At 60.5% G+C, this 57671-nt stretch carries 50 protein-coding genes (1 of these 50 running past the window's edge); 20 read left to right on the plus strand and 30 right to left on the minus strand.

From position 1 onward, the window contains the following. Positions 1-352: 352 nt before the first annotated feature. From NMA52_RS03615 to NMA52_RS03625, 3 genes are read right to left on the minus strand one after another with little or no spacing between them, the layout of a single operon-like run. Positions 353-1063, minus strand: a complete 711-nt coding sequence (locus tag NMA52_RS03615) for a PolC-type DNA polymerase III (protein WP_254826277.1) — start codon at positions 1061-1063, stop codon at positions 353-355. Beyond that, complete coding sequence (locus NMA52_RS03620; protein WP_254826278.1) at positions 1063-3003, minus strand: DUF294 nucleotidyltransferase-like domain-containing protein; 1941 nt, start codon at positions 3001-3003, stop codon at positions 1063-1065. Before NMA52_RS03620 ends, NMA52_RS03615 begins: the two co-directional genes overlap by 1 nt. A 30-nt stretch (positions 3004-3033) precedes the next feature. Then, positions 3034-4269, minus strand: a complete 1236-nt coding sequence (locus tag NMA52_RS03625; protein WP_254826279.1) for an ABC transporter permease — start codon at positions 4267-4269, stop codon at positions 3034-3036. 155 nt (positions 4270-4424) lie between these two features. Here NMA52_RS03625 and lipA point away from each other — a divergent pair, with 155 nt between their 5' ends. Continuing rightward, positions 4425-5297, plus strand: a complete 873-nt coding sequence (gene lipA / locus NMA52_RS03630) for a lipoyl synthase (protein WP_254826280.1) — start codon at positions 4425-4427, stop codon at positions 5295-5297. Between the two features lie 29 nt (positions 5298-5326). Continuing rightward, entirely contained in the window at positions 5327-6667 is a 1341-nt protein-coding gene (locus NMA52_RS03635; RefSeq protein WP_254826281.1) for an HTTM domain-containing protein, read from the plus strand. On the opposite strand, the gene cysM is transcribed toward NMA52_RS03635, so the two are convergent. From cysM to NMA52_RS03650, 3 genes are read right to left on the minus strand one after another with little or no spacing between them, the layout of a single operon-like run. After that, complete coding sequence (gene cysM / locus NMA52_RS03640; protein WP_254826282.1) at positions 6657-7529, minus strand: cysteine synthase CysM; 873 nt, start codon at positions 7527-7529, stop codon at positions 6657-6659. The genes NMA52_RS03635 and cysM overlap by 11 nt on opposite strands. Beyond that, positions 7526-8647: a helix-hairpin-helix domain-containing protein gene (locus NMA52_RS03645; protein WP_254826283.1), complete on the minus strand. Its 1122-nt coding sequence runs from the start codon at positions 8645-8647 to the stop codon at positions 7526-7528. Before NMA52_RS03645 ends, cysM begins: the two co-directional genes overlap by 4 nt. A gap of 33 nt (positions 8648-8680) precedes the next feature. After that, the gene (locus NMA52_RS03650) at positions 8681-9184 is read right to left on the minus strand and encodes a DUF1761 domain-containing protein (protein ID WP_254826284.1); all 504 of its coding nucleotides are present in this window, start codon (positions 9182-9184) and stop codon (positions 8681-8683) included. Positions 9185-9291: 107 nt separating this feature from the next. Between NMA52_RS03650 and recN the strand changes: the two genes are divergently transcribed. After that, a complete protein-coding gene (gene recN / locus NMA52_RS03655) occupies positions 9292-10956 on the plus strand; it encodes a DNA repair protein RecN (protein ID WP_254826285.1) in 1665 nt (554 codons plus the stop codon). A 4-nt stretch (positions 10957-10960) separates the two neighbouring features. Here recN and NMA52_RS03660 read toward each other — a convergent pair whose 3' ends face one another. After that, on the minus strand, positions 10961-11809 hold the full coding sequence (locus NMA52_RS03660) for a methyltransferase domain-containing protein (RefSeq protein ID WP_254826286.1): 849 nt from the start codon (positions 11807-11809) through the stop codon (positions 10961-10963). A 2-nt stretch (positions 11810-11811) separates the two neighbouring features. Then, entirely contained in the window at positions 11812-12738 is a 927-nt protein-coding gene (locus tag NMA52_RS03665; RefSeq protein ID WP_254826287.1) for a methyltransferase domain-containing protein, read from the minus strand. A gap of 154 nt (positions 12739-12892) precedes the next feature. Here NMA52_RS03665 and ppk1 point away from each other — a divergent pair, with 154 nt between their 5' ends. Genes ppk1 through NMA52_RS03700 form a run of 7 tightly spaced genes read left to right on the plus strand, consistent with a single transcriptional unit; the run spans position 12893 to position 19614 of the window. Continuing rightward, a complete protein-coding gene (gene ppk1 / locus NMA52_RS03670) occupies positions 12893-14971 on the plus strand; it encodes a polyphosphate kinase 1 (RefSeq protein WP_254826288.1) in 2079 nt (692 codons plus the stop codon). Positions 14972-14976: 5 nt separating this feature from the next. Further along, positions 14977-15561, plus strand: coding sequence for an ACP phosphodiesterase (locus NMA52_RS03675; RefSeq protein ID WP_254826289.1), 585 nt, complete (start codon positions 14977-14979; stop codon positions 15559-15561). Continuing rightward, positions 15539-16000, plus strand: a complete 462-nt coding sequence (locus NMA52_RS03680) for a type I restriction enzyme HsdR N-terminal domain-containing protein (protein WP_254826290.1) — start codon at positions 15539-15541, stop codon at positions 15998-16000. The genes NMA52_RS03675 and NMA52_RS03680 overlap by 23 nt, the downstream gene beginning before the upstream one ends. A gap of 10 nt (positions 16001-16010) precedes the next feature. After that, positions 16011-17543 (plus strand): ATP-binding cassette domain-containing protein, encoded by a 1533-nt coding sequence (locus NMA52_RS03685; RefSeq protein WP_254826291.1) that lies wholly within the window; start codon positions 16011-16013, stop codon positions 17541-17543. A gap of 5 nt (positions 17544-17548) precedes the next feature. Beyond that, complete coding sequence (locus NMA52_RS03690; protein ID WP_254826292.1) at positions 17549-18148, plus strand: hypothetical protein; 600 nt, start codon at positions 17549-17551, stop codon at positions 18146-18148. 57 nt (positions 18149-18205) lie between these two features. Next, on the plus strand, positions 18206-19381 hold the full coding sequence (locus NMA52_RS03695) for an NAD(P)/FAD-dependent oxidoreductase (protein ID WP_254826293.1): 1176 nt from the start codon (positions 18206-18208) through the stop codon (positions 19379-19381). Beyond that, positions 19378-19614, plus strand: a complete 237-nt coding sequence (locus tag NMA52_RS03700) for a 4Fe-4S binding protein (protein WP_254826294.1) — start codon at positions 19378-19380, stop codon at positions 19612-19614. The genes NMA52_RS03695 and NMA52_RS03700 overlap by 4 nt, the downstream gene beginning before the upstream one ends. On the opposite strand, the gene NMA52_RS03705 is transcribed toward NMA52_RS03700, so the two are convergent. From NMA52_RS03705 to NMA52_RS03725, 5 genes are read right to left on the minus strand one after another with little or no spacing between them, the layout of a single operon-like run. After that, positions 19559-20602 carry a low specificity L-threonine aldolase gene (locus NMA52_RS03705; protein ID WP_254826295.1) on the minus strand — a complete coding sequence of 348 codons (1044 nt, stop codon included), beginning with the start codon at positions 20600-20602 and terminating at the stop codon, positions 19559-19561. The genes NMA52_RS03700 and NMA52_RS03705 overlap by 56 nt on opposite strands. Before the next feature lie 2 nt (positions 20603-20604). Continuing rightward, on the minus strand, positions 20605-21843 hold the full coding sequence (locus NMA52_RS03710) for an NAD(P)-dependent oxidoreductase (protein ID WP_254826296.1): 1239 nt from the start codon (positions 21841-21843) through the stop codon (positions 20605-20607). Further along, the gene (locus NMA52_RS03715) at positions 21840-22598 is read right to left on the minus strand and encodes a phosphatase PAP2 family protein (protein ID WP_254826297.1); all 759 of its coding nucleotides are present in this window, start codon (positions 22596-22598) and stop codon (positions 21840-21842) included. The genes NMA52_RS03710 and NMA52_RS03715 overlap by 4 nt, the downstream gene beginning before the upstream one ends. Before the next feature lie 17 nt (positions 22599-22615). After that, entirely contained in the window at positions 22616-24310 is a 1695-nt protein-coding gene (locus NMA52_RS03720) for an LptF/LptG family permease (protein ID WP_254826298.1), read from the minus strand. A 51-nt stretch (positions 24311-24361) separates the two neighbouring features. Beyond that, on the minus strand, positions 24362-24688 hold the full coding sequence (locus tag NMA52_RS03725) for a hypothetical protein (protein WP_254826299.1): 327 nt from the start codon (positions 24686-24688) through the stop codon (positions 24362-24364). A gap of 252 nt (positions 24689-24940) precedes the next feature. Here NMA52_RS03725 and lysA point away from each other — a divergent pair, with 252 nt between their 5' ends. After that, positions 24941-26194 carry a diaminopimelate decarboxylase gene (lysA, locus tag NMA52_RS03730; protein ID WP_254826300.1) on the plus strand — a complete coding sequence of 418 codons (1254 nt, stop codon included), beginning with the start codon at positions 24941-24943 and terminating at the stop codon, positions 26192-26194. A gap of 4 nt (positions 26195-26198) precedes the next feature. Further along, positions 26199-26999: an MOSC domain-containing protein gene (locus NMA52_RS19060; protein WP_254826301.1), complete on the plus strand. Its 801-nt coding sequence runs from the start codon at positions 26199-26201 to the stop codon at positions 26997-26999. On the opposite strand, the gene NMA52_RS03740 is transcribed toward NMA52_RS19060, so the two are convergent. The 6 genes from NMA52_RS03740 to NMA52_RS03765 all read right to left on the minus strand — a co-directional run bounded on the left by NMA52_RS03740 (position 26992) and on the right by NMA52_RS03765 (position 35140). Continuing rightward, positions 26992-28236: a tetratricopeptide repeat protein gene (locus NMA52_RS03740; RefSeq protein WP_254826302.1), complete on the minus strand. Its 1245-nt coding sequence runs from the start codon at positions 28234-28236 to the stop codon at positions 26992-26994. The genes NMA52_RS19060 and NMA52_RS03740 overlap by 8 nt on opposite strands. A 111-nt stretch (positions 28237-28347) precedes the next feature. Next, positions 28348-30420 carry a DUF4331 family protein gene (locus tag NMA52_RS03745; RefSeq protein ID WP_254826303.1) on the minus strand — a complete coding sequence of 691 codons (2073 nt, stop codon included), beginning with the start codon at positions 30418-30420 and terminating at the stop codon, positions 28348-28350. Between the two features lie 64 nt (positions 30421-30484). Further along, positions 30485-32227, minus strand: a complete 1743-nt coding sequence (locus tag NMA52_RS03750; RefSeq protein ID WP_254826304.1) for a DUF4331 domain-containing protein — start codon at positions 32225-32227, stop codon at positions 30485-30487. Positions 32228-32423: 196 nt separating this feature from the next. Further along, the gene (locus NMA52_RS03755; protein WP_254826305.1) at positions 32424-33167 is read right to left on the minus strand and encodes a copper homeostasis protein CutC; all 744 of its coding nucleotides are present in this window, start codon (positions 33165-33167) and stop codon (positions 32424-32426) included. A 3-nt stretch (positions 33168-33170) separates the two neighbouring features. Further along, on the minus strand, positions 33171-34154 hold the full coding sequence (locus NMA52_RS03760; RefSeq protein WP_256534128.1) for a N(4)-(beta-N-acetylglucosaminyl)-L-asparaginase: 984 nt from the start codon (positions 34152-34154) through the stop codon (positions 33171-33173). 2 nt (positions 34155-34156) lie between these two features. Continuing rightward, positions 34157-35140: an agmatine deiminase family protein gene (locus tag NMA52_RS03765; protein WP_254826307.1), complete on the minus strand. Its 984-nt coding sequence runs from the start codon at positions 35138-35140 to the stop codon at positions 34157-34159. 41 nt (positions 35141-35181) lie between these two features. Here NMA52_RS03765 and NMA52_RS03770 point away from each other — a divergent pair, with 41 nt between their 5' ends. Then, the gene (locus tag NMA52_RS03770; protein ID WP_254826308.1) at positions 35182-35967 is read left to right on the plus strand and encodes an SUMF1/EgtB/PvdO family nonheme iron enzyme; all 786 of its coding nucleotides are present in this window, start codon (positions 35182-35184) and stop codon (positions 35965-35967) included. Positions 35968-36369: 402 nt separating this feature from the next. On the opposite strand, the gene pbpC is transcribed toward NMA52_RS03770, so the two are convergent. After that, positions 36370-38679, minus strand: a complete 2310-nt coding sequence (gene pbpC / locus NMA52_RS03775) for a penicillin-binding protein 1C (RefSeq protein ID WP_254826309.1) — start codon at positions 38677-38679, stop codon at positions 36370-36372. A gap of 60 nt (positions 38680-38739) precedes the next feature. On the opposite strand from pbpC, the gene NMA52_RS03780 reads away from it, so the two are divergent. After that, positions 38740-39999, plus strand: coding sequence for a putative DNA modification/repair radical SAM protein (locus tag NMA52_RS03780; protein ID WP_254826310.1), 1260 nt, complete (start codon positions 38740-38742; stop codon positions 39997-39999). An 89-nt stretch (positions 40000-40088) separates the two neighbouring features. Here NMA52_RS03780 and NMA52_RS03785 read toward each other — a convergent pair whose 3' ends face one another. Beyond that, complete coding sequence (locus NMA52_RS03785) at positions 40089-41420, minus strand: lipopolysaccharide assembly protein LapB (protein WP_254826311.1); 1332 nt, start codon at positions 41418-41420, stop codon at positions 40089-40091. Between the two features lie 163 nt (positions 41421-41583). After that, positions 41584-44148, minus strand: coding sequence for a DNA gyrase subunit A (gyrA, locus tag NMA52_RS03790; protein ID WP_254826312.1), 2565 nt, complete (start codon positions 44146-44148; stop codon positions 41584-41586). Positions 44149-44312: 164 nt separating this feature from the next. On the opposite strand from gyrA, the gene ubiE reads away from it, so the two are divergent. Both ubiE and NMA52_RS03800 read left to right on the plus strand, forming a co-directional pair. Further along, positions 44313-45050 carry a bifunctional demethylmenaquinone methyltransferase/2-methoxy-6-polyprenyl-1,4-benzoquinol methylase UbiE gene (gene ubiE / locus NMA52_RS03795; protein WP_254826313.1) on the plus strand — a complete coding sequence of 246 codons (738 nt, stop codon included), beginning with the start codon at positions 44313-44315 and terminating at the stop codon, positions 45048-45050. Further along, the gene (locus NMA52_RS03800; protein WP_254826314.1) at positions 44999-45745 is read left to right on the plus strand and encodes a porin family protein; all 747 of its coding nucleotides are present in this window, start codon (positions 44999-45001) and stop codon (positions 45743-45745) included. The genes ubiE and NMA52_RS03800 overlap by 52 nt, the downstream gene beginning before the upstream one ends. 3 nt (positions 45746-45748) lie before the next feature. Here the strand turns inward: NMA52_RS03800 and tpiA are convergent, their stop codons facing one another. The 6 genes from tpiA to gldG all read right to left on the minus strand — a co-directional run bounded on the left by tpiA (position 45749) and on the right by gldG (position 52990). Then, complete coding sequence (gene tpiA / locus NMA52_RS03805; protein ID WP_254826315.1) at positions 45749-46516, minus strand: triose-phosphate isomerase; 768 nt, start codon at positions 46514-46516, stop codon at positions 45749-45751. A gap of 25 nt (positions 46517-46541) precedes the next feature. Beyond that, positions 46542-47549: a biotin synthase BioB gene (gene bioB, locus NMA52_RS03810; protein WP_371930942.1), complete on the minus strand. Its 1008-nt coding sequence runs from the start codon at positions 47547-47549 to the stop codon at positions 46542-46544. Between the two features lie 126 nt (positions 47550-47675). Further along, entirely contained in the window at positions 47676-49121 is a 1446-nt protein-coding gene (locus tag NMA52_RS03815; RefSeq protein ID WP_254826317.1) for a hypothetical protein, read from the minus strand. After that, complete coding sequence (locus NMA52_RS03820; RefSeq protein ID WP_254826318.1) at positions 49114-50304, minus strand: zinc dependent phospholipase C family protein; 1191 nt, start codon at positions 50302-50304, stop codon at positions 49114-49116. Before NMA52_RS03820 ends, NMA52_RS03815 begins: the two co-directional genes overlap by 8 nt. Then, complete coding sequence (locus NMA52_RS03825) at positions 50291-51262, minus strand: DUF4340 domain-containing protein (RefSeq protein ID WP_254826319.1); 972 nt, start codon at positions 51260-51262, stop codon at positions 50291-50293. The genes NMA52_RS03820 and NMA52_RS03825 overlap by 14 nt, the downstream gene beginning before the upstream one ends. Before the next feature lie 3 nt (positions 51263-51265). Further along, positions 51266-52990, minus strand: coding sequence for a gliding motility-associated ABC transporter substrate-binding protein GldG (gene gldG, locus NMA52_RS03830; protein ID WP_254826320.1), 1725 nt, complete (start codon positions 52988-52990; stop codon positions 51266-51268). A 58-nt stretch (positions 52991-53048) separates the two neighbouring features. Between gldG and NMA52_RS03835 the strand changes: the two genes are divergently transcribed. The 4 genes from NMA52_RS03835 to NMA52_RS03850 all read left to right on the plus strand — a co-directional run bounded on the left by NMA52_RS03835 (position 53049) and on the right by NMA52_RS03850 (position 56168). After that, complete coding sequence (locus tag NMA52_RS03835; protein WP_254826321.1) at positions 53049-53987, plus strand: alpha/beta hydrolase; 939 nt, start codon at positions 53049-53051, stop codon at positions 53985-53987. 121 nt (positions 53988-54108) lie between these two features. Next, positions 54109-55482 (plus strand): vanadium-dependent haloperoxidase, encoded by a 1374-nt coding sequence (locus NMA52_RS03840; protein WP_254826322.1) that lies wholly within the window; start codon positions 54109-54111, stop codon positions 55480-55482. Further along, complete coding sequence (locus NMA52_RS03845) at positions 55479-55739, plus strand: hypothetical protein (RefSeq protein ID WP_254826323.1); 261 nt, start codon at positions 55479-55481, stop codon at positions 55737-55739. The genes NMA52_RS03840 and NMA52_RS03845 overlap by 4 nt, the downstream gene beginning before the upstream one ends. Positions 55740-55793: 54 nt before the next feature. Continuing rightward, on the plus strand, positions 55794-56168 hold the full coding sequence (locus tag NMA52_RS03850; RefSeq protein WP_254826324.1) for a diacylglycerol kinase family protein: 375 nt from the start codon (positions 55794-55796) through the stop codon (positions 56166-56168). Positions 56169-56173: 5 nt separating this feature from the next. Here NMA52_RS03850 and NMA52_RS03855 read toward each other — a convergent pair whose 3' ends face one another. Next, positions 56174-57025 carry a ChaN family lipoprotein gene (locus tag NMA52_RS03855; RefSeq protein WP_254826325.1) on the minus strand — a complete coding sequence of 284 codons (852 nt, stop codon included), beginning with the start codon at positions 57023-57025 and terminating at the stop codon, positions 56174-56176. Between the two features lie 102 nt (positions 57026-57127). Continuing rightward, on the minus strand, positions 57128-57671 hold the 3' portion of the coding sequence (locus NMA52_RS03860) for an SDR family oxidoreductase (RefSeq protein WP_254826766.1). Its footprint extends 368 nt past the window's final position; the window shows 544 of its 912 coding nt (coding positions 369-912); its start codon lies off the right edge, out of view; the stop codon is at positions 57128-57130.

A 57671-nucleotide genomic window follows, 5' to 3' on the forward strand; every position in this document is an offset into this window, starting at 1 on the left:
ACGAACCGCATCCATACTACGCTAAAGGGCCTAACGGTCCGGCAGGCCTACGCGTTAAAAACGAAACACCTCAACTAATCAGGCTTTCAGCGAAGCTGCTGTCTAATATTTTGAGCACCTTCAGGAAACGATATGATTTCGGTATTCTATTGGTCTAGGCGTAGAAGTGAGGATGCGCAAATGCCTGTAATATAGCACCATGTGTCATCTACACGCTGCAATGCTAGCAATGTCAAACGTATAACCCAACTAACCTACTGATTAACTAAAACCCTAACCGCCTAACCAACTAACCTACTAATTGACTAACCTACTATTCTACCAACCTACTAACCTACTAACAGCCCAAACCCTACTCCAAGTCTTCCAGCCGAAGTTCCCGGCCCAGTTTGACCGTAAGGCGGGTGAGTAACTTAAGCCAGAGGACGGCGGTAATGTAGCAGTCGCCGAGGGCGGTGTGCCGATCGGAGAGGGGGATGCGGTAGCGACGGGCGAGTGCATCGAGGGAATAGTCGTTCTCGGGGGTCCAGTAGCCGGAGGGGCGGAGCCGTTTGGCGAGTATGCCGGTGTCGATCACGCGGTTTACGAGTGGAGCCGCTCCGTTGCGTAGTAGGCTGCGGTTGATCATTTCGATGTCGAAACCGATGTGGTGGCCCACGATGATGGAGTCTCCCAGGTATTCGAGGAGGTCAGCCAGTAATTTGGGTTCTTCTACGTAAGAGTAACGGTGGGAGTTGGGGATGATGCCGTGGATCGAGACGGCGGGTTTAGCGTCGCAGCCGGGTGGGGTAGGGAGGTAGGCCTCAAACTTCTCCCCCAGGCTGATACTGTTGCCGTGAACGCGGAGGGCCCCCAGGCAGAGAATCCGGTCTACACGCACGTCCAGGCCGGTGGTTTCGGCATCCAGGACTACGATGGACAGACTGCTGACGGCGCTGAGCGGAGCGGGCGGATTCGCCGTTCGCTGGCGGTAGTGGCAGTACCAGTCGGGCCACTGAGCAGCACTTCCGTCGCTGCCGGATAGTTTGTTGCGGAGCTTGCTGAACCATTCCTTTCCTTCCATTACCGCAGGAAATTTAGTTGGAAGCGAATTTCCAGCAACTGCTGGATTTCCTTGACCGGATTGAAGCTGTTGCGTAGCAGCAGGCGCTGTACTTGCGATAGTTCCTCCGGTTTGATGAAGCGGCCACTATCTCCCCGCTTCAGTCCGATGTCGGCCCGAAGCCGGATCAGCACTTCGTAGGCTTCGGCGGCTTCCCGGTAGAGATCAGCATTCTGGGGCTCGATCTCGGCCAGCGCTTCGTAGCGGCGGAAGGTATTGTTTACATTGCCCTTGCGGGCCTGCAGGATGAGGACGCGGGCGGCGTCGGTGAGTGGGCGCATGGCGCGGGCTTTAAGGTCGAACTGGTCCTTGTGTTCTCCCGACCGTTCGACAACGAAGTTGCGGAAAAATGTCAGTGGACTGGGATTCTGGAGGGCAGCCTGGGCCAGGGAGGCCTGGAAACGGGTAGACTGGCTGGCCATCTCGTCAAATATGTGAGTGGTCAATTTGTCGGGTAAGCTTCCGTCGCCCCACACCCCCCGGTAATCGAAGAAGATGGAGGTGTTCAGCATGTTCTCCGCCGTATTCTCGTGCATCCAGTGGCTGAACTGCTCCTTCCACTTACTTACGCTGAGGCACCACTTCGGGTTACTGGCCATCATGTCGCCGTCGCAGTACTGATAGCCCGCGTCGTTGAGGAATTCGGTGACGAAATCCGCCAGTTTGAGAAAATAGGCCTTTACCGTGTTATACTTTGCCTCCGGGACGTCCTCGAAAATGAGTGCGTTATCCTGGTCGGTACGCAGCAGTTGTTCGCCGCGCCCCTGACTGCCGAGGGCGAGCCAGTCGAAGAGCGCGGGTGGGTTCCCGTGTCCGTCGGCCTGCATCCTCGCCAGCGCCAGTTTCATGCACTTGCGGATGATCTCGTCGTTAATTTGGGTCATCACCGCGGTGATGTGGGAGATTGCGACCTGCTTTTCGAGGTAGCCCGCCAGGATACGTTCGGCGCGGTCGCGGAGTTCCCGGAGGTAGCGGGACGACCGGGCCCGGCTTATTTCCTGGATGAGTACCGCCGGACTGTTCCCTTGCGCCAGCAGCAGGTCGTGCTCGCTGACCACCCCGGTGACGGGTGACTTATCGGTGCCGTCCTCCGTCAAAACAAGATGATGGTAGCCCGACCGCAGCATGCGAATCTGAATATCGGCTATGGACGCGCCGGCGGCGATGCACAGGACCGGCTTCGACATGATCGTCGATACAGCGGCCTGTCGGCTTACGACGGCCGTAGCTACGCTCCGCCGTAAATCGCGATCCGTGACGATACCTACTGGGCGGCGTTCCGTATCTACGATGACGATCGATCCCACGCCGTGCTCCGTCATGGTGCGAGCCGCATTAATAATGCTTTCGTCGGGGCCACAGACGACGGGCTCTCGCGATTGTTGCACCGACTGTAGCGATTGGAGGTCGGGACTACTGGCAGAGTGCCGCCGATCGACCCTAGCGGGGGAGGTGGATGCACGGTATTCGACCGCGTAGCGACTGCTGCCGGCCATACTCGTCATGAGGTACTCCAGTACCCGGGGGTAATTGGTGATAAGATCCCGGAAACCCTCGCTGTTAACCGCGTAGAGCAGGCTCTCCTCGGCGGCGCGGGCGAGAAACACGTAGTTATCCTCGGCCAGTAGGGGCCGTATACCAAAGATCTCGCCCTCCCCGCAGCGTTCGATGAGCAGTTCATTGCCGTCCTGATCCTCGCTGTAGAGTTCGATGGTACCTTCCTTGACGACGAAGAAGCGGTCGCGGGGCGGCTCCCCCGGTCGGAAGACGACGGTACCCGGAGGTTGGTAGCGGACCTCCACCCGCGCCGCTACCCGGAGCAGGGCCTCCTGGTCGAGGTAGCTGAAGGGCTCGATCTCCTTCAGGAAATCGAAAACACGGTAGGTGACCTGGTTCGGCATGGCGGTCAATATAACACGATCCCACCCGGATTATTCATACCGCAACGACTCGATCGGATCGAGGGCGGCCGCCCGCATGGCGGGGTACAGACCGGACAGTAAACCGACCACGGTACACACCACCAGGGCCAGGGCGATCCACAACCACGGCACCAGGAACTCTCCCCCCGTAAACAACACGACCGCGTTGCCGGCCGCTACGCCCAGGGCGATCCCGAGTAGTCCACCGATCTGACAAATGACCACCGCCTCGATGAGAAATTGCAACAGCACGTTGCGCCGGGTAGCTCCGAGCGCTTTACGCACGCCGATCTCGCGGGTTCGTTCGGTGACGGATACCAGCATGATGTTCATCAGTCCGATAGCGGCTCCCAGCAGCGTCATCATACCGATGCTGACGGCAGCCAGCCGGAGGGTTACGGTGTTTTCCTTGATGATGCTGACTAGGTCGGAGCTGTTCTCGACCTCAAAGTCGTTCTCCTGTCCGGCCCGCAGACCCCGTACCCGCCGCATGGTGAGGGTGGCTTCGGCCATGGCGGCGTCGATGCCGTTGGGGTCCCGGACGGCGATGAGAATGTCGTAGTTCGTCCGATTCGAGCCGTAAAATCGCTTGGCGGACTGCAGTGGGACCAGCACGCGCTTATCGTTGCTGGTCATGCTGGCGCCCTTACTCTTCAGCGTGCCGACGATGGTGTAGCGGATACCCCCGGCCGTTATTTCCTTACCGAGGGCGAACTGGGGCTTCCCATTGAATAATTCATCGACGAGGTCGTAGCCCAGGATGGCGATGTTCCCCCCTTCGCGGACCTCGCGGTTGGTGAAGTTGCGACCGGCATCGATCTCGAAACCCTTACTGTTGAGGTAATTCGTCGTCATGCCGTAGAGGGAAACGTTGGGGTTCGTTTCCCGGTCCTCGTACGATACCGCCGTGGCGCCCCGGGCGAAAAAGCTGATGCTGACGTCGGCGGGATATTCGTAGGCGTCGGCGAACGTCATCGCCTGGTCGTAGGTGAACGGCTCTGATCGTTTGCCCCGGTCGCGCCCGCCGGATGAGCGGACCGTTTCCCGGGTCCGGTTAATTTCGAAAGTGTTGGCCCCGAGACTGGATAGGTTGGAGGACAGGGAGTAGATGGCCGCGTCAATGGCGGTGAGGATGCCCACCAGGGCCATTATGCCCACGGCAATGATCAGGGTGGTGAGTAGTGCCCGCAGCCAGTTGGCGTTAACGCTGCGCAGCGCCACCCGGATGTTTTCCATCGTATCCATAGTGGCCAAATGTAGGGGAAGGCCGGGGAAGGGCAGGCCTTTTTCGACGAACGGACGCGGCGGCAGGTCATTCAACCAAAGGTGGGTACTTTTGTAGTTGTACGTACGCGTACCCCGCTTAATTCCGCCCTCAACCCCGTATTCCCGCTCCCGCCATGATTGACCTCCCCGTTGCCCCCACCCGTGCCGAACGCCAGCGTAAGCCCGACTGGCTGCGGGTAAAATTACCGATCGGACCCGACTACAAGCGAGTCCGTAAACTGGTCGACGAATACCAGTTGCACACCATCTGTCAGAGCGGAAACTGCCCTAACATGGGCGAATGCTGGGGCGCCGGCACCGCTACCTTCATGATTTTGGGCAACGTCTGTACCCGCTCGTGCAGCTTCTGCGCGGTCAAGACCGGCCGGCCGACGGAATACGACGAAGACGAGCCCCGCCGCGTCGCCGAGGCGATCGACCTCATGCAGGTCAAGCACGCCGTTCTTACTTCCGTCAATCGCGACGAACTCAAGGACCGCGGCGCCGAGATCTGGTACCAGACCGTCCGGCAGATCAAGGCCCGTACGCCCCAGACGACCATCGAAACCCTGATCCCCGACGTGCGCGGCAACTGGAATGCCCTCTACCGGATGATCGACGGCGGACAGGAAGTGGTAAGCCACAATATGGAGACCGTCGAGGAACTCTACCGTAAGGTGCGTCCCCAGGGACGCTACCACCGCAGTCTTGAGGAGCTTCGGCGCATCAAGGAGGCCGGAAAGCGGACGAAGACGGGCTTCATGGTCGGTCTCGGAGAAACGGAGGAACAGGTCGAGCGCATCCTCGACGACCTGGCCGCCGTGGGCGTCGACGTGGTCACCATCGGTCAGTACCTCCAACCTACGGCCATGCACCTCGCGGTCGATAGCTTCGTTACTCCCGACACCTTTGCCCACTACAAGGCCCTTGGCATGGAGAAGGGATTTGACTTCGTGGAGAGCGGCCCGCTCGTTCGGAGCAGCTACCACGCCGAACGGCATTTGTAAACTTGGTCGCGGGAGTTTCACGGCTTTCGGTGCGGGATGACGTTCCGATCTATACCCTCGTGTGGCTTCGGGTCGCCCTCGGCATCCTGGGGGCGGGAGATATTCTCGGCAACGGAATCTACTACCACTGGTACCTCGATGCCTATGGCGGGTTCACCTTTCGCTACTTCGGCTTCGAGTGGGTGCGGTCATTGCCGGAGCCGTGGATGAGCCTTTACTTCGTCGTAGGATTCCTGGCGGGTATCGCCGTTGCTCTGGGCTGGCGATTTCGCCTCACGGCGCCCCTGTTCGCCGCCTGCTTCACTTATCTGTTCCTGCTCGAGAAGGCGCATTATCTGAATCACGCTTACCTCTTCACCTGGCTGGCGTGGCTGCTCGTGTTTACGCCGGCGTGGCGGGAGTGGTCGCTGGACGTACGGCGCAGGCCCGAGGATTGGTCACCGGTAGCCCCCCGCTGGAGCGTGTACATCTTTCTGTTGCTGATGGGGTTGGTGTATTTCTTCGGGGGCATCAATAAGATCAACTACGACTGGCTGATCGAGGCCATGCCGCTTCATCTCTGGCTGCAACGGCGGGCGGATATGCCGCTGCTGGGTCCTCTGTTTGCCCTCAAACCGACCGCCTACGTTATGGCGTGGGGTGGGATGCTGCTTGACCTGCTGGCACCCTTCCTGCTGCTGCACCGACGGCTCCGATGGGTGGCCCTGGGCCTGCTCGTTTTCTTCCACGCCACGAACCACCTGATCTTCAACATCGGCATCTTTCCCTACCTGTCGCTCGTGCTCACCAGCATGTTCTTCGCGCCCGACTGGCCGCTGCGATTCGTAGGCTGGCTTTCCGAGCGATCACGGATCATCGCCCGCTGGCGGGAGGGGTGGCGCGCACGGATTGGGACGCGCGCCCCGGCGACCATTGGCTGGCACCCGCGCCCCGCCGCCCTTATTTTCTTAGTGGCCTTGCACGTCTTTCTACCGCTGCGCAGCTACCTCTTTGGGTCCGACGTGAACTGGTCGGAGGAGGGGCACCGGTACAGCTGGCGCATGATGCTGCGGACGAAACAGGGCCGTGGTTTCTTCCGGGTAGTGGACGTGGACACGCAACGGGAGGAGGCCGTGATTCCGGCCGATAGCCTGCGGGAGGAACAGTACCAGCGCATGGCCACCCACCCCGATATGATCCTTCAGTTCGCCCACCACATCCGCGATACGCGGGCCCGGCGGGGGCAGCAGGTCGCGGTGTACGGTAACTTTAAGGTGCGCTTGAACGGACGGGAGATGGGCGTCTTCATCGACCCGGATACCGACTTGGCCACTACGGAGTGGCAATGGCTGTCGGCTAAGCCGTGGGTACTGCCGGAGGTCAGAGAGTAGACAGGTAGCGGTCGCCGCGGTCGCAGATGATGCAGACGATGAGGGCTTCGTCGAGGGTCGCGGCGAGTCGCAGCGCGGCGGCGGTGGCTCCCCCCGAACTGGTGCCGGCGAACAGACCGCACTCCCGGGCCAGGCGGTGCATGGTAGCGGTGGCCTCGTCCTCGCTCACGTCGAGCTTGATGTCTACCTGGGCCGGGTCGTAGATGGCGGGCAGGAACTCCGGACTCCAGCGGCGAATGCCGGGAATGCTGCTGCCGTCGGTGGGTTGCACGCCGACGATCCGCACGGTGGGCGACTGTTCGTGGAGGTAGCGACCGGTGCCCGTGATGGTGCCGGTGGTGCCCATACTGCTGACGAAGTGGGTGATTTGGCCCCGGGTGTCCCGCCAGATTTCCGGGCCGGTGGTGCGGTAGTGGGCACGCCAGTTATCGTCGTTGGAAAACTGATTGAGCTGCACGTAGTCGCCGCTGTCCTCCATTTCCTGGGCCAGTTCGCGGCTGTACTCGATGGTGCGGTCGGCGGGAGTGAGGATCACTTCGGCACCGTAGGCACGCATTGATTTGACCCGTTCCTCGGTGCTGTTCTCCGGCATGATGAGGGTCACCGGGATACCATAACGGGCGGCGATCATGGCGATGGCAATGCCGGTGTTGCCGCTGGTGGCTTCTACAATGCGTTTGCCTCCGGCGAGCTCACCGCGCTCGCGTGCACCCCGGATCATACTCAGAGCGGCGCGATCCTTGACGGAACCGCCGGGATTCTGGCCCTCCAGCTTACCGAGCAGTTGAATTTTGGGATTATCCTGGAGGTCGGAAAGGTCTACCAGCGGCGTATTGCCGATGAGGTCGAAAAGCTGGGTCATCGATCGAAGTTGAGGTAGGGCAACAATGCATCGAGGGTTTCGGTGGAGAGCGCCCGCACATTTTTTAGGTCCTCCGCCGAGTCGAAGCTTCCGTGATTGTCGCGGTAGCGGACGATGATCTCGGCGGTCCGTTTGCGCAGCAGCGGGTGGCGGGCGAGTGCGTCGGCTTCCAGTCGGTTGATCGCCAGCGGGCGGGTGATCGGGCTGGCGCGCAGGAACGGATGAATCGCGGTGAACACGGAGTCGGGGAGTCCGTAGGTTTCCCCAACCTGTTCGGGCCGCGCAAATCCACCCAGTGCCTCGCGGAACTCTACGATTTGCCGGGCACGGAAGGGACCGATGCCGGGAAGCTGAGCCCATTCTTCCGCCGTAGCGGTGTTGATGTCAACCGCGACGGGGGTGGATACGGGCGGGGAAGCGGATGCAGCGGAATTTGGTAAGGCAATATCAATCAGGGGCAGCAGCTCACTTACCCGCTGACTGTCCAGTGCCCGGACCCGCAATAGATCCTCCGGTTGGCGAAAGGTGAGGGGGCGGTAGCCGCGGTACTTCAGCAGGGCTTCGGTTTCGCGGACGGTAAAACCGAGCAGGCGCAAACTGTCGGCGGGCAACGTGTTGGGATCAAAGGTAAATCGCTGACGGTGGAGGGTGTCTCTTTGATCGGCAGTGTTATCAGAGATCTCCTTGTTTACTGATTTGGTAATCAGATGATTAATATCGGCTAGTGCAATTAGCTTCTTGGACTGTGCGGGTTGTAGGACGTACAGCTTTCCGATCTCCTCCGGGGCACGGAAGGGGTGTTTATCGCGGAAGCGGATGAAGGCGGCGGCTTGCCTGGCAGATAGACCGAGCCGTTCTAACTCGGAGGCCGTAACCCGGTTGGGATCGAAGCGGAAGGCTTCCTCCTTAGGCTCGGTACCTTCGTTTTTGGTGGGTAACCGTAAGCGTTGCGCGGCGGCGAAGAGCGCTTCGTCATCGGCCACGATGTGGGGGCCGGTAGTTTGCGACCACGTATGTCCGATCCAGTACAGACCGGCGATCAGGAAAAGCAGGAGGAGAAGGCCGAAGCGTTGGTGGCGGGTATAGGACCACGGGTTGGGGGCACCGGGCGAAGGCATGTTAACAAACGGGGTTTTAGGTAAGGCAAAAGACTAGCTGACCTCGAGAAACTGACACAATACCCCGCCCATGAGACCGAGGGTGATCGACCAGTACCCCACGTGAATCAGCACGTAGTTCCAGCGGCGGCGCTCGAAGAGCGCATTGATCCCTAGAATACTACCGACGAAGACGACGGCGATGAGCACCCCGTGAAAAAAGCCGTGGCCGAAGGTGCGGTGCAGACCGAGGATGCCGTGGCGGGCGTCGAGATCGTCCAGTGCCGCCATGGCTTCATTAGCGACGGATTCGTCCACGTGGGCCAGCAGGGACTCAATCCCCGCCTGGTGAATGACGAGCGTGGGCACCACGAGCGCGATGAGTACACTGAACAAGTAGGCCATTCCGAAGATTACCGCCATATTACCGCCCGCCAGCTTGTCGGCGTCGAGGCCGGTTGCCCGCATCCACAGGCCACCGACGACCCGTTCGTTGTAGTACACCGACCCGACGGCAAGGGGGATGAGTGCGACGAGGGGGTACAGCCACCAGTTCATACGTGCGTGCTTTGTTGTACGGTGAATGTAAGTAAAAACAATTAGTCCGGGTCATTTCGGTCGGCGCCGAATGGGTTGTAAATTTGGGCTTTTCCAACAAAACGTATATGATCAAGCGGCTGCACATCAGCAATTACGCCATTATCGAAGAGCTCACGCTAGACTTCGCGCAGGGGCTGAGCATCATCACCGGCGAGACCGGGGCGGGTAAATCGATCGTGCTGGGTGCGCTGAACCTCATTCTGGGCGGGCGGGCCGATACCAAGACCCTGTTCGACGAGAGCCAGAAATGCATCATCGAGGGGCGTTTTGACATTGCCGCCTACGAGTTGGAGTCCTTTTTTCAGGACAATGATCTCGACTACGATCCCGAGCTCATCATTCGCCGCGAGATCACCCCGTCGGGGAAGAGCCGGGCTTTCGTCAACGATACCCCCGCCAACCTCAAGGTGCTGCAACAACTCGGTGCTACCCTGATTGACCTTCACCAACAGTTCGATACCCTCTACATCAACAACAGTGAGTTCCAGCTCGAGCTGCTGGACGCCCTGGCCGGTCAGCGGGCGGCGGTCAAAACATACCGCAAGGATTACGCCCGCCTGCAGGAGACGCGTCGCCGGCTGCACCAACTGCGGGAGGAGCAGGCGCAGGCGCGCCGGGAGCAGGAGTTTCTGGAATTCCAGGTCAACGAACTGGAGGAGTCCGCCCTGCAGGCCAACGAACAGGAGGAACTGGAGGCCGAGCGCCACCGGCTGAGCAACGCCGACGAGATCAAGCAACTCACCTCCGGCGCTTTTCACTACCTTACTGAAGGGGACAGCTCCGTGAGCGACCGGCTCATGGCCATCTCCTTGCGCCTGACCCCCCTGGCCGCCGGCGACCCCCAGTTGCGGGCCATCAACGAACGCTTCGAAAGCATCCGCCTCGAGCTCGATGAGGTCGCCTCCGACCTCGAAGCCTTCGGGGAGGATACCGAGGTGAACCCTAACCGCCTGGAAGAAATAGAGGAACGCCTGAACCTTCTGTACCGCCTGCACGCGAAACACGCGGTCAAGGACAACCCGGAACTGATCGCCGTATACGAAGAGCTTTCCGGAAGACTGGGTCACTTCGCCGATCTGGGGGGTAATATCGGCAAGCTGGAAAAGGAGCAGGAGCGGCTCACGACGGATCTGGTGCGCCAGGGCACCGCACTACGCAAGGAGCGCCAGCGGGTGGCTCCCCAGTTCGCGACCAACGTCCGTAAGCAACTCGCCGACCTCAGTATGGCGAATGCCCGCCTGGAGGTGGATTTCCGACCCCTGGAACAACCCGGCCCCAATGGTCTGGATGAGGTGCGTTTTCTCTTCAGCGCCAATAAGGGGGGCAAACTGCAAAGCATTAAGGATGCCGCTTCCGGAGGGGAAATGTCGCGGCTGGCTCTCGTCACCAAGAGCCTGGTTGCCTCGGCGATGGAATTGCCTACGCTGATTTTCGACGAGATCGATGCCGGAGTCAGCGGAGACGTCGCACAAAAGATGGGCCGCATCCTGACCGATCTGAGTGCTCACCACCAGGTGGTAGTGATCACCCACTCACCCCAGGTAGCCAGCCGGGCACACCGGCACTATTTCGTCTATAAGACCGATAAGCAGGATGCCGACCGGACCATCACCCGCGTCCGGGAACTGGACCGGGAAGAACGGGTGCGTGCCATCGCGACCATGCTCAGCCAGAATCCGCCGAGCAACGCCGCGCTGAAGAACGCCCGGGAGCTGATCGAGGCGGGGTAGGGGATTACTTAGTCGCGGACAACACGCCGTACTGGATCGCCCCGGTGGCGAAACCGCGGCGCATGTACCGCATCGCCCACGCACCGCGAATCGTGCCCATGCCCGCCCGGACGAGTCCCGGCCAGTTGCGGGGATCGAGTCCGCTACGGATGACCGCGCCCCAAAACGGTTCGACGGCGACCGACCAGTCGTCGGTCCGAACGTGCTTCAGGCCCGCTCGCCCCGCCGCCGCCGATAACTCCGGAATACTGACCAGCGGGGGCAGGTGATAGAGTTCGCAGATCTTGTGCAGCGAGTACTGATCTCCGGGAGATAGGTAAGGGGGCTCGGGGCGGTGGCACCAGGTAGCCATGAGTAGCCGACCACCGGGGTTCAGCAGGCGGCGGAACAGGGCAAACAGTTCCTGTTTATCGGCCATGTGCTCCGCCGATTCCATGCTCCAGATCAGATCAAAGGTCCCGTCGACGGCGGGGTCCAGGGCGTACACATCCTTGGCCGTGAGTTGGATGCGATCGCCGAGACCGGCCTTGCGGCTATAACCGTTTCCCCGGTCGGCCTGGACGGGGCTTAGCGTTACGCCCAGGCCCTCCGCTTCCGGGTACCTCACCGCGATGTGCCGGCTACTGCCCCCCACGCCACACCCGGCGTCGAGAAAACGTCGCACGCCGGTTGCGGGGGCCAACCCCCACTCGAGGAGCGCTTCGATCATGTCTATCTGGGCGCGCCGGTGGTCGGTCCGCCGCGTGCCCTCCGGCCCGTAGTAGCCGTGGTGCATCTGCTCTCCCCACGTATTGAGCCAGAGGGGAGTCGATTGGTCGTAAAACTGTTGAATCCGTTCGTTTAGTGCGGGCATGCTCAGCGCTTGCGGGTTAGGGCCCGGACCACGAAAAAGGCGGTCAGGGCACCCAGTCCGATGAGCACCGCTTTCTGTTCCCGGTTGAGGGGTTCCACTTCCCCCTCCACGCCCCGGATGGGGGCGGTGACGTGCGCGAGCAGTGCCATGGGAATAAAGAGGAATCCGGCCGCCGATCCGACCAGCACGCGGCTGGTGAGGAGCAGGTTACGTCCCAGCCATCCGCCGCGGGGCTCGGCTTCGACTACCGCCGTAGCCGCCTTGCGTTCGGCGTAGCCGGGGGGCTTACCGGGAGCCGGTTTAGTGCCTACGATCGCGATGGCGTAGCGTTCGTTGTCCTGCCAGTGCGGCCGCACGTAGGTCCAGTCGACCTCGGTAAATCCGGCGGTCCGGAAGTAGGCGTGGTAATCGCTCTCCGGGGGGAACAACATCCAGGCGTTGGCGATGAAGCGACTGATGGGATTGGCGGGTTCGATGGGGCCGATCATGAGGGCCTGACCGCCCTCCTTAATGACGCGGTAGGCTTCGTCGATGCCCCGCTGGGGGTTAGGCCAGTATTCGATGGAGCCGGCCGATACGTAACGGTCGAAGGTGTCGTCGGCGAAGGGCAGGTTCTCGGCGTCGCCCAGACGGAAACGACAATCCTCGAGCTCCGGTTTGACCATGGCCCGTTCCATTTGCTGAGGACTTTGGTCGAGGCAGATGATGTTGCGGGCGGGCACTCTTTTGACGATGCCCTGGGTGGTAAAGCCGGTGCCCGACCCCACGTCAAGCACCTGCAGTTGCCGGCCCGCGGACCAGTCGACGATATCGAGCGACTTTTCGCGCATGCGGGCCGTCCAGAACAGGGGATTGACCAGCTTGTCGTAAAAATTTGAAAGGTAGCGGTAGAACCAGAAGGCCTCCCGCTTGTGTTGCATCAGTCTCATCGGAAAATTAGGTTGCTGGTGTAATACGCGGGCGGGCGGTTTGTTCGCAGCGGGGGGGCACGACGCGCGATTCCAAATTTCGTTGCACTTTACAACTCCGGCCCCGCACCCGCGTTCCCGCCTAACACCTACCTTGGGACACAATTCTCCTGCCTTGCCTACCGAACTGACCAAACGCGATTCCTCCTGGCTCGAATTTAACTTCCGGGTGCTTCAGGAAGCCTCCGATCCGCGCGTGCCCCTCTACGAGCGCATCCGGTTCCTGGCTATTTACAGCGCGAATCTCGATGAGTTTTACCGCGTGCGCGTTTCCTCCCTGCGTCAGTTCAAGAAGCTGCCGAAGAACGAGCGCCGGGAGCTGTTCGACTTCAAACCGAAACGGGAACTGCGCGATATTCGCCGGACGGTGTACCGGCAGCAGGAGGAGTTCGGCCGCATCTTCCGGGAAGAAATACTGCCCCAACTCCGGGAGGAAAACATCCACCTGATCCACTCCGATCAGATGAGCACCGAGCAGCGGGCCTTCGCGGCCGAGTACTTCGACCAGAACGTGAAACCCCATCTTGAACTTCACTGGCTGCCGCCCGAGGGGCAGGAGGACGCCGAGAGCGAACTGCCGTTCCTCGACGACGGCCAACTCTGTCTTGCCGTTTCCCTCAACGAGCCCGAAGCCGAAGAAACCGGAGAAGTGGCTCTGGTGCCCATTCCCGTAAAGCAAACCGGACGCTTCGTCGTACTTCCCAGTCCCGCGGATGATCCGGAAGGTTACTACGTGATCTTCATCGATAGCGTGATCCGGGCGAACCTCGGTCGCTGGATGGACCGCCGCGTGGATTTCGGCTACAGTTTCAAACTTAGCCGCGACGCGGAGCTCTACATCGACAATGAGTTCGACGGCGACCTGCTGCGCAAGATCGAACACAGCCTACAGACCCGGGATCTGGGCCTGCCCACCCGTTTTCTCTACGACGGGGACATGCCCAGCTGGATGCTTAAACGCTTAAAGACCGCCCTGCAACTGTCGAAGTACGACATGATCCCGGGGGCGCGCTACCACAATTTCAACGATTTCTTCACCTTCCCCCTGCCCCCCGGCCGGGACTATCTCGCCTACGAACCCCTGCCGCCGCTGCCGCACCCCCAACTGGAGGGAGCGGAAAGTCTCATGCAGGTCATACAGGCAACCGACGTCCTGCTCAGCTTTCCGTACCAGAAGTACGACTACATTCCGGACCTCATCCGGGAAGCGGCCGACCACCCCGAAGTGACCAAACTGCGCATCACCCTGTACCGGGTCGCGAAAAAATCGCAGGTGGTGCAGAACTTGCTGTACGCGCTGGAGAAAGGGAAAACGGTGGAAGCCTTCGTGGAAGCCAAGGCCCGCTTCGACGAAGCCAGCAATCTTTACTGGGGGAAGGAAATGAAGGAAGCGGGAGCCTACGTGCGGTACAGCTACCCGGCCGTGAAGGTGCACACCAAGTTACTGCACATCGAGCGGAAGACGGCGGAGGGGGACATCGTGCACTACAGCTACATTGGTACGGGCAACTTCAACGAGAAAACCGCCAAACTCTATACCGACCACGCGCTGCTTACCTGTCGGCCACGGCTGGGCAAGGACGTGGAGCGGGTTTTCGATCTGCTGCGCGGGAAACTGATCCTGCCCCGCTGCAAACACCTGCTCGTGGCGCCTTTCAACCTGGAATCGGAATTCCTGAACCTGATCGACCGGGAGATCGACATCGCCCGTTCCGGAGGGCACGCGTACGTGTTCCTGAAGATGAACAGTCTGGAGGAGCCCACCATGATCCAGAAATTGCGGCAGGCCGCCCGCGCCGGCGTGGAAGTTCGGTTGATTGTCCGCGGCATCTGCCGGCTGGTCCCCGACGAAGACGAAAATATTCAGATCATCAGCATCATCGACCGCTTTCTCGAGCACGCCCGTATCTTCATTTTCGGCAACGACGGCAACGAAAAGGTATACATGGGTTCCGCAGACTGGATGAACCGCAATCTGTACCGCCGGGTGGAGGTGGTCACGCCCATCTACGACCACCTGATCCGACTGGAACTGCGGCGCATCATGGACATTCAGTGGCGGGACAACCAGCGCGCACGCCATATTTGCCGGGATAAACTAAATCAGTACCGGGAAGCCGGCCCCGAAGACGGTCAGTTTCGGGCCCAGCTCGACATTTACAATTACTTCAAGTCTCAGCTGGTGGAGGTTTGAATTTTTTGGCCCATCTCACGCTTTCACATTTTTCGGCTGACCTGCAGGTAGGAAACTACCTCGGCGATCTGTTGCGGGGCCGGGAGGTCGACCGGCTGCCCGCGTCCGTGCGTCAGGGTGTGATGATGCACCGGGCTATCGATCGGTACACGGACGGCGATTCCGACGTGCGGGTGGTAAATCGCCTTTTGTACCTCCGCCACGGGCGCTACGCCGGGGTGATCTCCGATATTGCCTTCGATCACTATCTGTACCGCAATTGGGAACGGTTCGTATCCGTACCCTTCCCGGAGTTCACCCAGTCTACCTACGGGAATCTGTTGGCGGCAACGCCGATGATGCCCGAGCGATCACGGCGGTACGCGACCGGAATGGTGGAGGATGACTGGCTCAACCTGTACACCACGGCGCGGGGGATGCACCGGGTGTTCGAGCGCCTGCGTCCACGCCTGAGCCGCCCGGATTTGCTTAACGGAGTGGAGGAAAGCCTGCGGGAATACGACGACGCGATCAACCGGACCCTGTTGGTGTTGTTCCCCCGTTTACAATCCCTGGCCGATACCTACCGTGAGCACCCCCCGTCCCCTTGACCTCCGTCTGGAGCGCTTTTCCAACAAACTCTCCGTCCGGATCGACGGCAATCGCAAGCTGGTGTTTGACGACGTACGCAAGAAGTGGCTGGTGCTGCAGCCCGAGGAATTCGTCCGTCAGCTCCTGCTGCATTTCCTGATCGGCGACATGAAGTACAACCGTAACCGGATCACCGTAGAGCGGGGCGTACGCGTCAATGACGACCCCCGGCGAACGGATATTCTGGTGTTTGACCGGGACATGCGCCCCTTCCTGCTCGTGGAGTGCAAGGCGCCCCGGGTGCCGCTGTCCACCGATACCTTCCGCCAGGCCGCCCACTACAACGGTCCGCTGCGGGTGCCCTACCTGATGATTTCCAACGGGCGGGAATCGTACGTGGCGGCCATTGATTACGCGGCGGAGGATTACCGCTTCCTCCCATCGGTCCCGGAGTGGTAACTTGACCCCCGTGACGGAATTGCTCCACGTGACTGATCTGAGTATCGCTATCGGCGAGGGGGCACCCGTGGTGGATGGACTGTCGTTCAGCATCGCTCCCGGTGAGACCGTGGGACTCGTCGGTGCTTCCGGAGCCGGCAAAAGCCTGTCGGCAGCGGCACTTCTCGGGCTTCTGCCGGCGGGGGCGCGGGTGCGGGGCGGGCGGGCGATATTCCGGCGTAAATCGGGGGAAAGCGTCGACCTGCTCGCGCTGCGAGCCCGACAGTACACGGCCCTCCGGGGGCGGGAAATGGGACTCGTTTTTCAGGAAACCCAGGCGGCCCTCAACCCCGTCCTCAGCTGCGGTAGCCAAATGCGCGAGGCCGTACGCCGATTACGTCCCGACATGCCGGATCCCAAGTCCTACGTAAGCGAACTGCTCGAACGGGTGGAGTTGGCGCCACTGGGTGACCGCATCATGCGGGCGCTACCGAACGAACTCAGCGGAGGCGAACTACAACGGCTCCTCATCGGAATGGCCCTCATCGGGGAACCCCGGCTACTGATCGCCGACGAGCCGACCACCGCCCTCGATTCCATCACGGAGACCGAGATGGTCCGCCTGCTGGACCGCCTGCGCCGTGAGCTTGGCATGGGCATGCTGTTCATCACCCACGACGCACGTCTGCTAACACGAATCGCCGACCGGGTAGTTCCCATCGGTCCTCCCCCAACGACCACCGTGGAATCTATGGATAGACCGCTCGCCCGTTCCACCCCGGCCAGGGTGCTGGTGGACGTCCGCGAACTTACCGTTACCTATCCCGGACGGGAGCAACCCGCGGTGAGCCGTTGCTCTTTTCGGATCGCGGAGGGGGAGTGGCTGGCGCTCATCGGACCGAGTGGCTGCGGCAAGACTACGCTCGCGCACTGGATGGTAGGCTTACGTCCGGCCTTATCCGGCAGCCTGCAGGTCGAGGGCCTCGCGCAACCGGCCACGCTAACGGGGCGTACCATCCGAACAATGACCGGAGCGCAAATCATTTTTCAGGACGTCAATGGATCGCTCAACCCCGGGATGTCCGTGGGCGCTACGCTGCGGGAAGTAACGAAGTTGCACGGCTCGGGGGACGCTGCCGCCTTTCTCCGGCGGGTCAATCTTGCCCCGGAACGCTTCCTGGAGCGCTACCCTCACCAACTGAGCGGCGGGGAAAGGCAACGCGTGGTCATCGCCCGGGCGCTGGCCGCGAAACCGCGCATCCTGATCTGCGACGAGGCCGTCGCGAGTCTGGACCTGCCCCTGCGGGAAGAAATACAGGCGCTGCTGAAGCAGATCGGTCTGCGGGATCGGATCGGAATTCTCTTCATTACCCACGATTTGCACCAGGTGGTCCGCTTTGCCGATCGGGTGCTGTTAATGAATCAGGGACGCATTGTCGAGCAGGGCAGTGCGACCGATATTCTACGCGCTCCGGCTACCGACGTAGGCAAACGACTCGTGGCGGCCGCGCGGCTGGACGATGAAGACGGGGGTGAACCAAAGCTCGCGCGACCGGCGTTATAGCTTCCATGAAGCACTGGTCCGTACTCTTACTCCTGTGGCTGCCCGCGCTCGTGGGCGCCCAATCCTACGACGCCGCCCTGGGCATTCGCATCGGGACGGAGTGGGGGGCCACCGCCCAGCTACGCCTTCCGCAGATCCACAAAAACTTCGTGGTGGAATCCATCATTTCCTCCTCCATCGGAACGGACGAGGGTACGGTTACCCTGCTGGGCAAGCAGCACCAACCCCTACTGAGTCGCCGGCTTAATCTGTTCTACGGCGCGGGACTTCATGCGGGCTGGAACAACGAGATCGATACCGAAACGGGCGAGACCTTCAACGGGCCCAAGGGATTGACGGGCATCGTGGGACTGGAGGCCACGGTCGGCAAGGTCAACCTAAGTTACGACTTCAAGCCTGCCCTGAACGTGAGCGGGGGCTCCTCGGTGCTGAATACCCAGACCGCGGTGAGCGTGCGCTACGTGATCGGTAAGCGCAACAGCCTCTGGAATAAGGACAAGGAGCGGGAAATCAAGAAACGCCGGCGGGACAAACAACGGGAAAAACGCCGCGAAGAACGGGAACGTGCCGGCAAACGGTGGTTCCAGGTCTGGAAAAAGGGCTAAGCGCGGGGGTTGAACACTCCCCGCAAGTGGGGGTTTGGAGGTAGACAATTCCGCTAGATGCCCCCCACAGACTACGACCTTATTATCGTCGGTGCCGGACCCGCCGGTTCCACCACGGCCCGATTCGCCGCTTCCGCCGGATTGCGGGTACTGCTGATCGACAAACGGCAGGAGTTGGGCGCTCCTATTCAGTGTTCAGGGGCTATCAGCGGACACGGGCTCGCTGCCGCCGGTATTCCTCCGGATCCCGAATTCATTCACGAAGCCATTTACGGCTTCGCGATCTACAACGATCGCGGTGACCGGACCGTCCACGATTACCGTCAACTGAAGGGCGACGAATACGGACCCGGGCCCGGTAAAAAGCCGCTGGGCTACGTAGTGGACCGTCGACGCTTCGACCGTTACCTGATGACCCAGGCCGAACGCGCCGGTGTAGACGTATGGCTGAAGACGGAGGGGCTGGGGTACCGGCCCCGGCCGGACGGTAGCTGCACGGTGTCCCTGCTGCGGTACAATCAGCCGATTGAACTCACCACCCGCGTCGTAGTGGGCGCCGACGGACTGCAATCCCAGGTCGGCAAGTGGGCCGGACTGCAGACCCACATCAAGATCACCGAACTGGCGGGGTGCCTGCAGTTCATCGTAGACGGGGTGGAAACGGAGGGGCTGCTCGAGATCGTCACCGGCCACGAGTGGGCTCCCGGTGGCTATGCCTGGGTGTTTCCGAAGGGCCACGGCTACGCCGAGATCGGACTGGGCGTCATTGCCACGATGACGGATAAACCCGCACGCTGGCATCTGGACAAGTTTATCACCCAGAGCTTTTTCCGCGACCGCTTCGCCGGTAGTCGCATTTTGGAGGTACAGGGTGGGGGAGTACCGCTGGCCGCCCCCCTGCGTACCCAGTTCGCGGACAACATGATCCTCGTGGGCGATGCCGCCCGCCACGTCAACCCCATCACCGGGGGCGGATTACACACCGCGGTGGCGGGCGGTAAAATCGCGGCCGATTTTCTCGTCGGCCACCTGGGTGACGGACTACCCCTGCAGGGCGGCGCGCTGGAAGCCTACCAACGCGCCTGGCTTGGTGCCATGGGCGATAAGATGTGGAAGCTCTACGGGATCAAGACCGGTATCTTTCACAATATGGACATTGGCGAGCGCGATCGTCAGCTATACGCGACGATGTCAAGCTACTTCAGCCCCACTTCCGAATTCAAAAAGATATGAGCAAACAACAACCCGTCCTGTTCAGCATCGGCTGGAATGCCTGCATCAACTGTGGCGCGTGCGTAGCGATCTGCCCCCAGGAAGCCGGCTTCGTGAGCCCGTTCGATACCATTGCGGTCGATCGTCCCTGCGACATCGCCTGTTTGCTCTGCGAAAGCATTTGCCCGGTAGATACGATCACCCACGTACCGGTGGAACAGCCCGCGGTGAGCGTAGTGACAGTCGATCGATAACGTAGTCAATCTGTTCTTCCGTCACGCCCAGGTGGGTCGTGAAGCGAACGGTCCGCGGACCGAATGCGGTGGCCAGAATATCGTGTTCCCGTAAGCGCTCGAGAAATGTGGCGGCCGTTTCGTCGCGAAGGTCGAAAATACAGATGTTGGTTTCCGTGTCGGCGACGGAGGCGACGCCGGGCAGGTCGCGTAATGCCGCCGCCAGGCGGCGTGCCCGGGCGTTATCTTCCGCGAGTCGGTCTACGTGGTGGTCCAGCGCATAGAGGCCGGCCGCGGCCAGGTAACCCGCCTGTCGCATACCACCCCCGAGCACTTTCCGGTACCGGCGGGCTTCGTCGATCAGGGACTGCTTTCCGATCAGCAGGCTGCCGACCGGGGCCCCCAAACCTTTGCTCAGGCACAGCGACACGGTATCGAAGAGCGTACCCCACTGCCGGGGTGTTTCTCCGGTTTCTACCAGGGCGTTGAAGAGACGGGCTCCGTCGAGGTGGACCGCCAGTCCGTGGGCGCGGGCTTCCCGGACCAGCAGGGCGGCTTCGTCGATGGTGTAGATACTGCCGCCGCCCTTGTTGCAGGTGTTCTCGACGACGAGCAGACGCGTACGGGGGAGCCAGTCGTACTCCGGTTTTACGGCCGCATCGATCTGACCGGGAAGGATCTTGCCGCGTTCGCCGTGCACGAGGTTCATACTCACACTCGACAGCAGGCTGTAAACTCCACCTTCATACTGGTAGATGTGACTCTTCTCTTCGCAGATCACTTCGTCCAACGGGCGGGTGTGGCACTTGATGGCGAGCTGGTTCGTCATCGTTCCGGAGGGACAAAAGAGGGCGGCTTCCATGCCGAACATGTCCGCGACGGTCGCTTCCAGCTGGTTCACGGTCGGATCCTGGCGGAATACGTCGTCACCGACCGGGGCGGCGAACATGGCCTCCAGCATTGCGGGGGTCGGCTGGGTAGCGGTATCGGAAATGAGATTGACGAGCATGGTCAGGAGTTAGGAAGGAGCATGCCGGCGGCAAAATCGCGCAAGTACTTGAACGAATCTCCGAGTTGACCGAAGTGGGTAATGGTGGCGCGCTGTAGAATGTCGCTCTCCGCACGATTGAATTCGGGGAGGATACGTTCGATCAGAATCTTTCCGAATGCTTTACTGGCATCGCGCGGCAGCTCGCTCGGGAGATTGTCGATGGACATGACGTCGATGCCGGCCGGCGTATAGGGGGCGGTCTCGGAGCCCGAGTCTGGATCGTAGCCGAAAACCGGGTCGGCAATGGTGGAGGCCTTCAGGGTCGAGGGCACGCTGGCGGCCGGCGCAATGTCGCAGGTGACGTCGGCGATGGTCCGTATGCGGAATTCAGGCTGTTGCATGTCCTCCTTCGTAAAGAAGGCCGGCGCCTTTCCGTCCCAGTAGATGCCGTTGATGAAGACATCGGCGACGCGGGCGTAGGGTGCGAACGCCGAGACGTACTCAGCACTGTGGGCGTAAAAGTGCTGCCGCTTCACCGCCTTGCCGTTGGGGTGGGTGACGTATTTCTCTACCGGCAACTGCGTAAATACCGCGCCGGAGGTGCCGCCGTCCAGAAATTCTTCCGGGGTGACTCGTTGGAGGCCGGCATCTCCCAGGACCCGCGCTGCTCCCGCGCCTACCCGCCCCGTGCCCGTCAGTACCACCCGTAGGTTTTCGGGCAACTTCAGGTCCGCGTACACGCGTTTGGCTTCCGCGTAATCGTAGAGGTCCTTCAGTCGGGGCAGGCTGAATTCATTCGTTCGTTTGCCGTAAGCCCACAGTCCGTTGTGCGCACCGACCATGCCGGCCCAGTAGCCGAAGGCGATGAGGCGCTTGCCCTGGTCGTCGGTCAGGTATTCGTAGTCAATGTGCGTGATCTTCTTGTCGAGCAGAGCCCGCAGCAAGCCCTGGTTGTAGGGTTGGAATTTGGCGACGTGGGCAAAATTGCAGTAGGTCTTGCCGGCGATCAGGCGATCGATCGGGACTTCCTTAATGCCGAGCAATAGTTGCCGGTCGCTGATGTCCTCCCGCAGGGGCACGCCCGACTTGCGGTATTCCTCGTCGGTGTAACAGCGGTGGGGACTGGGCTGAACGACGATGTCGTAGCCGGCCCGGATCAGACCGGCCACCTGCTTCGGAGTCAGGGGGACCCGAGCGTCCGAGGGTTGTTTTTCCTCCCGGATTACGGCAATGGTGGGGGTGTGTTGGTTGGGACTCATACGGGTTGGTCGGGGGTTACGTTTTCTTCTACCGGGGGCAGTTCACGTTTGCGTGACCACCACAGACCATCGTTCAACACCTTGCTCTCCGGGAAGATTTTCCACTGTAAAAAGAACATGGCGATGGCGATGAGTAGTCCCAGAAAAGCACCGGCGGTCACGTCGCGCAGGAAATGATACAGCAGGTACATACGACTGAAGGCGACTTCTGCCGCGAGCAGGAAGCACAGTATGCTGATGGCAATCTTCGGCCGCCGGATGTTGAAGCAAACGAAGCTGTACAGCGCGAAGGCGGAAGCGGAATGCCCGCTCGGAAAACTGGAGTAGCCCCAGTTGCGCATGGGCTCTTCGAAAAGGTTCAGACTATGCCAGGTTTCCTCGAAATTGTCGAAGAAATACCGCATCGGGCGCGCCTGGGCAAAGTAGATCTTGAGGAGCCCGGTAACGATGCCGACGGTCACTCCCGTAACCACCGAGAATATGGCGGTGCGTACCCGGTACGTAAGCAGCAGGATTAAAACGATGATGTAGGCGATGGGCTCCCCGAGACGGGTGCCGGCGATAAAGATCCGGTCGTAAGTCGGGGTCCGCAATTGGTTGATGGCGATGAGTTCGTCTCCCTGTTGGTTCGTCACCACGAGGTACAGAAACCCCAGTAGGAGGAGCAGGACGCCAATGAGGAAGAAGCGGTTGGCCCGCAGAAAAGTCCGTAGACGCAGGCTCGGTGGGGTGAAATGTCGGCGGGTGAACGGCATGGGGCGAAGGTAGCCAATTAGGGCTTCCTTACCATACGGCGCAGGGCCGCAACCCGGCGGCTGTCCTTCGCCCGACGGTAGGCCTGCGACATCCGGTCCGTGTCCACCAGCTTCGCGTCGTTCATTGCGCTCAGCGTGATCCACAGACTCACCGGAAACAGGATCAAGCAGGGCATCCAGCCGGCGAAGACGCCGTTGACCACGAAACTTTCCGCCAGCTTCCTGCAAAAAATGGTGAGGATGATGAAGATCACGAAGAAGATAATGCTCACCAGGATCGGGTAGCCGAACCCCCCCTTGCGCACGATGGCCCCCATGGGCGCCCCGATGAAGATGAAGATGACGCATACGACCGCCATGCTGTACTTCATGTGCATATCGTAGACGTGCTTCACCCGCGACTCCTGTATGCCGGGCAGTAAGCGGACGGCCGATTGGGCCTGGCCCACCACCGATCGTACGCTCGAACGCGCCCGGTTATAGATGCGCGTCCGGTCGCTCGGCGGCACCGTAGCGAGCAGGGCCTCCAGTCCCGGCCACGGGTCGGCGGCTTTCACCACCTCGTGATTCATGGCCGCGGCGTAGAGGGTACTGTCGCGGCGATAGGCCCCGTGTCCCGGGAGTTCCGTTACCTCCCGCTCGATAAAGCCCTCGTGCGCGGACCGCTCGACGGCAGCCGAGTCGATCTCCTGCGCGTCGGCTACGATATCGTCAAGACTACGCGCGTCGTCGAGGGAATCCATCATGCGGAGGCGTGCCATCTCCGTCAGTTCCTGATCGGTGAGTTGATTGCGGTACTTGACGGTGTCGCGGGGCAGCTGGGGTAGGTAGGCGACCAGGTGATTACTGAGGGCCTGTTTGCGGACGGCAATGTCGGTGTTGATGGAGTCCACCCCCTCCCGCAACTGCCAGGTCGAGAGCATGCTGCGGTTGGTGGAAAACAGCGATGCCGCATGCTGCTGCAACTGAAATTCACTCAGGTCGAAGATCTTGGTGTAGCTGTCGAAGCTCGTCCGCATGAAGGGGGTGTTCCTTCCGCTCGCTCCTCCGGGACGCTGCTCGATGTACTGGTGCCCGTCGAAGAGGCGCATGACGAAGAACTTACCCCGGTCAGCGGAAAACATTTCCCCCCGGTCGGCAATGATCTCCGACAATTCGCCGATGTTGGCCTTCGTGTGGTCGTAGATGAGCACGTTATCGATGTCGCGGCCATTGTCGCTACGCCCCCCCAGGCGGATCGTAAATTGGTTGAAGTCCTCGTTGAATACCCCCGGTTCCATGTTGAGGGTCGGCTTCTTTTGCTGGATGTCGTACATCCGGGCACCGAACTGCAGATTGGCCGCGGGAATGATGTAGTCCGAGCAGGCGTAGGACACCACGGCGCTCACAATGCCGAAGACGACCAGCGTGCGCATCACCCGCAGCAGCGATACGCCCGCGCTCTTAAAACTGGACAGTTCGTAGTGCTCGGCCAGGTTACCGAGGACCATGACGGAGGAGATGAGTAGCGCCAGGGGGAGGGCCAGCGGCACCAGGCCGACGCACTTATACGCCAGCAGCTCCATGATCAGAAAAAAACTCAGACCCTTTCCCGCGATATCGTCGAGGTATAGCCAGAGGATTTGCATCAGCAGGACGAACAGCGCAATACCGAAGGTCACGATGAACGGACCTACGAACGACTTGGCCAACAGTTTGTCGAGCTGCTTCATCGGGGATAAAGACGCCCGGCCGCCCCGGATTGTTGCCCGCCGCGCGGGTCGCTACTCGTCCTTCTTCATGTCCTTGCGCAGCTCGTGAAATTCTTCCTCGCTGGGTACGTGTCCGGTTTCGTGCATACCGTCTACGGTACGCTGGGCTTCCTGGGCCGTCATGCCCTCGTCCCGGTGACCGTCGATGCCCTCCTGGTTGATGTTGTAGCTGGTGTCGTTGACGACATTCTGGTAGGGGTCGTTTGTTTTCAGGTGCTTGGCCCGCTGGGTGTTTTGCGCTTTCCGGGTGGCCCAGTACACGATGCCCAGTACGATGAGCCCGCCCAGAATCCAGAACAGATCGTCGGTGAAGCCGCCGGCTTGCAGATAGATTGCCATGTCGTTTACTTTACTGAACCGCCCCCCGCGTGCAGGATGTTCGTTAGGCGCTTGCGACGTCATGACGAGTGGGCGGGAACGCGGGAGCGGCCTGTCTTGGAAAGAGCAACGTAACTTGGTGGCCGATTTGGTGAACCCCACTTCCCGAACTCCTCCCGGTATTGTAAAGCTTGAGGAGCACGGGGAATAAATTGTACCCCCCACTAAACTTTAGCCTACCCGGGGCTTTAGCCCTAGATAAATCATCCCCCCATGCAGTTTGTCAATGACCGCTACCAGATCGGTGGCGTTGATGCCCTCCGGATCGTCGAACAGTACGGCGCCCCCGTGTACGTGTACGATGCCGACCGGATGAAACGGCAGTACACCCGCATCTGCGATGCTTTTTCCGGGGTGCCGCGATTGCGCATCAACTACGCCTGTAAGGCACTGACGAATTTGAATGTCCTGCGCTTATTTCGCCAACTGGGCAGTGGACTGGACACCGTTTCCATGCAGGAACTCGATCTCGGCTTGATGGCCGGCTTCGATCCCCACGACATTCTCTTTACACCGAATTGCGTCAGTCTGGAGGAGGTGAACGAAGCGGTGTCTAAGGGGGTACGCATCAACATCGACAACATCTCGATCCTCGAGCAATTCGGTGACCAGCACCGGGGAGTACCCGTTTGTATCCGGCTTAACCCCCACATTATGGCCGGGGGCAACAGTAAGATTAGCGTGGGGCACATCGACTCGAAGTTTGGGATCAGCATTCACCAGGTGCCGCACGTACTTAAAGTGATTAGTGCCCTGGACCTGAAAGTGGAAGGTCTGCACATGCACACCGGCTCCGATATCCTGGACGCCCAGGTATTCCTGCAGGCGGTGGAGATCCTACTCCGCGCCGCCGCCGACTTCCCCGATCTGGATTACCTCGACTTCGGTTCCGGGTTCAAGGTCCCGTACAAGGAGGGGGGCATTGCGACGGACATTGAAGATCTCGGCGAGCGCCTGACCGGCCGCTTCAATGAGTTCTGCCGGGAGTACGGCCGCGAGCTCGAGCTGATGTTCGAACCCGGAAAATTCCTCGTCAGCGAAGCCGGCACCTTTCTGGTCCGCACGAACGTCGTAAAGACCACCCCCGCCACGGTCTTCGCGGGAGTGGACAGTGGGCTGAATCACCTGATTCGTCCCATGTTCTACGATGCCTACCACCACATCACCAACGTGAGCAATCCCTCCGGCAAGCAGCGCATTTACACCGTTGTGGGGTACATCTGCGAGACGGACACCTTCGGCATCAACCGTCAGCTCAGTGAGGTACGGGAGGGAGACATTCTCGCGATGGATAATGCCGGTGCATACTGTTTCATGATGGCCAGCAACTATAACAGCCGCTACCGCCCCGCGGAGGTAATGGTGCTCGACGGGGAGCCCCACCTCATTCGCCGTCGCGAACGAATGGAAGATCTGCTCGGCACCCAGGTAGAACTGGCGCAGCTCAAACCATCGGTCAAGGTCTGATCCGGTGCGCGTAACGGCCCTATATCGGTATCCCGTCAAGAGCCTGGGGGGAGAATTGCTAACCTCCGCCCGCCCCGCCGAGCGTGGATTGGAGGACGATCGGCGGTGGATGCTGATCGATGCGGACGGCACCTTCGTCTCTCAGCGTACCCATCCGCACCTGGCGCGTTTCCGGGCAGCTACCTACGGAACCCACGGACTACGGATCTTTCGGGTGGCCGACGGTGAGCTGTTGGTTGACCTGCCCGATGCCCGGCCCCCCGCCGACTCCACTAGCCGGGTGACCGTCTGGGACGATACTTTCCGTGCACCGACGATCCGCAGCCGGCAACTCGAGACCGCCCTGTCCCTGCCCGGCGTTCGACTGGCCTACATGCACGAAGATGTTGATCGCCCGGTCGATCCTCGGTACGCCCGCAACGCGGAGCGGGTGAGCTTCGCGGACGGATATCCCTATCTCATCACGACGACCGCGAGTCTGCAGGACCTCTCCCGTCACTACGGAGAATCCCTCGATCCACGCCGCTTCCGGCCCAACATCATCGTCGAAACCACCGAGCCCTATACGGAAGATCACTGGTCGGTGATTGAAGTAGGAAATCACGCGTTTTATTTGCCCAAGCCCTGCGCGCGCTGTGTAATGATCACCAACGATCCGGATAACGGGCAGCGGGATCCGGCGGTGATGAGGCAACTAGCTGCCCACCGCAAAGTTGGTAACAAAGTGCTGTTCGGGATGAACGCAATCTGGAAGGGGGGAGCCGGTGACCTTCGCGTAGGCGATATGGTGACGGCGATTACTTAGCCAGCTCCTCCCGGAGTTCACTGAGCTCGGGATGCTTCGATTCGGTAATCTCGGCCTTAGCCAGGTGCTCCCGGGCTTTATCCAGTTCTCCGCGTTTGAGGTAGATGCTGGCGAGCATACGGTTCACGTCGATGTTAGCGGGACGGTCCGCGTATTCGGCCTGCATGTACTCCAGGGCCTTGTCGTAATCCTCGAAGTGGTCGCGGTAGAGGCTGGCGTATTCCATATCCATGTTGTGGCCGCTGTCGACGTCGTCCTGTAGCATGACCATGATTTCCTCCTCGATTTCGGCCAGTTCATCCGTCCGTCCCTGAAGTTTATACAGTTCCGCCAGTTTGGTGTAGTAACCGACCTCGGGGATGATGGCGCGCGCCTCGTCCAGCAGTCTTTCCGCCTCCTCGTAATTGCCCGCGTCCATGGCCAGTTCGGCCTGGGCGGCGATGGCGAAGGGGTAATTGGGACGTTCCTGAAGAATAGCGCGGTACTGTTTGGCGGCTTCCTCGGTTTGGCCGTAGCGATGGTACAGTTCACCGAGAGTAAGGCGGGCCCATGCCGTTGATTCATAACCCGGCGCACCGGCATTCACCGCACGCTTCATTGCCTCAATGGCACCGTCCACGTCTCCGTGAATTTCCCGGAGATAGGATACCCGACTGTAGGAGCGCAAGTCCGGCCGAATCTGGTTCATTTTATCCGCCGCGGCGACGGCCTCCTCGTAGTTGCCGAGTTCTACGTTAGCGTCCACTACGGCGCCGTATACCTGAGCGTTGTAGGGATTGATGCTTACGGCCTCCTTAGCGGTGGCCAGCGCGTCCCTGAACTCGTGCTGGGACAGCTGCACGCCGGCCTTGGTCGACAGGGCGTCGAACTCCAGGTTGGCATCCTTGGGCCCCTGGTGATTCAGGGCGATGGCTTCGTTGAGCATCTTCAGCGCGGCGGGGTAGTAGTGGCCGTGTTCCCCGGTTACGCGGGCCTCGTTCACGAAAATTTTCGCCAGGGTAATGCGGGGTTCGATGGCGTCAGGATCCTCCAGACGTAGTTTGCTGCTCATCTGCATGTAGCCGCTCTGGGTCTGGTCCCACTCCATGGCCGTTTGCAGGGCTTCGGGGCGGGGGAGAAGCTCGGGGAGATCCAGGGTGGTTTCCGAAGAACTCGCGGTGGAGTCTTCGCTACCGCAGTACGTGAGGGTCAGGCAGCTGATCAGTACTAGAAGGCGGGGTAAAGTTGGGAAATACATAGATGTTAAATTGACCGGGCATCGCCGCCGGTTTAGCTTAATGAAAAGCGTGGTACTCCGATCGGGATCGAAGTACCACGCTAAGGTAATCAGGTTGGTCGTGGGCGTTGTTTAGTACGACTTGACCATCCGGATCGTCTGCAGTACGCGACCCGATCCACCGGTCACTACCGCGAAGTAGGTGCCCTGGGGCAGATTGCTGACCGCTACGGGTACCAGGTGCTCTCCGCTCGGGAAGGTGCGACGGGCCAGGTTGGCCAGGCGGCGGCCGTTCACGTCGAAGAGATCGATGTTCACCGCGGCGGTTTCCCGTACGCGCAGTTTGATCGTGGTCTGGTTCTGGAAGGGGTTGGGGAAGTTGATGCCCACTACGTTAGGAGCGTCGATACCCATGCCGTCCGTTGCGAAGAAGTCGTTACTGGAGTTGGGGCGAACCGCGCCGCTACACTCACCCTTACCGCTGTGGGGCAGGGCCAGGTAGGGGAAATCGTCCCGGAAGGGTTCGTCGTTTTCTTCCACGCCCGTGGTGTAGCTAAGCACGCCCACCAGATCATCGGTGACCGGACTGTCGCTGTCGTCCAGATCGTAGTCGTCGTAGAAGAGACCGATGGCGGCCAGAACTACGCCCGACACGGCCTGCAGCTCGATGCGGGTAACGTCATCCTCCAGACGCCGACCGTTCGGGAAGCCGTCCATGTTGGGAATGAATTCGATGTCCGTGTTCGTGTTGTACGGTTCCGCCGTCAGGCCGAGCACCGCGGCTTGTACCAGTCCGAGCGAGCTGAAAGCTTCGTCGTCACGCGGAGTTACGGGGACGGCCATATTGAGTCGCAGCATATCGCCGCCGTTGGGCAGGAAGTTGTTGATGAAGGGCTTACCGGCGGAGAGGGGGTTTCCCTTATCCTTTCCGGTTGCTAGCTGGTAAGGAGCAACATTCGGCACACCGGTATGGAAGATGGGCCAGAGGTCTACCGAGCGGGGCTTTCCGGGGCCAGGCAGCAGCAGGCCGCCAAATATATCGGGGTCGAGTGCGGTGCCGACCAGGGCGTCATTGCCCTTCAGTACGAAGAGACCGTCGGCGCCGTTGGTGAAGTCCACGTTACCGAGTACGGTCTGACTGGCGGTCTGGATACGCAGGGGTGCGAAGGCCGGTACGGCGCCACCAAACAGATCGTCGTCCATGTACAACGCCAGCTCGGGGTTGTAGAAGTACTTATCCAGCAGGGTGTCCTTCAGTTCGTCGTAGGGCGTGATCGCGTTCCAGTAGTCCTTCATGCCTACGGGGATGACGGCCTCGTTGGTCAGGGGCATACCCAGGCGGGAAACCTGTACGTAGTCATTACCGATGATTTCGGGATCACTACCGTCGTCCTGCAATACGCGGATCTTGGGACGGCTGGCCGATGCCCATACTCCGATGACGAAGTCGCCATCGAGAATGTTGGCGGGAGCATCCGCCGCGCCGGCCTTCTTCAGGTCAGAGATCGGGACGTTGAGGACGATGGCGTTGGTGTTGAAGCAAGCCAGACCGTCGATGGGATCGCCGTTCTGACGGGGCGCGTCTCCGAGGTCGAAGATACCGCCCAGGTCTACGAAGAAGGGATCGTCTACGGGACCGGCGAACACTTGCATGCCACTTTCAAAGGTCATGACGGTGCCGTCGGAGTAGCTGGCGTAGCTTTCCTGGCCCAGGCCGACTTCCGATTCGATCGAGCGGGGTCCGATGTTTGGAGCGGGGACGACGCCATTGGAGGTCATCCGGGTGACGGTACCACTGCGGTCGATGCGGTCAAGGGTGTACGTGGTCTTAAGGTTCTCTTTGCCGAGCCGGATGTTGAAGAAGGTCGTGGGATCTTCGTTCTTCCGGTCGAAGGTGAAGCGGTAAGTGATGTCGTCACCATTCGTGGAGGCATCGTTGTCGATGTGGATCTCGTAACGGATGTCTTCACCGAAGTGGTACCAGTTCGGTCCGCCGTGGGGCAACTGCATGGGGATGTAGGTGGCAATGAGCGTCACCATATCCGGATTATCGGGGGAGCGGAAGGCGTACACGTCTACGTTGTCCGCCAGCGGATCGTCCGCGATCAGGGGCGCTTCACGGTGGGAAGAGGCGAATAGTGCCGATCCCATCATCACCGCCAGCAGCAGCAAAACCGCGCCTTTAGTTGGTTGATATAATTGCATAATTTTTATGATGTGCCCCGGCGTATAGATAGCCGGGGCGGTCAGTTAAAGGGTGATGGGAATCCTACTGGTCGGCGAAGTTGGTATGATCCACTTCGGTTCCGCGCCAGGGCATCGCGACGTAGGGGAAGGTACCGCGGAAGGCCTTGTCGTTAGACTCTACCTCCGTGGTGTAGCCCAGTACGTCCACCAGGTTCTGGGTGACGGGACTTTCCGTTACGCCGGGCGTGTAATCGTCGTACCACAGACCGATGGCGGCCAGTACGACACCAGAAACGGCCTGCAACTCGATACGAGTCACGTCGTCCTCCAGGCGGCGTCCGTTGGGGAAACCATCCATGTTGGGGATCATCTGAATCTCGGTGTTGGCGTAGGCGGGGTCCGTCAGACCGAGCACGGCGGCCTGTACGAGTCCCAGGGAACTAAAGGCGTCACTGTTGCGATCCGTCGGGGGCACGGCCATATTGAGGCGCAGCATGTCACCGCCGTTGGGCAGGAAGTTGTTGATGAAGGGCTTGCCGGCGGCGAGCGGATCTCCTTCCTTACCGGTAGCGAGTTGGTAGGGGCGTACGTTGGGTACTCCCGTGTGGAAGATGGGCCACAGGTCCACCGAGCGCGGCTTCTCGCTTCCGGGCAGCAGAAGGGTGCCGAAAACGTCGTCGTCGAGCGCGGTGCCCTGGACGGCTTCGCTACCCTTTAGGCTGAAGAGGCCGTCGGCACCGTTGGTGAAGTCGAAGGAGCCGAGACTGTTTTCCTGAATGCGCAGCGGCGCGAAGGCTGGAACGGCACTGCCGAACTGATCGTCGTCCATGTACAGGGCGAGCTCGGGGTTGTAGAAGTACTGATCGAGCACGTCGTCCTCCAGTTCTTCGTAGGGGGTGAGGGCGTTCCAGTAGTCCTTCATGCCGATGGGGATGACGGCCTCGTTGGTAAGGGGCATTCCCAGGCGGGAAACCTGTACGTAGTCGCCGCTGTCCTGAATGGTGTCACCACTGACCAGTGTACGCATCGCGGGGCGGCTGGCCGAGGCCCACACGCCGATCACGAAGTTACCGTCCAGGATGTTTTCCGGTTTGGCGGGGGCACCCTGCTTGAGCAGCGTGGCGATGGGAATCTTCAGGGCCAGGGTGTGGACGTTGAATTGGGCCAGACCGTCGCGGCTGGGTTCGTCTCCCTGCCGGGGACTGTCGCCGAGGTCGAAGATGCCGCCCAGGTCTACGAAGAAGGGATCGTCGGCGGGGCCGGCGAAAACCATTTCCCCGGAGGTGGCTTCGGTGATGGCGTTCTCCCAGACCTCCATATAGGTAGAGTCCAGGCCGACGCCGCTTTCGATCGAGCGGGGGCCGATGTTATAGGCCGGCACCATGCCCTGCTCTACGATGGTCTGGAAATTAGCTCCCCCGTCCATGCTCCTCTCTAGAACGTAGGTGGCCTTAATGTTCTCGGCACCCAGTCGGATATTGAAGAAAGTAGTGGGGTCCTCGTTCATGCGGGTGAACGTGAACCGGTAGGTGACTTCGTCGCCGGGATTATCGGCGTCGTTGTCGATGTGTATTTCGTAACGGATGTTCTCGCCGAAAGTGTAATAGTTCGGGCCGCCCTGGGGCAGCTGCATCGGGATGTAGTTCGCCAGAATGGTAACCGTGTTGGGGTCGTCGGGACTGACGAAGGCATAAACGTCTGTGTTGTCCGCCAGGGGATCGTCAGCAATCAGCGGAGCTTCCCGGTGGGAAGAGGCCATGGCCGAGTGGCCCATTGCTAAAATCAGTGCGAAACAACCCAAACAGCGTAGTAAAAGCTTTTTCATAGACTCTGTGTTTGGATGATTAAATAGGTGTACCGGTGGACGGACAACCGTCCGCTCCGTATATCACTTACGGCAGACGTAGCCACCAGGGATTTGTTCGACGGCTTTATTATTAATAAAACCCGAACAAATCGACATTTTGACGGGATTTTGGGAAATATCCGTCAATTAGAGGGGGCCAAACCAGAATAACGTACTACAGAATGTCTACGGCGTCCATAAACTTTCTGACTTCTTCCACCGATGTTGCCTGCCGCTCGTATTCGGGTAATCCGGGTATACCCATATATACCGCATGGTTACGGTACTCCATCCGGCTCGGCTGGTGAGCGAAGGCGGTGGCGTGAAATTCCCGCACGCCGGTCCGGCGGATCACCGTGGCCACGTTCTCGGGAGTGATCCCACAACCCGGAAGAATAGCGATGCGCCCCGCCGCCTGCTCTACCGTGCGGGAGATCGCGTCCAGACCCTCGGGAACGGTTGCCGCCTGGCCGGATGTGAGAATTCGGTCCATTCCCAGATCGATCAGCTCTTCCAGTGCGGTATGCGGGTCACGACAAACATCGAAGGCCCGGTGAAAGGTAGTCTGTAGGGGGCCGGCTGCCCTTATCATTCGTTGCACCTGCGGCCCCGCCACCCCCCCGTCCGGGTTCAGTATGCCGAAAACGACCCCCTGCACCCCCAGATCGCGGCAGCGGAGAATATCGTCTTCCATAACCGCCAGTTCCCGCCAGCTGTAGTCGAAGTCCCCGCCCCGGGGCCGGATCATCACCATCACGTCGATACCGACTTGCGCGCTCGCCGCTACGGTGGCCATGCTGGGCGTAATGCCTCCCTCGACCAGGGCGGCACACAGTTCGACCCGTTGAGCACCCCCGTCCCGCGCGGCCACGACGTCGTCAATACCCTGGAGGCATACCTCAAATAATATCTCGGTCATGGCTTATAATTTACTGTCCGGCAGTACCATACGGTTACCTTCCCGGGGCGTGTATACGGCGTAGTCAAAATCGGGGTGAATGCAGTATCCCCCCGTATTGCCGTCTTTGTCGAGCGCGATGAACCCCACCTGAATTTCCCGGTAGTCAGGATTTTTTTCAATGACACGCTCCACCGCCAGCCGGCAAGCCTCCGTAGGAGAATGGCCCTGGCGCATCAGTTCCACCACCAGAAAACTTCCGCACGCCCGGATCACGGCTTCGCCCCAGCCCGTAGCCGTAGCCGCGCCGACCGCGTTATCCGCATATAGCCCCGCGCCGATGAGGGGAGAGTCGCCCACCCGGCCGTGATACTTATAGGCCGCCCCGCTAGTGGTGCATGCGGCGGCAATGTTACCGTCCCGGTCCAGCGTCAGCAGGCCGATGGTGTCGTGGTTTTCGACGTTGATCGGCGGACGGTAATTCGGGTTCTGCTCCCGCCACGCTTTCCATTCCGTCCGGCTGGCTTCCGTGAGCAGCTCGGTAGCAGTAAAGCCTTCAGTCTCCGCAAATTGCCGAGCCCCTTCGCCCACCAGCATTACGTGCGGCGTGTTTTCCATCACGCGGCGGGCAACGGAGATCGGATGCAGGATATCCCGGAGGGCGGCCACGCTGCCACAATCCCCCCGACCGTCCATGATGGCCGCGTCGAGCGTGACGATGCCGTCGCGGTCCGGTCGCCCACCGAGCCCCACGGTGCGCACTTCGGGGTCCGCTTCGGTGACCTTCACTCCGGCTTCGGCGGCATCCAGGGCACTTCCGCCGGCGTCGAGAATTTTCCAGGCGGCGGCATTCGCGGCCAGCCCGTGCTGCCACGTGGAGATTACGACCGGACGCACCGGATCGGTGCCGGTGACCCGGGATTCCGCACCGCAGGCCGTCGTAGCGGAAACGGCGGCCAGGGCGGCGGGGGAGTGCTTCAAAAAAGTTCGGCGGGATTGCAGGGGCATCGTTAAGGGAATTCGGGGATTTGCATGGTCAGGCAGTGGAGGGCTCCGTGCTGCTCCACGAAGGGACGACAGTTGACGGGAACGATCCGGTAATCAGCGGCGGCTTCCAGCACGGCGATCGCTTCCGCATCGGCCGGCACGCCGTACACGGGCAGGAATAGACTGCCGTTGCTGATCAGGAAGTTAGCGTAGGAAGCGGGCAACTGGTGGCCGTCGATGCGGCTGGTGATAGTTCCGGTCCACGGGAGCTCCACCAGGCGATAATCCGCCAGTTTTTGACGAATCTCCTCGCGCATTGCTACGAAGTCGTCGTACTGCGGATCGCCGGCGGGGGGAGGGCCTACGTAGGCGACGGTTTCCGCATCCAGGAAGCGGGCGACCGTATCGATGTGAGCGTCGGTATCGTCGCCGATCAGTTCGCCGTGGTCCAGCCAGATTACCCGGCGGGCACCGAGGGTCGTGATGAGCAAGCGTTCGGCGGCCGTGCGGTCCGGATAGTCGTTGCGGCCGTCCGACAGCAGGCAGCGCGTGGTCGTAAGGATGGTACCCCGTCCGTCCGATTCGATTGACCCGCCTTCCAGCACTTCCTCAATGCGCTGGTAGGCCGCAGTGGGGAACAGATGGCGGTGGATGCCGGCGGGTAGTGCGTTATCGCGGTGGGCGTCAAACTTGCCACCCCAACCGTTGAAGGTGAAATCGAGCAGGACGGGCCCGGTATCGAATACGGTGATGGGTCCGGAGTCCCGAATCCAGCTGTCGTCGGCGGGTAGTTCGAGTACCGAGCCGTGGAAGTCTGCCGCGTAAGCCGCAAAGTGCTCCCGGTCGCTGACGATCAGGGTTACCGGACAGACGACGTGGATCCGGTTGGCCGCTTCGATCATGGCGGCGGAGGCTTCTTCCAGTACCGCTCCCCAATCGCCCTCCCGGCGGGGGAAGCAACAAAAAACCATCTGTTGGCTCTCCCACTCCGCGGGTAGTCTTCTCATGTATCTGCGTACTTTTAGGGGTCAATATCGTTTAATTTTCTATGTCGTTGCTGAAGTTGATCATTTTGGGCGGGCTCGCGGGAGCCGTGTATTCCTGCGAAAATTCCACGCCATCGGTAGTTACCCCCGCATCCCAACCCCCGACGGAAGGGATGGTCTGGATCGACGGTCCGGATGGCGGTTTCTGGATGGATCAGACGGAAGTGACCACGGCCCAGTTCGATGCCTTCGTGGCGGAGACCGACTACCGGACGGAAGCCGATAGTTTCGGCTGGTCAGGGGTGTTTTCCAAGGAAGAACAAGCCTGGCTGCCCGTCGAGGGCGCGAACTACAAATTCCCCGAGGGGCCGGAAGCCGAACCCGCCCGCCCGAACCAACCCGTCACTCAGGTCAGCTACCGGGATGCCATGGCCTACGCCCGCTGGGCCGGTAAGCGCTTGCCCACGGAAGCGGAATGGATGACGGCCGCCACCCAGGGGGGGAAGTACACCGCTTTTCCGTGGGGGAACGAGATGCTGCCCGGGGGGAAGTACCTCGGCAACTGGTGGCAGGGCCCCTTTCCCTACGCAGATGAAGTGCACGACGGATTTCCGGGAATCGCCGAGGTCAGGCAGTTTCCGCCCGCAGAGAACGGACTTTACGACATCTCCGGTAACGTCTGGGAGTGGACCGCTACCGACCGGCCGGCCACCGGTGAATCGGTCATTAAGGGTGGATCATTTCTGTGCAGCACGAGCTACTGTACGGGTTTCGACCTCCAGCAAAAACAGTATACGGCAAAGGACAGCGGACTGAATCACCTGGGTTTCCGCTGCATCGCCAAATAAAAAGGAGCGGCTCCCAAATCGGGGGGCCGCTCCGCAAATAGCTTAAAGTCGATCATGCCGTTATTGAAGCCGGGCTGGTCGAAAGCGGAAGAAAGTATGGTCGCTTTTCCTCCTTTTCGGGTCCCTTACCCGGGTCGTTGACACAAATCTACGGCAAGTAAAACAGGGATAAGAAGCCATATCCACGGCACATTGCTACGTCAAATGACCCTATCGGATCATGAGACCCCGACCCAATCGGTACAATTCACGGTGTCTCATATATCAGGCAAATTAATTGTGGCAGGCAGAATTCTGGAACAATAATATTGCGATTTGCGAAAATTCGCTTTTACGGGTTTTGCCATGGCTACCGTTGTCAGAGAAACTATTTATATCCTCAACTTCGTGTATTTTTAACACTTACTTCACACGGTAGATCTGTTCGAGGCGGTTTCCGCGGTTGTCGACCAGTGTCAGTTGATGCTCCCCGGGGGGGAGGTCTACCTTAAGTTGGTGAAAAGTGCGGGTAGTAGTCAGGTACCGGCCGTCGCAGTGCCAGTACACTGTCGCTGCGGGATCGGGGTGAGCAACTTCAAAGTGAAGGGGTTGCAGCGTACCCTTCCAGTCTTTTGTGCGGCTGAGAACACCGGTACCTTCGGGGTAAACGATTTGCATGGCGGAAGCGGGTGGGTCATCCGGGCTGCAATCTTCCCGCAGGGGGGGGAGTTCCCGGTAGTCCGCGTGTCGACGCCGGTAGAAGTGAGCCTGTACGGGAGGAAGTACGAAATAGGGAAGAGTGATCGCGTCGGGGTCGCAGGATACGTCCGTTCGGTACGACCCGTCGGCGGTCACGGTCACCGGTCGGTGGTAAGTGCACGCGCGTCCTCGCTCCCCCCGTGCCGGTGCCCGTACGGACCGGCTGGGACAATAGGGGCCGGCCAGCAATCCGGAGGAAGTGCATACGGTGAGTTCCGTGAGGTCGTCGTAGGGAGGTTCAAACCAGTTGGGAGCATTGTGCCCGAAGCGGTCGAGCAGGCGAAAGACGCGAAACAGCAGGGGGGCTGCCGCCCGCACCCCCACCAGGCCGGGGCGGCCTTCTCCGTCCGCGTTTCCGGCCCAGACAGTTACCACGAAGGCGGGGGTAGCACCCACCGCCCATGCGTCGCGAAATCCAAAACTGGTCCCCGTTTTCCACGCGACCGGACGGCTACTCTCAAACCTGTGGTAGGCACCGCTTTCGTCGGGCCGGTTCACTTCACGCAAAGCCTCAAACACGGTATAGGTGGCGCCGGCACTGATTCCGTGGTAGTCCGTCGGTCGGTTGGCCTGCCGGTTGCCGTCGTAGTCCCGTAGTTGCCGGGCGGCTCCGACGAACCACTGGTGAATCTCCTCCATGGTAATTTCCCCCCCGCCCAGGATCAGGGATAAGCCGTAGTGTCCTGCCGGCCGGCTTAATTGGTTAAATCCGAACATCCGCAGAGCCGCATGAAAACGGGATACCCCGTATTGTTGAAGCAGGAATACGAAGGGGATATTAAGGGAGCGGGCGAGGGCTTCATTCGCCGGCACGGCACCGTCGAAGGAGGGGTGAAAATTGGTTGGTCGGAAGCTCTGAAAGTGCGTGGGGATATCGGGCAGCAGTTGTCCGGGCAAAACTTCCCCGGCATCCAGGGCCAGACCGTAGAGGATAGGTTTTAGGACGCTGCCGGGACTGCGGGGAGCTACGATCATATCTACGTCCGGTGCGTGGGTAGCGCTCAGGCCGGGAACGTTACCGTGGTAGGCAAGGATGTTTCCCGTGCGTACGTCACTGACCACTACGGCCAGGTTGTGCACCCCCCCGGCCGCCAAATCCAGGTGAGTCGATCGGAGTAGTGCGCCGATCTCCCGTTGCAAGTCCGCGTCAAGCTCCGACCGGATACGGCCGGCCGACGGGCGCATCCGCTGCAGCAGGTGGGGGGCGTGGCGGGGGAGCGGCAGCGGATGCTGGGGGAGGGGTTCGAGAAGTGCCAGTTCCAGTCCTTCCGGCGTGAGGTCGCCGGATGTCACCAGATCTTTGAGCAGTGCGTCTCGCTTCGCGCGCAATGCCGCCCGGTTCCTCCCCGGATGGATGAGGCCGGGGGAGTTGGGCAGGACGGCCAGCGTGGCCGCCTCGGACCAGGACAGGTCATCCGGTCCCCGCCCGTAGTAGCGGCGGGAGGCGGCTTCCACCCCCACGACGTTTCCTCCGAAGGGCGCGTGATTCAGCCAGAGCGCGAGAATTTCGGTCTTGCTATAGCTTAGTTCCAGGCGGAGGGCCATAGCGGCTTCCAGGAATTTCTGCCACAGGTTGCGCGAGGGGTTTTTACGCGCCAAACGGATTACCTGCATGCTGAGGGTACTGCCGCCGCTTACAATTGTTCCAGCCCGGTAATTGGCACGCAGAGCACGGAACATTGCGATTGGATCCACTCCGGGGTGGGTGGCGAAGCGACGGTCTTCGAAAGTGATGATGGCCGCCCGCAAGCGGGGCGAAACACTGTCGGCGGCCGGCATCCGCCACTGCCCATCGGCGGCAATAGCGGCACTGAGCAACTGACCGTCGCGGTCCAGCAATTCCGTGGCGAGCGGATCGTCGAATAGGGGATTCGGAAGGCAGTTTATCCACCACGTCAGCCCCGTTGCGCAGAGGAGTAAAATCAGACCCCGCTTTGACCAACAAAAAGTGTGTATGATGCCTTTAGTGAGCACAATTTGTTGTACTTTGCAGGGTTGTACAAATGGACGGCCGACCGTTCACAATCGAAGTTCATGAACGAAAGAGTAGCCGAAAAATTAACCATCCTCGCCGACGCCGCGAAGTACGACGTGTCGTGCAGCAGCAGCGGAAGTAAACGTAAAAATACGGTGGATGGGCTCGGAAACGCCACGGGTATGGGCATCTGCCATACCTATACCCAGGACGGGCGATGCGTATCCCTGCTCAAGATCTTACTTACCAATCACTGCATTTTTGACTGTGCGTATTGCGTCAGTCGGCGCAGCAACGACGTCAAACGTGCCGCCTTCACCGTGGACGAGGTCGTCGATCTGACGCTCAATTTTTACCGGCGGAACTACATCGAAGGCCTGTTCCTGTCGTCCGGCATATTCAAGAGCGCGGACTATACCATGGAACGTCTGGTCCGGATCGCCAAAAATCTGCGGACTGAGCATAAGTTTAATGGCTACATTCACCTGAAGGCCATCCCCGGCGCCACTGATGAACTGATCCACGAGGCCGGACTGTACGCCGACCGCCTCAGCGTCAATTTGGAAATGCCCAGTGAGCTGAGTCTGAAGAAGGTTGCTCCGGAGAAGAATTACGCCGAGGTGTATCAGCCGATGAACTTCCTGAAGGAATCGATCACCGGTTACCGGGAGGAGAAAAAGGCCCTTATGAAGACGCCGAACTTCGCGCCCGCCGGCCAGTCTACCCAGATGGTCATTGGGGCCAGTCCCGAAACCGACAAGGATATTCTATCCCTGGCCGCTACGCTATACTCCGATCAGCAACTGAAGCGGGTTTACTACAGCGGTTACGTCCCGATCAGCGACGACAGCCGCCTGCCCACGCTCTCGGCTCCGCCCCTACGCCGGGAAAACCGACTGTACCAGGCCGACTGGCTCATGCGCTTCTACGGTTTTCGCGCCGATGAGATTGTCGACGATAGCCAGCCCAATCTGGATCCCGACGTCGACCCTAAGTTGGCTTACGCGCTGCGCAACCCCGCCCTGTTTCCGGTCGACATCAACAAGGCCTCCTACGAGATGATTCTACGCATCCCGGGCATCGGGGTCAAATCCGCCTGCAAGATTGTCGATGCCAGACGCTTCCGCCCCCTGCGGCGCGAGCACCTGCGCAAGATCGGGGTAGTCTGGAAGCGCGCGCAGTACTTTCTGATCTGCGCCGATAAGGATTTCCGGCAGTTGGGTTTCGATCCCCTGGCCATTCGACAGCAGGTAACGTTCAACGCCAGTAAGACGGGAAGGCACGCGGCGGATTCGGGACAACTCGTTCTGTTCGGCTAGGGTTCGTCCTGACTTGACGGTGCTAAAATGACAAAGCCCCGCTGAAGCTAGCTTCAGCGGGGCTTTGCGCGTAGGGGGATCGGTCGGGGTTACATACCCTGCTCGGCGAAGTAAGACTTCTCAATCTTTTCTCCGGCCTGAACCTTCTCGATACGGGCTTTCATTTCGTTGGAAGCGTCGTAGTTGTCGCGGCGCGCGAAGATTTCCTTAAGCGCGATCAGCGTGTTGAGGTTGTTCGGATCGGTTTTCTCCGCCTTCTGGAAGTAGGGGAAAGCGATGTCAAACTCGGCGTTGATTTCCTTCTCCAGCGCCTCGTACTTGGCCTGACCTTCCTTGCTGAAATCGTTGCCGAGTTCTACCAGCTGGTTGGTCATGTTGGCGGCCCGGTTAAAGTAGAGGGCGCCGAGGCTGTAAATAAGGGAAGCGTTCTCTTCGTCAACGTTCAGTCCAGCCTCGTAGTTACTCTTCGCGTTGTTGAAGTAAGTCTTGGCCGTTTCGGGGTCTTCATCCCGGGTGGACTGGTACAGGCGGTCGTATACGGAGCCGAGGGTAGCGTACAGACTCACGTTTTCGGGTTCGGCCTTGATGGCTTCTTCCAGTTTGTCGGTCAGCTCGTCGAGTTTGTCCTGGGCCAGGTAGTAGTTGATTTCGGTGAAGAGCAGCTGAGTTTCGTCGGGAAACTTCTCCCGGCCTTCCTGCAGGTACTTACCGGCCTGCTCCATATCGTCCTTACCACTGTACACCTTGTACAGACCGTCGTAGATGCCTACGTCATCGTAGCCACCGGAGTAGAGGGCGAGGAAGAGGGGTTCGGCGGCGTTGTAGTCTTCGTTGAGTACAGCGGACAGGGCAGCGTAGTAACGCTCGTCGTTCAGCTTGGACTCGTCTCCTTCGTACACGCTCTTTCCGCCGTTCTTGGTCAGGAACTCGTGGACTTCCACGCTGGTGTTAAAGGCGGCGTAGCTGTCGGCGTAGGACTTATCCTGAATGGCGTAGATCCCCTCGTTGGAGATGTTGCCCTGAAGGGTTTCGAGGCCCTTGAGCGCATCGCGCTGGCCGCCCTTCTTATCCGACAGGTTGTAAGCCTTCATGTACAGCTTGGCGGCCTTGGAGGCTGCCTGGGCCAGCAGGGGCTCGATGGGCTCATTGTTGGCCAGGGTACGGTCGGTCACGTACTGGTTGATCACGGCGGAGTAGATGTCCGCGACTTCGAGGTGTGCTTTATAATCGCTTTGGACGGTAGGGTCCTGAAGGGCGATCTGGGCGGCGTCGACGGCTTCCTGCAGCTTGACCGGGTCCTTGGTGGAGGTAAAGCTGCTATAAGCCTTGGAGGCTTCCTTCAGCTTGTCTTCGCCGCTTTGCGCGAAAGCTGCGGAGATAGCAAAGAGCGCGATGAAAGCGCTAAGCAAAAAATTACGCATGGCAATAGTGTTGGTTTCTGAATGATATGTGTCTCTCCTTAGACAGTTGATTATGGCGGAGGTAACTGCAAAACGTCGATTGTCGACGCAAGTATCGTTAACGCCTTCATAAAGTTACGGGAACGGCGCGGGAAAGCCGGTGTTCGCAGCCGAAGTCTCGGGCCTATTCCTCCTCACCGGCGATCTCGTCCTCGTCGATACTGACCACGGCGACGTCCGCGATCGCGTCGTCCGGCTCCAGCTTAATGAGTCGTACGCCCTGAGTCGACCGACCCATTACGCGGAGCGCTTCCATGGAGGTACGGATCAGAATGCCGGAGCGATTGGTGATCATCAGGTCGTCCTCGTCGCTGACCGCCTTGATGGTAACCAGTTCGCCGGTTTTCTTGGTGATCTTCATCGTCGAGACGCCCTTGCCGCCACGGTTCGTAATGCGGTACTCCGACCATTCCGACCGCTTACCCATTCCCTTTTCGCTGACCACCAGAATGGACTTATCCATGTCCAGATCATGGTCGATGGTAACCATACCGACCACTTCGTCCTTCGGTCCGTTGAGCGTTATGCCCCGGACACCGGCGGCGTTGCGGCCCATGTTACGCACTTTCTCTTCCTCGAAGTGAATGGCCTGTCCCTTACGGGTGGCGAGGAATACGTGGCTGTTGCCCGTCGTCAGTCGAGCTTCCAGTAGTTCATCCCCCTCGTTGATGGTGATGGCGTTGACGCCATTGGTCCGGGGACGGCTGTACTCCTCCAGGCTGGTCTTCTTCACCTGGCCCTTACGGGTGGCGAAAATGACGGAATGATTAGCCAGGAACTCCGCGTCGGTCAGGTCGGCTACGCTGATGTAAGCCCGCACGTTATCGTCCTTCGGCATGGCCAGGATGTTCTGGATGACCCGGCCACCGCTGTTCTTACCCGCCTCGGGAATCTCGTAGATGCGCAGCCAGTAACACCGACCGTGCTCGGTGAAGAGCAGCAGGTAGTTGTGGTTGCTGGCGATGAAAATGTGCTCGATGAAGTCGGCGTCCCGGGTCTTCGAACCCCGGCTGCCCCGACCGCCCCGGCTCTGGGCCCGGTATTCCGAGACCAGGGTGCGCTTGATGTAGCCCAGGTGGGAAATGGTCACGACCACGTCCTCGTCGGCGATCATATCCGTGATCGAAATGTCCGCCGTGTCGAGGCTGATCTCGGAGCGCCGCTCGTCGCCGAAGCGGGCGCGTACGTCCTGCAGCTCCTCCTTGACGATGTCGCGTTGCAGTTCCTCGCTTTCCAGGATGGCCCGCAGGCGGTCGATCAGTTCGCGGATCTCGGCGTACTCATCGCGGATCTTATCGATCTCCAGACCCGTGAGCTTCTGCAGACGCATGTCGAGAATGGCCTTAGCCTGCTCCTCGCTCATGACGTTGCCGTCGGCGACGATCAGTTCTTCGGTCTGTACTTCCCGGACCAGGTCGCCGAATTTATTCCAGAAGGCGGCCTTGTCCTCGATGAAGTCGCCCGCCATCAGGCCGTCTTTGGCCTCTTCGGGGTTGGCGCTGGCCCGGATCAGGCGGATCACCTCGTCCAGATAGTCGAGCGAGATCAGCAGTCCGATGAGGATGTGGGCCCGTGCGAGGGCCTTGTTGAGTTCGAAACGCGTGCGGCGCTGAATGACTTCCAGCCGGAAGGCCACGAATTCCTCAATCAGATCCTTGAGGTTAAGGGTCATCGGCCGGCCGCCGACGAGGGCCACGTTGTTCACCCCGTAGCTGCTCTGCAGGGGCGTGTACTTGTAGAGATAGCTCAGTACGATGGAGGCCATCGCATCGCGCTTCACCTCGATGACGATCCGCAGGCCGTCGCGGTCCGATTCGTCGCGGACGGCGCTGACGCCGGTGATCTTACCGTCGTTCACCAGTTCGGCGATCTTAGCTACCAGGGTAGCTTTATTAACCTGATAGGGAATTTCGCTGATGATGATGGTTTCCCGGTCGTTGGCGTCGACCTTAATGTCGGCCCGACCCCGGACCACCACGCGGCCACGGCCGGTACGGAAGGCTTCGCGCACGCCGTCCATGCCGTAGATGATGCCGCCGGTAGGAAAGTCGGGTGCCTTTACGAACTCCATGAGCTCGTCGACCGTGATGTCGGGATTATCTACCGTAGCGATGATGCCGTCGACCACCTCGTTCAGGTTGTGGGGGAGCATATTCGTGGCCATACCGACCGCGATGCCGGACGCGCCGTTGACCAGGAGATTGGGGATGCGGGTAGGCATCACCGTGGGTTCCTTCAGCGTGTCGTCGAAGTTAAGTTGGTAGTCCACGGTGTCCTTGTCCAGGTCGCCGAGGATGCTGTCGGATATGCGCTGCAGCCGCGCCTCGGTATAGCGCATGGCGGCCGGGCTGTCGCCGTCCATGGAGCCGAAGTTACCCTGGCCGTCCACCAGCGGATAACGGAGCGACCAGTCCTGGGCCATACGGACCATGGTGTCGTACACCGACGAGTCACCGTGGGGGTGGTACTTACCGAGTACCTCTCCGACGATACGGGCCGACTTCTTGTGGGCCCCGCGGTAGCTCAGTCCGAGTTCCGACATACCGAAGAGCACGCGGCGGTGGACCGGTTTGAGGCCGTCGCGCACGTCGGGCAGGGCCCGGCTGACGATGACCGACATCGAATAATCGATGTACGCCGATTTCATCTGGTCTTCGATGTTGACCGGAATGATTCTTTGATTTGGCATTGAAATTGGTTGTTTTAGCTTCGCTGCGGGTTGCAACGTAGAGCGCGTGCGCGGACAGCTTGTTAATCAAGGAAATCCGCGGTCCCGCCCGCCCGCGAAGGTACAAAAATCGTGCCTCAAAACCTACCTCAACCAAAGCTAATTTGACCCGTTAACTAGGGCATATGAAAAGGACGGACAAGGTGGTGAAACCCTACGGGCAGGAGGAGTCGAAGAAGGCGGAAGTAGGGCGGATGTTCGACGCGATCGCTCCCACCTACGACCTGCTTAACCGGGGTACTTCCCTGGGCATCGACACCCTGTGGCGCCGTAAGCTCATCGCCCAGCTCGATCCCGTCCGGCACCGCCACATCCTGGACGTTGCTACCGGTACGGCCGATGTCGCTATCCAGACCGCGAAGCGCACCGACGCCGCCCACGTGACCGGTCTCGACCTGAGCGAAGGCATGCTCGAAATCGGTCGCCGCAAGGTGACAAAATTGCAGCTCGACGACCGCATCACCCTCGTACAAGGTGACAGCGAACAGCTCCCCTTCGCCGACGATTCCTTTGATGCCGTGACGGTGGCCTTCGGCGTGCGCAACTTCGAGAACCTCGAACGGGGCCTGAGCGAAATGCGCCGCGTCCTGCGGCCCGGGGGTAAATTGGTGATCCTGGAATTTAGTCGGATCCGCGTCGCTCCGCTCCGCTGGGCGTTTAATTTCTATTTCGGCAAAATTATGCCGCTCATCGGCCGTTTACAGAGCAATGACCCCCGCGCCTACGCCTATCTCTTCGAGAGCGTGCAGGTATTTCCCAGCGGCAGACACTTTACAGCGATCCTTGACCGGGTCGGCTTCAACGACACGAGATGCAAATCACTCACCTTTGGCGTGGCTTCCATTTACACCGCCAACGGGTAATCATCACCCTGCTCTTTACCGTAGGCTTTTGCTCCTGCGCCCGCGCCCAGTTCGTCGGGGGAAGGAACCAGAATTTCTTCGACTTCCAGGCGAAACCCTACTACTTCGGCATCACGCTCGGCTACAACTCCAGTCGCTATACTCCCTTCCGCAGCAACGACTTCATCTATACCGACAGTATCGTGGGGGTGACCAGCCTCGACGGCCCCGGCTTCAACCTGAACCTCATCGGGAACCTGAAGCTCGGTAAGTACTTCGATTTTCGCTTCACGCCGGGGTTCAGCTTCGCCGAACGGACGCTCAACTACACCCAGAGCAGTGTACGCCGCGTCGAGAGCCAGGAAAAGGTAGAATCGGTATTCATCGAAATGCCGTTCTACTTCCGGTACAAATCGGCGCCCTACCGCGACAAACGGCTGTTTCTGATCGCGGGCATGAAGTACAGCTTCGACGTCGCTAGTGAAAGTCGCACGCGACAGGCGGAGGAACTGGTCCGGATCAGTCCGCACGACTTCAGCGTAGAGTACGGGGCGGGAATCCAGATCTTCTTCCCCTACTTCATCCTGTCACCGGAATTCAAGATCAGCCACGGGATCGGCAACACGCTTCTGTTCAACCCGACCCTGCCGGAAAGTCGGGTACTGGAGAAGGTGACGAGCCGCACCTTCACCCTGTCGTTTCACATCGAAGGGTAGGGACTAGGACCGCCGCGAACCGGCCGCCTGGATGATGGCCGCGAAATCGTCCGCCTTCAGACTGGCACCGCCCACCAGTCCGCCGTCCACGTCGGGTTCGGCGAAGAGTTCGGTAGCGTTGTCGGGCTTCACCGACCCCCCGTAGAGGATGGTCATGTTAGCGGCCACCTCGCTGCCGAACTGATTCGAGATCATGCGGCGGATGTGGTCGTGCATGGCCTGCGCCTGTTCCTTGCTGGCGGTAACGCCGGTGCCGATGGCCCATACGGGCTCGTAGGCAATAACGATTTTCGCGACCTGCTCGGGAGAGAGGGAGGATAAAGCTTCCTCGACCTGCTTACCCACCACGACCTCGTGGTTATTGGCCTCCCGGATGTCCAGTTTTTCGCCGCAGCAGTAGATGGGGGTGAGTCCCGCCTCCAGCGCGCGGATGATTTTGCGGTTGATGAGCTCGTCGTCTTCCGCAAAGTAATCGCGGCGCTCGCTGTGCCCGAGGATTACGTATTCGATGCCGGCGTCGACCAGCATCTCGGCGCTGATCTCTCCGGTGTAAGCACCGCTCTGCTCCTGGTGCATGTTCTGGGCGGCAACGGCGTAGTTGGGGTGCCCCTCCACCAGTTTCTGTACGGCCAGTAATTGGATGGCCGGAACCCCGAATACCACCTTCGTGGGCGGATTGCCGACCTTCTCCATCACTTCCCTGACCAGGGCGGTACCCTGGGTGGGCGTGGTATTCATTTTCCAGTTTCCGGCGACCATCGTGCGGCTCATCGTAGATAATTTAGGGGATTCTCGATTAGTGTCTTTTCGCTTCGTTGCGTTCGATCTTGTGGCCGGGCCGGCTCCAGCGGATGCGCTCCTTCGCCGTCGGCGCGCCCGGATCTTCGGTAGGAACGGGGCGGGAGCCCTTCGCGTAGGCGGCCGTGGGGCGCAGGCCCAGCGCGGCGAATAGTTCCATATCGGCGAAAGCCTCCGGATTCGGCGTAGTGAGCAGTTTATCCCCCGCGAAAATGCTGCCCGCGCCGGCGAAGAAGCAGAGTGCCTGCCCCTCGGCGGACATCTCCGTGCGCCCCGCGCTCAGGCGAACCGTGGTGGTCGGAAGTACGATGCGCGTCACGGCGATCATACGGACCATTTCGAAAATATTCACCGGTTGCTGATCTTCCAGGGGAGTTCCCTCTACGGCCACCAGGGCGTTGATGGGCACGGATTCCGGAACGGGGTCGAGGGACGCCAGAGTGAGCAGCAGGTTGAGGCGATCGGTCACGGACTCGCCCATACCGATGATGCCCCCCGAGCATACAGTAAGGCCGGCCTTGCGGGCGTTGCCGATGGTCTCCAGGCGATCCTGGTATCCGCGGGTGGAGATGACCTCCTTGTAGTACTCCTCGCTGCTGTCGAGATTATGGTTGTAGGCGTACAGTCCCGCGGCGGCCAGGCGCTCGGCCTGGTTGGGCGTCAGCATGCCCAGGGTCGCGCAGACTTCCATGTCGAGACCGTTCACGGTACGGACGAGGTCCAGCACCTGGTCGAATTCGGCGTCGTCGCGCACGTTGCGCCAGGCGGCACCCATGCAGAGTCGGCTGCTGCCCAGTCCCTTCGCACGTTCGGCGGCGGCCTTTACCTGCTCTACTGACATCAGGGCATTCTCCTCGATGTCGGTATGGTAGCGGGCCGCCTGGGGGCAGTAGCCGCAATCTTCGGGGCAGCCTCCGGTCTTGATGCTGACGAGGCTGGAAACTTGCACTTCGTTGGGATCGTGGTGCTTACGGTGTACGGTAGCGGCCCGGTACAGCAGTTCCATCAGGGGACTGTCGTGCAGTTGCTGTAATTCCGCGAGGGTCCAGGAGGTGGTGAGGTCGGTAGTCTGGGCAGTCATAGGGCGGCAAATATAGGCATAAGCCGCTTGCGAAGTCGACCCGCGGCCGCCTTAGCGAAATTCGTAGATGTACCACCACTTTTGCCGGTCCGCCCATCCACCCAGGTTAACCGTATCGATCCATTCCGGCCGGTCGGTGAACACCAGTTTTCCCGCCGCCGGGGGTGCCGGAGTTTCGCGTGTGTGGGTAACGAACAGACAGGGGGCGGGGCCGCAGGAGCCGGGCCTGACCAGGGAAAGCGAATCGATCTGGTGGCGCGGTCGACCGTAATAGCGGGCCGTGGCCCCCTCGGCGTCGATAATTTCCGCATCGGGCCCGGTCAGCGTAGCCGCTCCGGGGTAAGCCTGGTTGACGAAGCGGGCCGGAGCGATCTCGGAAGCCGCCGGTCGCAGAAGGACGGCCAGTAGTAGGACGAAATTGGTAGCGGCCGACAGTGCCACCAACCACCGGGTAAGGGGTTTGCGCCACCAGCCGTCCGCTCCGCGGCGCTGCCAGGCCGTTGCCGCCCCCGCCACGAGCACGGGGACGAGGGGAATCAGGGGATACAGAAAACGGATGTCCTTCCGGGCCAGGGCGGAGTGGACGACCACGAAGGCCACGACCATCCAGGTAAGCGGGTCGCGCCGGAACCACCAGCAGAAGCCAACCGTCCCGACGAGGTAAACCAGGCTGAGGGGTGGGATGCCCCGCAGAAAGACCAACACCGGATACGCATACCACGGCCGCGTGCCGTAGGTAGCCGCCTTCCCCTCGATCAGATTAGCCGCCAGGTAGTTCCAGGCGGGCAGGGTCCACTCTCCGTACAACCAGTAAGAAAGGGGGTAGGCCAACAGGAGGGCAGACAAGCCTCCCGCAACCACGGCGGCAATGGAGGTCCACCGCTCCCGTTCGACGAACAACAGCCACGCGCCGAAGCCGGCAACCATGATGCCGACCTGGTACCGAAACAGAAAGGCCAGACCGAAGCACGCCCCGGCCAGAAAGGCGGAGTGGCCGCCGGCACCCGTGAAGCGGTGAGGGTCCCCGGAGCGGGAGAGGGGATAGAGTAGTAGGCCGATCACGGCGAACAGACCGGACCAATTCTCGCTCGAGAAGCGCACGCCGCTGTAGTAAGCGCACCAGTGGAAGAAGAGCAGCAGGACGAACCAGAGGCGTACCCCGGCGGAAATTCGGGGTACGTACCTCCGGTATAGGAGCCCCGCTACGGTCAGCGTCAGCGCGCCCGACAACAGCCGTAGAATAAACGCGACCGTAAAGGGATCGGTATGGCCGAACCAGCCGACGACCCGGTGGATCGTGTAGGCCAGGGCGGGTTGCAGCGCCGGTCGCATCCGCTCGTGGTATTCCCACGGTAGGTCCGTAGCCTCCGCCAACCCCAGCTTGTAAGCGGCAAACTCCAGGATCTGAAAGTGCTCGTCCAGCTGGTGATACCCGGCGGAGTAGTAAGCCGCTACAACGAAGAGGAGGGCCGCCGGGAGTAATATTCGCTTACTCATGCGGACGGGAATCAGCGGGCTTGGCCGAAGCGGTCGGTTCATCCGGCACGTTCAGCGATTCGGTTGGGAAAAGTACACCCAGGTCGGGCTGGCCGGCATCCACCCAGCAACTGTACCACACGGAACCGACCCCGTGAATCGCGGCCCGAAATCGCTGTTCGACCATTCCATCCATGGCTTCCGACCACGCCCGGGCAAATTCGGTGCACTGCGTATTTACCAGACGCCCCAGCCGCTCTTCCGTGCACCATTGCCGGTCGGCGGGGAACGCCTCCCGCAGTCGCCGTTCGGTGTGCAGTACGCTGTCCACCAGTGCGTGGCTGCCCAGTACGACGTCCCAGTAAAAGTCGTTAGGCTCCGCGACGTACTCGGCCGCTCCGACGAAATAGTCGAACTCCTCATCCGCGAATAATTCCGGTAACCGGCTCTCCCAGAAGGCGTGAATACCCGTCTGACCGGTCAGTTGACCGTTATAGTTTTCGGTGGTGTGCAGGGGGACGTAAGCATCACCGATGTAGTGGCCGATCTCCGCCGACAGTTGCAGAATGCGGTCCGCATCCAGGTCCACGAACGCCTGGGTGAGTTGCCGGTGGTGTGCCGCCAGGTAATAGGGCAGGATGCCGGATTCTGAGAAACGATCGGTAACGCCCGCCGATAGGATGGGTTCCGGGAAGCCGGCGGCACGCAGGGAGTCCGCAGGCACGCTACCTTCCCCTGCACGCAGGGCGGGCAACAGGGTGCTATACCAGAGTTGACGCAGGGTGTCGTGGGGCAGATCGAAGGTATGGTCCCGGGAGATCAGGAGGACGCGATCGCCGATAAGGGTGTCCTGCCGCCAGTGCACCGTGTCTCCGGGCCCGTTTACGGTATGAATTATGGCGTGCTTCATGAGGGCGTCGACGTAGGTCCTCGGCAGTTCCGGGAAGGGCAGTGACCCCCACCGGTCAAGGTCGATGTAGTGACGAACCGCTTCGTGTTCGCTGGCGTAGCGGCGCTTGTCCGGGTCGACGGCGTGTTCGGCGAGGTAATCGATACTGGCCCGAAAGAAGGGCATCATTTCCGGGGGCAGGGTAAAGGTGGCCAGCCGGTTGATCCGTCGGTGGCCGAAGAACCCCCAGGGTGGCGTAGGCTCTGCCACGGACGTAAGGCAAATCAAGGCGCAGAGCAGGCTAAAACGAAGCATAACTCAGAAGTAGGGGTTGGGTGGTTTCTACGGCCAGGAGCGCCCAGTCCTGACCGTCGTTGACGAAGGCGGTGTACGCGGACAACTGCCCGCCGGTCGGATCGGCGAAGCGGGGGAATACGGACATGAGCTGCTCCTCCCGATCCCTTTCCTTGAGGCGGATCACCGCGAACGGTACCGCCTCCCGGGCCTTGCGGATGGACGCCTCATCTCCGTTCTCGTAGCGGCTGATGTAGTAGTCCTCGTAGCGGGATAGCACGCCCTCCGCCGTGCCCCGAGAGACGGCTTTTTCCGTTAGGCCAATGTCGTAGAGTGGCGTAACGCGGAACGCACCGTTCGCATCACGCTGCATCCGGAAACTTTCCGCCCGCTGCTGGGGGTAGTCGATGCTCAGGTATTCGACCCGGGCGGGATCCACCGCGAAGAGTCTTTTGGAGCGCCATTCATCATCCCGCAAGTTGAAGCGGTGGCGCAGATTGCCGGTCCACATCGGTAAGTGGACGATGTACGGATTATCGCTGCCCTCCATGATGGCGGCCGTGCCGAGTTCGCCATTCGCGCCGCCGCCGATGTAGTAGCCCCGCAATTTGTTGTCGCCGCGGTCGAAGAGCCGAACGAGGATGCCGCCTCCGGCCAGGTTACGGACCAGATTCGGGATGGCCTTGCTGGTCGGAAGCGACTGCACTTCCATATGCCCGATGGCCTGCAGCAGGTTTTTCATCACGTTCTCGTTAGCGGGATGTTTGCCACCGTACATCCACCCGGTCGGACCGCCCCGGGTGAGTTCCGCCTCGCGCCCGTTGCGATCGGCAACGTAGATCCGGTGGATCTCCTGCACCCGGGGGTAGGCAAAATCGCGGTCGTCGGCGGGCGGTTCGGTATTCGCCGGCGTGGTGGTATACCAGGCGATCGTACCGAGCAGAATTACTGCCGTCAGCAGAATGAGGGTGCGCTTCATGCCTTATGGTCTTGCGTAACGCCGCCGGCGGAAGTAGTTGAATGCCAGCCCGAAAAGAGCTAGTAGAAGGAGGGGAACTCCCAGGTTCAGGAGCCTCCAGTATCCGGCTTCCTGTTGGGCACGGTTCTGGTCGAGTAGGCGCAATTTAACCTGCTTACTGCGGCTGGCGATCACCCCGTCGGGATGCAGGAGGTACTCCACGGCGTTCAGCATGAAATCCTTGTTGGCGTACGGGATCTTCGAGAATGGGTTGACCCCCAGGAAGCCTACCTCGCCACGGCTGTTGACGCTGTTGGCCAGTACGTCGCCGTCGCTGATGACGATCATGCTGGTCTCCCGGGACTCGCCGCGGTAGGGCAAACCGCTGCTTTCGAGCAGGCGTTCGTTGTCGCGGCTCAGGCGGTTGGCATAGGGGCTGGAAAAGGTGCCGCGCAGCAGTACGGCCAGCGGCAGGTCACTTTCGTTGAAGCGTTCCAGGTCCACGCTAAACTTCTGGGCGTCGAGGTCGATGGGTGTTGGCAGTCGTTGGCGCCGGGCACGATCGCTGCTCGCCAGCAGCACGGTTTCCTCCACGGAATCCCCCCCGCCGACCAGCTCGATGAGGGTGGGGTAGCGCATGTCCACCCCGTCCAGGTTCTGAACAATGGGATTATCGCCGTGGGGCAGAGCCAGCACGTGATACGGAAACGGGACCAGGGAGAACTTCGGACCGCTCTGTCCCTGGTTAGTGGCGATCGGAATCGGGGTATTGATCAGGTCGAGCACTAACTGATTGCCCAGTCGGAAGCCGTAGCGGAAGAATAGGTCCTCCAGGCCGGTAGTGCGGGTCTGCGGAAAGGCTTCGCCGGTCGCACGGAGGCTGTCGTAGTCCATGGCGACCGCGTCGATGGCCCAGATGACCTTGCCGCCGTTCATGACGTACTGGTCGAGCTTGAAGGCCGCGAAGTCGCTGAACGGAACGGTGGGTTTAGCCACGATCAGCAGGTCGATGTCCGCGGGCAGGGTGGCGAAGCTGTCCAGGTACACCGGCCCCACCTCGTAGTCCTTGCGCAGTTCACTCACCAGGTCGGCAAACTGCAGGGGACCGAGCTCCCCGTTTCCGAGCGTGAAGCCGATGACCGGCCGATCGTTGCTGAGCAGCCCGTCGATGGCCCGGGTGAAGTTGTACTCGAGCAAGCTTTCGGCCTGGTTGAGTTGCTGTTCGATGGGTACGTCCGGCCGGGCACTGGAGATCAACGGGACGATTCGCTGTCGGTCACCGTAGTAGAACAGGGCATAGGGATAAATGGCCCGGGTCGTGCGTTCGCCGGCCGACTGCTGGTAATCGGTGATGGGGATAATGCCGTCCTTCAGCATATCCTCCTGGCGCTGCCGCACGTCATCGGGCTGTCCGGCCAGCGGATCCACGAACTCGTACTCGACGTAGTCGGTGTAGGCGGAAAAGTCTTCGAGTGTTTCCTCTACCGCCGTGCGCAGGCGTTGGTAGCTGGCCGGTAGCTCGCCGTCCAGCAGAATACGTACGTAGACCGGCTCCTCGAGCCCGGAGAGTTGCCGCTGGGTGTGGGGGGTGAGGGTAAAGCGCTTGTCCTGGGTGAGGTCGAGCGCTCCGTACAGTCGGGTATTGCCGATCTTCGCGTTAGCGAGCACGTTGACGACCACGAGGAGGGCTACGGCCAGGGCGAATTGGATGAAGGCCTGAGTGCGGTATTTACGTTCGAGTGCGGGCATACGATTTCGGTCGCGAAGATAGAGCACCTACATTTGGTGGAATGTCAGCCGATCGCCAATGAAAAAATTGCTCATCTTCCTGGCCGGGTTGTTGGTCCTCTACGTCGGCTTAACGTACTTCATCAGCAACCTCGTACTAGATACCCCGAACCGCAGTCTGGAGGAATCTTACCGCATCGCGACCCAGCAGTGGAAGATCAACGTCGACAGCATTCGGGCGACCCTCCCGCCGCCCGCACCCATCACCTTTCGCAGTCCGGTCGACGGCCTCGCCCTGCGGGGGTGGTACTTCAGGCAAGACGGTACTCGCTGCGCCGTGGTGATGGCCCACGGCTACCACGACAACCGCTTAAGCATGCTGAAGTACACCCCCTACTTCGACCGCTGCGGATGCGACCTGCTGCTCTACGACCACCGGGGCTTCGGCGAAAGCGACGAGGCCTACGGCACGGGAGGGATCAACGAGGCAACCGACCTGCTGGCGGCCCACGCCTACGTGCGCTCCCTGACCGGTCTCGCCGACGACCGCATCGGCTGGTTCGGCGAAAGCTGGGGAGCGGCCACGGTGCTGCTTGACGCCGGCCGGCAAACCGTCCGTCCGGCCTTCGTCATCGCGGAAAGTCCCTACGCCGATTGGGAAACGGCCATCACGGAGCGGGGGGTACGCGACTACGGCCCCGCCCTGGCGGCCCTTACCCCGGGTACTTTTCGGTGGGTAGCCTACCGCAGCGGTACGGACTTCGTCAGCGCGAGTCCCCTCCTGGCCGGGGAGAACATCGGCGTGCCGACCCTGCTTTTACACTCCCTGGCCGATACCCTGACGGCCCCCGAACAATCAGACTACATCGCCGAACGGATCAACCCGGAAATGCTGACCTACCACCGGCTGGACTGGGGAGCCTGGCACGCGCACAACGTGGTGTGGCGGCCCCGGGCGTACGAACGCTTGCTGGCGGAATTCATCGGGCGTAAGCGGCCAGAATTCTGTACTCCGTAGGGATCGCGGACCGGGGTAGATGTCGGCCGAAAATCCTTCGCGCCGCCTCGGTTGTTGTACCTTTGACCTCCTGACCGCAAAAGACGTGCTGCCCTTTTTCGTTGACCCAATCAGCACCCGAATGACGTTTTACTTCAGAATTATCGCCCTGTCGATCCTGCTCGCTACGCTTACCTCCTGCGGAGAAGACGTAAACCCGAACTACCGCGAGGAAGTAGCCGAACCAGAATACTTTCACCGCAGCGTCAAGCAGTTGACCGACGTGATCGTCCACGATATTTTTTCCCCACCGGTGGCCAGCCGGATCTACGCTTACTCGAGCATCGCGGGTTACGAAGCCCTGGCCGCCGGGGATCCCCACCTGAAAAGTCTGGCCGGTCAGGTTCCCCACCTGGCTCCCGCGCCCCCGCCCCCCGCGAATACGGAAATCGCGTACCCGTTGGCTGCAGTAGCCGCGCAACTGAAGGTTGGTAAGAGTCTGATCTTCAGTGAGGATAAGATGGATGAGTTTCGGGACAACCTCTACGCCGAAGTCCGCCGGATCGGAATGCCCGCCGAGGTGTTCGACGCTTCGGTTGCTTACGGAGAGCAGGTGGCCGATCACGTGATCTCCTGGTACGCCGGCGACATGTACAAGCAGACGCGCACCTTCCCGAAGTACTCCATCACCGACGACGAGACGAAGTGGCAGCCTACGCCGCCCGACTACATGGACGGCATCGAGCCGAGCTGGATGAAGATCCGGGCCTTCGCCCTCGACAGTGCCAGCCAATTCCGCCCCCTGCCGCCCACCGAGTACAGTCTGGAACCCGACAGCAAGTGGATGCGGGAGGTCAATGAAGTATACACGGTGTTCAGCGGCGTGAGCGAGGAAGAATCCGCCGAACGCCAGGCCATCGCCCAGTTTTGGGACTGTAATCCCTACGTCAGTCATACGGTGGGGCACCTGATGTTCGCGACCAAGAAAATCACCCCGGGAGGCCACTGGATCAACATCGCCGCCATTGCCGCCCGTAAGGCCGATGCCGATTTCGCGCGCACGGTGGAAACCTACGCCATGACGAGCATGGCCATGTACGACGCCTTCATCAGCTGCTGGGACGAGAAGTACCGCAGCAAACTCGTCCGCCCCGAAACCTTCATCAACCGTCACGTCGATCAGGAATGGCGTCCCTTGTTGCAGACGCCGCCCTTCCCCGAACATACGAGCGGCCACTCCGTGGTCAGCCGGGCCTGCGCCATCGTACTCACCGATCTGTACGGCGATAACTTCGCCTTCGACGACGACAGTGAGGAAGAGTACGACCTGCCGACCCGAAGTTATCCGAGCTTCCTGGCCGCCAGTGAGGAAGCGGCCATCAGCCGACTCTACGGCGGCATCCACTACCGCCCGGCCATCGACTACGGCGTGCGGCAGGGAGAGCAGGTCGGCAACCACCTGCTCAGCCGGGTCGAGACGCGGGCCATGATTACGGAAGAGCGCGGCGGTAAGTGAATTTTGCCCTGCTCCTAATCGCGCAGTTGATCGTTTACGCACTGCTGATGTTGTACGACGAGTACGCCGGCACCCTGCTGGCACTCATCCTTGGCAGCATTTGTCTGGCCATCTGGATACTGAGCCACGTGGTGGAATGGGTGCAGCCCAGTCGGGTAAGCCGCAAGTACTATACCTACCTGATCACGGCCTGGCTGGCGCCCTTTCTCGCCCTGGCGGCCTTTATCGCCCTACGGGGCGGCGTCGGCTGGTTGTGAGGGGACGGGTCACGGCCGAACAAGTCGCCCGCGCCGGGCTTTGAAGCAAGTAATATGAAGCGATTAATAAGCTACTCCAGGGGTCGCCTGTCGGCCTTCGGTTACGCCTTCCGCGGGGCCTACGATCTCCTGCGCAACCATGCGCCCTCGCGGATCCATATGCTGGCCTTCGTAGGCATGGTAGCCGTGAGTTGGGGACTCGATTTTCCGCTTTGGAAGTGGGTCGCCGTCCTTCTCTGCTCCGGACTCGTGCTGGCGGCCGAGGCGCTCAATACCGCCGTTGAATACGTGGTGGACCTAGTGAGTCCGGAATACCACATACTTGCCGGTAAGGCCAAGGACGTCGCGGCCGGGGCGGTGCTCTTCACCGCGGTCTTTTCCGGCTTGATTGCCATCCTTTTGGTGACCGATGCCATCTGGGGACTGTAGACCGGTCAGTACGATTTGATCATATTGTCGGGAACGAGCAGCGTGTAGTCCGCCTTGCCGATCAGTTCGGCTTGCAGCCGGTCGACGTTGGGTTGCTCCAGGGTCGTGATGGTGACCACCCGTAGTTGGGGTTTGTAGCGTCGCAGGTACCAGCCGATCCCTTCGTAGTCGTCGCTGTGGTAGCTGCCGTTGAGGTGAAGGAAGGTACGTCCGGGCCGGACGTTCTTGACGATGTACCAGGCCATGGTGGCATCCTTAATGGCCTGCGCCTTGGGGAAATTCTCCCCGTTGTGCCCCATGCCCTGACCGGGCATCACCATGGCCCGGTAGGAGGGAAGTTCGGGATCATAGGGTGGGGGAAGCGGCGGTAGGAGGGCCTGATCCTCGGCGGGGAGGGATTGCAGCACTACGAAGCCCCGCTGGAATACCATGCGGGCAAAGCGCCGGGGGGTATTCGTAGCCACCACCCGAGCGGAATCGCGCCGCGCGAGGTCGAGGAGGGGAAGATAGTCCGTCTTGAAATTGGGCCAGACGCCCCCGGTGAGGCTATCGAGGTCCCCGACGGTGATCTCTCCGGCCAGAAAGCGGTCGAGAGGTTCCTGCTCATCGGTTTCGAACATCTCCATGCCGAGGTCATAGCCCGGAAGGCGGTCGGCAATCGTGAGTTCCATCCAGTGAGCGATGGGGTTGTCGTGGTATTCGCCGAAGAGTATGATGTCCGCGTCATCCAGCTCCTTCATCATTTTTTTAAAGGAAACCTCCTTGCCCTTCTTATCGAAGAGAGCAAAGGCCCGGGGTTCGGACTGGGCACTCAGGTAGGTACTGGCAAGGAACAGAAAGGGTAGTAGTCGCAACATAGGGTGAAGATAACTCTGAGACGGGGTGGGCCGGGTCGTACAACAAAACGGGGGTGCCCGTATAACGTGCACCCCCGCGATTGCTTTGTGTCCGGTTGGTTTTTAATACGGCATCTCTCCGCCGGTAATGCCCATGACCTCACCGGTGATGTAGCTGGCTTCCTGGGAGGCCAGCAGCACGTAGATGGGTGCCAGCTCCACGGGTTGACCGGGACGGCCCAGGGCGGTGGTGGAACCGAACTTCTCGATCTTATCCTGGGGTTGACCGCCCGAAGATTGTAGGGGAGTCCAGATGGGTCCGGGTGCTACGGCGTTTACCCGGATGCCCTTCTCGGCCACCTGCTGGGCCAGAGCCTTGGTGAAGGCGACATTGCAGGCCTTGGTCTGGGCGTAGTCCAGTAAATTAGGGGAAGGGTCGAAGGACTGTACCGAAGCGGTGTTGATGATCGAAGCGCCGGCCGACATATGCGCCAGGGCCGCCTTCGTGATCCAGAAGGGAGCGTATACGTTCACCTTGAAGGTGTTGTCGAACTGCTCCGTGGTCAGCTCATCGATCGATTTCTGCGCGGTTTGCCGTCCGGCGTTATTGACGAGGATGTCCAGGCCGCCCAGTCCGGCTACCGCCTTCTGGACGAGTTCCTTACAG

Origin of the sequence: Lewinella sp. JB7, from assembly GCF_024297185.1 — a bacterium.
Taxonomy (GTDB): domain Bacteria; phylum Bacteroidota; class Bacteroidia; order Chitinophagales; family Saprospiraceae; genus Neolewinella.

Excerpts from the sequence above, each read along its gene's own strand:
- recN (WP_254826285.1), top strand. The coding sequence starts at position 9,292 with ATGATCAAGCGGCTGCACATCAGCAATTACGCCATTATCGAAGAGCTC.
- NMA52_RS03855 (WP_254826325.1), bottom strand. The coding sequence starts at position 57,025 with ATGTTGCGACTACTACCCTTTCTGTTCCTTGCCAGTACCTACCTGAGT.
- NMA52_RS03620 (WP_254826278.1), bottom strand. The coding sequence starts at position 3,003 with ATGCCGAACCAGGTCACCTACCGTGTTTTCGATTTCCTGAAGGAGATC.
- NMA52_RS03740 (WP_254826302.1), bottom strand. The coding sequence starts at position 28,236 with ATGTATTTCCCAACTTTACCCCGCCTTCTAGTACTGATCAGCTGCCTG.
- NMA52_RS03840 (WP_254826322.1), top strand. The coding sequence starts at position 54,109 with ATGACGTTTTACTTCAGAATTATCGCCCTGTCGATCCTGCTCGCTACG.
- bioB (WP_371930942.1), bottom strand. The coding sequence starts at position 47,549 with ATGGAACTGCTGTACCGGGCCGCTACCGTACACCGTAAGCACCACGAT.
- NMA52_RS03750 (WP_254826304.1), bottom strand. The coding sequence starts at position 32,227 with ATGAAAAAGCTTTTACTACGCTGTTTGGGTTGTTTCGCACTGATTTTA.
- NMA52_RS03800 (WP_254826314.1), top strand. The coding sequence starts at position 44,999 with ATGCAAATCACTCACCTTTGGCGTGGCTTCCATTTACACCGCCAACGG.
- NMA52_RS03850 (WP_254826324.1), top strand. The coding sequence starts at position 55,794 with ATGAAGCGATTAATAAGCTACTCCAGGGGTCGCCTGTCGGCCTTCGGT.
- NMA52_RS03705 (WP_254826295.1), bottom strand. The coding sequence starts at position 20,602 with ATGCTCGTCAATCTCATTTCCGATACCGCTACCCAGCCGACCCCCGCA.
- lipA (WP_254826280.1), top strand. The coding sequence starts at position 4,425 with ATGATTGACCTCCCCGTTGCCCCCACCCGTGCCGAACGCCAGCGTAAG.
- NMA52_RS03760 (WP_256534128.1), bottom strand. The coding sequence starts at position 34,154 with ATGCCCCTGCAATCCCGCCGAACTTTTTTGAAGCACTCCCCCGCCGCC.
- NMA52_RS03615 (WP_254826277.1), bottom strand. The coding sequence starts at position 1,063 with ATGGAAGGAAAGGAATGGTTCAGCAAGCTCCGCAACAAACTATCCGGC.
- NMA52_RS03780 (WP_254826310.1), top strand. The coding sequence starts at position 38,740 with ATGAACGAAAGAGTAGCCGAAAAATTAACCATCCTCGCCGACGCCGCG.
- NMA52_RS03725 (WP_254826299.1), bottom strand. The coding sequence starts at position 24,688 with ATGGCAATCTATCTGCAAGCCGGCGGCTTCACCGACGATCTGTTCTGG.
- NMA52_RS03765 (WP_254826307.1), bottom strand. The coding sequence starts at position 35,140 with ATGAGAAGACTACCCGCGGAGTGGGAGAGCCAACAGATGGTTTTTTGT.
- NMA52_RS03645 (WP_254826283.1), bottom strand. The coding sequence starts at position 8,647 with ATGCCTTCGCCCGGTGCCCCCAACCCGTGGTCCTATACCCGCCACCAA.
- NMA52_RS03695 (WP_254826293.1), top strand. The coding sequence starts at position 18,206 with ATGCCCCCCACAGACTACGACCTTATTATCGTCGGTGCCGGACCCGCC.
- NMA52_RS03690 (WP_254826292.1), top strand. The coding sequence starts at position 17,549 with ATGAAGCACTGGTCCGTACTCTTACTCCTGTGGCTGCCCGCGCTCGTG.
- lysA (WP_254826300.1), top strand. The coding sequence starts at position 24,941 with ATGCAGTTTGTCAATGACCGCTACCAGATCGGTGGCGTTGATGCCCTC.
- NMA52_RS03745 (WP_254826303.1), bottom strand. The coding sequence starts at position 30,420 with ATGCAATTATATCAACCAACTAAAGGCGCGGTTTTGCTGCTGCTGGCG.
- NMA52_RS03770 (WP_254826308.1), top strand. The coding sequence starts at position 35,182 with ATGTCGTTGCTGAAGTTGATCATTTTGGGCGGGCTCGCGGGAGCCGTG.
- NMA52_RS03820 (WP_254826318.1), bottom strand. The coding sequence starts at position 50,304 with ATGCTTCGTTTTAGCCTGCTCTGCGCCTTGATTTGCCTTACGTCCGTG.
- NMA52_RS03660 (WP_254826286.1), bottom strand. The coding sequence starts at position 11,809 with ATGCCCGCACTAAACGAACGGATTCAACAGTTTTACGACCAATCGACT.
- tpiA (WP_254826315.1), bottom strand. The coding sequence starts at position 46,516 with ATGAGCCGCACGATGGTCGCCGGAAACTGGAAAATGAATACCACGCCC.
- NMA52_RS03715 (WP_254826297.1), bottom strand. The coding sequence starts at position 22,598 with ATGCCGTTCACCCGCCGACATTTCACCCCACCGAGCCTGCGTCTACGG.
- NMA52_RS03665 (WP_254826287.1), bottom strand. The coding sequence starts at position 12,738 with ATGAGACTGATGCAACACAAGCGGGAGGCCTTCTGGTTCTACCGCTAC.
- NMA52_RS03650 (WP_254826284.1), bottom strand. The coding sequence starts at position 9,184 with ATGAACTGGTGGCTGTACCCCCTCGTCGCACTCATCCCCCTTGCCGTC.
- ubiE (WP_254826313.1), top strand. The coding sequence starts at position 44,313 with ATGAAAAGGACGGACAAGGTGGTGAAACCCTACGGGCAGGAGGAGTCG.
- NMA52_RS03755 (WP_254826305.1), bottom strand. The coding sequence starts at position 33,167 with ATGACCGAGATATTATTTGAGGTATGCCTCCAGGGTATTGACGACGTC.
- NMA52_RS03835 (WP_254826321.1), top strand. The coding sequence starts at position 53,049 with ATGAAAAAATTGCTCATCTTCCTGGCCGGGTTGTTGGTCCTCTACGTC.
- gyrA (WP_254826312.1), bottom strand. The coding sequence starts at position 44,148 with ATGCCAAATCAAAGAATCATTCCGGTCAACATCGAAGACCAGATGAAA.
- NMA52_RS03785 (WP_254826311.1), bottom strand. The coding sequence starts at position 41,420 with ATGCGTAATTTTTTGCTTAGCGCTTTCATCGCGCTCTTTGCTATCTCC.
- cysM (WP_254826282.1), bottom strand. The coding sequence starts at position 7,529 with ATGACCCAGCTTTTCGACCTCATCGGCAATACGCCGCTGGTAGACCTT.
- NMA52_RS03625 (WP_254826279.1), bottom strand. The coding sequence starts at position 4,269 with ATGGATACGATGGAAAACATCCGGGTGGCGCTGCGCAGCGTTAACGCC.
- gldG (WP_254826320.1), bottom strand. The coding sequence starts at position 52,990 with ATGCCCGCACTCGAACGTAAATACCGCACTCAGGCCTTCATCCAATTC.
- NMA52_RS03700 (WP_254826294.1), top strand. The coding sequence starts at position 19,378 with ATGAGCAAACAACAACCCGTCCTGTTCAGCATCGGCTGGAATGCCTGC.
- NMA52_RS03720 (WP_254826298.1), bottom strand. The coding sequence starts at position 24,310 with ATGAAGCAGCTCGACAAACTGTTGGCCAAGTCGTTCGTAGGTCCGTTC.
- NMA52_RS03710 (WP_254826296.1), bottom strand. The coding sequence starts at position 21,843 with ATGAGTCCCAACCAACACACCCCCACCATTGCCGTAATCCGGGAGGAA.
- NMA52_RS03825 (WP_254826319.1), bottom strand. The coding sequence starts at position 51,262 with ATGAAGCGCACCCTCATTCTGCTGACGGCAGTAATTCTGCTCGGTACG.
- NMA52_RS03815 (WP_254826317.1), bottom strand. The coding sequence starts at position 49,121 with ATGAGTAAGCGAATATTACTCCCGGCGGCCCTCCTCTTCGTTGTAGCG.